Source organism: Lysinibacillus boronitolerans JCM 21713 = 10a = NBRC 103108 (genome assembly GCF_000772935.1).
GTDB lineage: Bacteria > Bacillota > Bacilli > Bacillales_A > Planococcaceae > Lysinibacillus > Lysinibacillus boronitolerans.
Genome location: NZ_JPVR01000071.1, coordinates 115,343 through 156,617 on the forward strand (window position 1 = coordinate 115,343; position 41,275 = coordinate 156,617).

37 protein-coding genes (1 of these 37 only partly in view) are annotated in these 41,275 nt (G+C 37.5%); 28 read left to right on the forward strand and 9 right to left on the reverse strand.

What is annotated here, in order from left to right; translation table 11 throughout:
• The 10 genes from carB to opp4C form a co-directional block, all read left to right on the forward strand.
• Positions 1-1,457, forward strand: partial view of a carbamoyl-phosphate synthase large subunit gene (gene carB / locus CD31_RS09545; RefSeq protein ID WP_036077156.1) — the end only. Its footprint begins 1,741 nt before the window's first position; the window shows 1,457 of its 3,198 coding nt (coding positions 1,742-3,198); its start codon lies off the left edge, out of view; its stop codon occupies positions 1,455-1,457.
• Position 1,458: 1 nt separating this feature from the next.
• Positions 1,459-2,232, forward strand: a complete 774-nt coding sequence (locus tag CD31_RS09550; protein ID WP_036077158.1) for a dihydroorotate dehydrogenase electron transfer subunit — start codon at positions 1,459-1,461, stop codon at positions 2,230-2,232.
• Positions 2,229-3,140 (forward strand): dihydroorotate dehydrogenase, encoded by a 912-nt coding sequence (locus CD31_RS09555; protein ID WP_016994261.1) that lies wholly within the window; start codon positions 2,229-2,231, stop codon positions 3,138-3,140. Before CD31_RS09550 ends, CD31_RS09555 begins: the two co-directional genes overlap by 4 nt.
• A complete protein-coding gene (pyrF, locus tag CD31_RS09560; RefSeq protein WP_036077160.1) occupies positions 3,140-3,844 on the forward strand; it encodes an orotidine-5'-phosphate decarboxylase in 705 nt (234 codons plus the stop codon). Before CD31_RS09555 ends, pyrF begins: the two co-directional genes overlap by 1 nt.
• Before the next feature lie 3 nt (positions 3,845-3,847).
• On the forward strand, positions 3,848-4,477 hold the full coding sequence (pyrE, locus tag CD31_RS09565; RefSeq protein WP_016994265.1) for an orotate phosphoribosyltransferase: 630 nt from the start codon (positions 3,848-3,850) through the stop codon (positions 4,475-4,477).
• A gap of 880 nt (positions 4,478-5,357) precedes the next feature.
• On the forward strand, positions 5,358-6,353 hold the full coding sequence (locus tag CD31_RS09570) for an ABC transporter ATP-binding protein (RefSeq protein WP_036077163.1): 996 nt from the start codon (positions 5,358-5,360) through the stop codon (positions 6,351-6,353).
• A gap of 4 nt (positions 6,354-6,357) precedes the next feature.
• Positions 6,358-7,347: an ABC transporter ATP-binding protein gene (locus CD31_RS09575; protein WP_016994267.1), complete on the forward strand. Its 990-nt coding sequence runs from the start codon at positions 6,358-6,360 to the stop codon at positions 7,345-7,347.
• Between the two features lie 53 nt (positions 7,348-7,400).
• Entirely contained in the window at positions 7,401-9,134 is a 1,734-nt protein-coding gene (gene opp4A / locus CD31_RS09580; RefSeq protein WP_036077165.1) for an oligopeptide ABC transporter substrate-binding protein, read from the forward strand.
• 82 nt (positions 9,135-9,216) lie between these two features.
• On the forward strand, positions 9,217-10,182 hold the full coding sequence (opp4B, locus tag CD31_RS09585; RefSeq protein ID WP_036077167.1) for an oligopeptide ABC transporter permease: 966 nt from the start codon (positions 9,217-9,219) through the stop codon (positions 10,180-10,182).
• A 12-nt stretch (positions 10,183-10,194) separates the two neighbouring features.
• A complete protein-coding gene (opp4C, locus tag CD31_RS09590; RefSeq protein WP_036077169.1) occupies positions 10,195-11,103 on the forward strand; it encodes an oligopeptide ABC transporter permease in 909 nt (302 codons plus the stop codon).
• Positions 11,104-11,625: 522 nt separating this feature from the next.
• Here the strand turns inward: opp4C and CD31_RS09595 are convergent.
• The 7 genes from CD31_RS09595 to CD31_RS09625 form a co-directional block, all read right to left on the reverse strand.
• A complete protein-coding gene (locus tag CD31_RS09595) occupies positions 11,626-12,552 on the reverse strand; it encodes an ABC transporter ATP-binding protein (RefSeq protein ID WP_016994275.1) in 927 nt (308 codons plus the stop codon).
• Complete coding sequence (locus CD31_RS09600; protein ID WP_036077171.1) at positions 12,545-13,600, reverse strand: ABC transporter ATP-binding protein; 1,056 nt, start codon at positions 13,598-13,600, stop codon at positions 12,545-12,547. Before CD31_RS09600 ends, CD31_RS09595 begins: the two co-directional genes overlap by 8 nt.
• Before the next feature lie 13 nt (positions 13,601-13,613).
• Complete coding sequence (locus CD31_RS09605; RefSeq protein ID WP_016994277.1) at positions 13,614-14,534, reverse strand: ABC transporter permease; 921 nt, start codon at positions 14,532-14,534, stop codon at positions 13,614-13,616.
• Positions 14,534-15,463, reverse strand: a complete 930-nt coding sequence (locus tag CD31_RS09610) for an ABC transporter permease (protein ID WP_016994279.1) — start codon at positions 15,461-15,463, stop codon at positions 14,534-14,536. Before CD31_RS09610 ends, CD31_RS09605 begins: the two co-directional genes overlap by 1 nt.
• A 139-nt stretch (positions 15,464-15,602) precedes the next feature.
• Entirely contained in the window at positions 15,603-17,267 is a 1,665-nt protein-coding gene (locus CD31_RS09615) for a peptide ABC transporter substrate-binding protein (RefSeq protein ID WP_016994281.1), read from the reverse strand.
• 908 nt (positions 17,268-18,175) lie between these two features.
• Positions 18,176-19,861, reverse strand: coding sequence for a methyl-accepting chemotaxis protein (locus CD31_RS09620; protein ID WP_016994284.1), 1,686 nt, complete (start codon positions 19,859-19,861; stop codon positions 18,176-18,178).
• A 253-nt stretch (positions 19,862-20,114) separates the two neighbouring features.
• Positions 20,115-21,812, reverse strand: coding sequence for an Rqc2 family fibronectin-binding protein (locus tag CD31_RS09625; RefSeq protein ID WP_036077173.1), 1,698 nt, complete (start codon positions 21,810-21,812; stop codon positions 20,115-20,117).
• A 260-nt stretch (positions 21,813-22,072) separates the two neighbouring features.
• On the opposite strand from CD31_RS09625, the gene CD31_RS09630 reads away from it, so the two are divergent.
• The 15 genes from CD31_RS09630 to spoVM all read left to right on the forward strand — a co-directional run bounded on the left by CD31_RS09630 (position 22,073) and on the right by spoVM (position 36,494).
• A complete protein-coding gene (locus tag CD31_RS09630; protein WP_016993580.1) occupies positions 22,073-22,948 on the forward strand; it encodes a YicC/YloC family endoribonuclease in 876 nt (291 codons plus the stop codon).
• A gap of 43 nt (positions 22,949-22,991) precedes the next feature.
• A complete protein-coding gene (gene gmk / locus CD31_RS09635; RefSeq protein WP_004227379.1) occupies positions 22,992-23,609 on the forward strand; it encodes a guanylate kinase in 618 nt (205 codons plus the stop codon).
• Positions 23,610-23,613: 4 nt separating this feature from the next.
• Positions 23,614-23,841 carry a DNA-directed RNA polymerase subunit omega gene (gene rpoZ / locus CD31_RS09640; protein WP_004227380.1) on the forward strand — a complete coding sequence of 76 codons (228 nt, stop codon included), beginning with the start codon at positions 23,614-23,616 and terminating at the stop codon, positions 23,839-23,841.
• 134 nt (positions 23,842-23,975) lie between these two features.
• Entirely contained in the window at positions 23,976-24,980 is a 1,005-nt protein-coding gene (gene coaBC, locus CD31_RS09645) for a bifunctional phosphopantothenoylcysteine decarboxylase/phosphopantothenate--cysteine ligase CoaBC (RefSeq protein ID WP_036077175.1), read from the forward strand.
• Positions 24,977-27,388: a primosomal protein N' gene (gene priA, locus CD31_RS09650; RefSeq protein ID WP_081977485.1), complete on the forward strand. Its 2,412-nt coding sequence runs from the start codon at positions 24,977-24,979 to the stop codon at positions 27,386-27,388. The genes coaBC and priA overlap by 4 nt, the downstream gene beginning before the upstream one ends.
• An 84-nt stretch (positions 27,389-27,472) precedes the next feature.
• On the forward strand, positions 27,473-27,967 hold the full coding sequence (gene def / locus CD31_RS09655; RefSeq protein WP_016993576.1) for a peptide deformylase: 495 nt from the start codon (positions 27,473-27,475) through the stop codon (positions 27,965-27,967).
• 1 nt (position 27,968) lies between these two features.
• Positions 27,969-28,910 (forward strand): methionyl-tRNA formyltransferase, encoded by a 942-nt coding sequence (gene fmt / locus CD31_RS09660; RefSeq protein WP_036077177.1) that lies wholly within the window; start codon positions 27,969-27,971, stop codon positions 28,908-28,910.
• Complete coding sequence (gene rsmB, locus CD31_RS09665; RefSeq protein ID WP_036077179.1) at positions 28,907-30,268, forward strand: 16S rRNA (cytosine(967)-C(5))-methyltransferase RsmB; 1,362 nt, start codon at positions 28,907-28,909, stop codon at positions 30,266-30,268. The genes fmt and rsmB overlap by 4 nt, the downstream gene beginning before the upstream one ends.
• The gene (gene rlmN / locus CD31_RS09670; RefSeq protein WP_016993573.1) at positions 30,268-31,410 is read left to right on the forward strand and encodes a dual-specificity RNA methyltransferase RlmN; all 1,143 of its coding nucleotides are present in this window, start codon (positions 30,268-30,270) and stop codon (positions 31,408-31,410) included. Before rsmB ends, rlmN begins: the two co-directional genes overlap by 1 nt.
• 6 nt (positions 31,411-31,416) lie before the next feature.
• Positions 31,417-32,166 (forward strand): Stp1/IreP family PP2C-type Ser/Thr phosphatase, encoded by a 750-nt coding sequence (locus CD31_RS09675; protein ID WP_036077180.1) that lies wholly within the window; start codon positions 31,417-31,419, stop codon positions 32,164-32,166.
• Positions 32,167-32,168: 2 nt separating this feature from the next.
• Positions 32,169-34,157 carry a Stk1 family PASTA domain-containing Ser/Thr kinase gene (pknB, locus tag CD31_RS09680; RefSeq protein ID WP_036077182.1) on the forward strand — a complete coding sequence of 663 codons (1,989 nt, stop codon included), beginning with the start codon at positions 32,169-32,171 and terminating at the stop codon, positions 34,155-34,157.
• Between the two features lie 11 nt (positions 34,158-34,168).
• Positions 34,169-35,053: a ribosome small subunit-dependent GTPase A gene (gene rsgA, locus CD31_RS09685; protein WP_016993571.1), complete on the forward strand. Its 885-nt coding sequence runs from the start codon at positions 34,169-34,171 to the stop codon at positions 35,051-35,053.
• A gap of 2 nt (positions 35,054-35,055) precedes the next feature.
• Positions 35,056-35,724: a ribulose-phosphate 3-epimerase gene (gene rpe, locus CD31_RS09690; RefSeq protein WP_026023442.1), complete on the forward strand. Its 669-nt coding sequence runs from the start codon at positions 35,056-35,058 to the stop codon at positions 35,722-35,724.
• Positions 35,721-36,374 carry a thiamine diphosphokinase gene (locus tag CD31_RS09695; RefSeq protein ID WP_016993569.1) on the forward strand — a complete coding sequence of 218 codons (654 nt, stop codon included), beginning with the start codon at positions 35,721-35,723 and terminating at the stop codon, positions 36,372-36,374. The genes rpe and CD31_RS09695 overlap by 4 nt, the downstream gene beginning before the upstream one ends.
• 18 nt (positions 36,375-36,392) lie before the next feature.
• Complete coding sequence (gene spoVM, locus CD31_RS23315) at positions 36,393-36,494, forward strand: stage V sporulation protein SpoVM (RefSeq protein WP_099805045.1); 102 nt, start codon at positions 36,393-36,395, stop codon at positions 36,492-36,494.
• A gap of 91 nt (positions 36,495-36,585) precedes the next feature.
• On the opposite strand, the gene rpmB is transcribed toward spoVM, so the two are convergent.
• Complete coding sequence (gene rpmB / locus CD31_RS09700) at positions 36,586-36,774, reverse strand: 50S ribosomal protein L28 (protein ID WP_004227417.1); 189 nt, start codon at positions 36,772-36,774, stop codon at positions 36,586-36,588.
• A 185-nt stretch (positions 36,775-36,959) separates the two neighbouring features.
• The gene (locus CD31_RS09705) at positions 36,960-37,703 is read right to left on the reverse strand and encodes an IclR family transcriptional regulator (RefSeq protein WP_016993568.1); all 744 of its coding nucleotides are present in this window, start codon (positions 37,701-37,703) and stop codon (positions 36,960-36,962) included.
• A 299-nt stretch (positions 37,704-38,002) separates the two neighbouring features.
• Between CD31_RS09705 and CD31_RS09710 the strand changes: the two genes are divergently transcribed.
• From CD31_RS09710 to CD31_RS09720, 3 genes are all read left to right on the forward strand, one after another.
• Entirely contained in the window at positions 38,003-38,875 is an 873-nt protein-coding gene (locus CD31_RS09710; protein ID WP_036077185.1) for a dimethylarginine dimethylaminohydrolase family protein, read from the forward strand.
• 14 nt (positions 38,876-38,889) lie between these two features.
• The gene (locus tag CD31_RS09715) at positions 38,890-39,651 is read left to right on the forward strand and encodes a dimethylarginine dimethylaminohydrolase family protein (RefSeq protein ID WP_081977486.1); all 762 of its coding nucleotides are present in this window, start codon (positions 38,890-38,892) and stop codon (positions 39,649-39,651) included.
• A gap of 110 nt (positions 39,652-39,761) precedes the next feature.
• Positions 39,762-41,189, forward strand: a complete 1,428-nt coding sequence (locus CD31_RS09720; protein WP_036077189.1) for an amino acid permease — start codon at positions 39,762-39,764, stop codon at positions 41,187-41,189.
• Positions 41,190-41,275 lie beyond the last annotated feature (86 nt).

The following is a 41,275-nucleotide window of genomic DNA, read 5'->3' on the forward strand; positions in this document are numbered from 1 at the left end:
TTCAAGAAGCGGGTTATGAAGCAATCATCATCAACTCAAATCCAGAAACGGTGTCAACAGACTTCTCAATTTCCGATAAGTTATACTTTGAACCATTAACAATTGAGGACGTTATGCATATTATCGACTTAGAACAACCAATTGGTGTTGTTGTTCAATTTGGTGGTCAAACGGCTATCAACCTTGCTGATAAATTAGCTGCTAATGGCGTGAAAATCCTAGGTACATCTCTTGAGGATATTGACCGTGCAGAAAACCGAGATAAATTTGAGCAGGCGCTACGTGAATTAGATATTCCACAACCTCAAGGAGAAACAGCGGTTTCTACAGAGGAAGCTCTTGCCATTGGTGAGCGTCTAGGCTTCCCAGTGCTTGTTCGCCCTTCATATGTACTTGGTGGACGTGCAATGGAAATTGTTTATAACCAAGAAGAATTACAGCACTATATGGAAAATGCGGTAGAGGCATCTCCAGATCATCCAGTTTTAGTAGACCGTTACTTAACAGGTCAGGAAATTGAAGTAGATGCTATCTGTGACGGTGAGAATGTGTTAATTCCAGGAATTATGGAGCATATCGAGCGTGCAGGAGTTCACTCTGGTGACTCAATCTCTGTTTACCCACCGCAAAAATTAACACAGGCACAAAAAGATACATTAGTTGACTATACAACTCGTCTTGCGAAGGGGCTAGGCATCATCGGCTTAATGAACATTCAATATGTTATTTCACAAAACGAAGTATTTGTCATCGAGGTGAACCCACGTTCATCACGTACAGTACCGTTCCTAAGTAAGATTACAAATATTCCAATGGCTAATATTGCAACAAAAGCAATCCTTGGCAAATCCATTGTAGAGCAAGGCTATCCAACAGGCTTAGCAGCGGAGCAAAAAGGCGTATTTGTAAAAGTACCAGTGTTCTCATTCGCTAAATTACGTCGTGTAGACATTACATTGGGACCTGAAATGAAATCTACTGGTGAAGTAATGGGGAAAGATGCAACATTAGAAAAAGCTCTTTATAAAGGCTTAGTTGCAGCAGGTATGGAAATACGAACAGAAGGTACAGTATTATTCACTGTGTCTGATAAAGATAAAGAAGAAGCGATTGCATTAGCAAAACGCTTCTCAACAGTAGGCTATCGCATTGTAGCAACTGAAGGTACAGCAAAAGCATTTGAAGCAGCAGGCGTACGAACTGATGTAGTAGGCAAGATTGGGGCGAAAGGACAAACATTGATTGACCTTATCCAAAATGGGGAAGCTCAGCTTGTTGTCAATACATTAACAAAAGGCAAGCAACCAGCTCGTGACGGCTTCCGAATTCGTCGTGAGTCTGTAGAAAATGGTGTTCCTTGTCTAACATCTTTAGATACAGCAGAAGCAATGGTACGTGTTATCGAATCTATGACATTTACAGCAGAACAAATGCCAAAAGCGGAGGTAGTACACTAATATGATACGTCAAGAGAAAATGACGGTCGTCTCTCAAAAGCAAATTGCGACAAACATTTTCGAACTGACACTTCATGGTGAACTGGTTCAGGAGATGACTCCTGGCCAGTTTGTCCATGTAAAGGTGTCGGATTCACTGGAGCCGCTTTTACGTCGACCAATTAGTATTGCAAATATTGATCAAGACAACAATGAATTTACGATGATTTATCGTGCCGAGGGGCGCGGTACGAAAGTGTTAGCGACGAATCGTGAGGGGCAACAAGTCGATGTACTTGGCCCAATAGGGAATGGCTTTCCAGTAGATGCAGTTCAGGAAGGAGACACGGCGCTATTAGTTGGTGGTGGTATTGGTGTACCTCCATTATATGAGCTAGCCAAGCAATTGAATGCTCGTGGTGTGAAAACAATCCATGTCCTAGGCTTCCAAACAGAGGATGTCTGCTTTTATGAGGATGAATTTAGTGCACTTGGTGAAACGCATTATGTTACGGTGGATGGCTCGAAAGGTACAAAAGGCTTTGTAACAACGGTTTTAGAGTCGCGTGCTCCTGAATTTGATGTTTTTTATTCCTGTGGCCCCTTACCAATGTTAAGAGCATTAGAAGGCTATTACCCTGAAAAAGAGGGCTATTTATCATTTGAAGAACGTATGGGCTGTGGGATTGGAGCTTGCTTTGCATGTGTATGCAAAACAACGGATCAAGTTGAAAAAGACTATGTTAAAGTTTGCTCTGATGGTCCAGTTTTCCCGAAAGGAACGGTGGCACTATGAGTCGTTTAGCAATTCAAATACCAGGCTTAGATTTAAAAAACCCTATTATGCCAGCCTCAGGTTGCTTTGGCTTTGGTCGTGAATATGCACAGCTTTATGATTTGTCTAATCTAGGCGCTATCATGATTAAGGCAACAACGGTCGAAACGCGTGCGGGTAACCCTACGCCTCGTGTTGCCGAAACAGCAGCAGGGATGTTAAATGCCATTGGTCTACAAAATCCAGGCATTGAAAAAGTGATGAATGAGGAATTAAAATTTTTAGAGGGTTTTGATGTGCCTATCATCGCCAATGTCGCTGGAACAGAGACAGCAGATTATGTAGAAGTAGCACGCCGTATTTCAACAGCACCAAATGTTAAAGCGCTGGAGCTGAATATTTCTTGCCCTAATGTGAAATGTGGTGGTATTCAATTTGGAACAGATCCTGCTACAGCCCGTGAGCTTGTAAAGGCAGTAAAGGCTGTGTCAGAAGTGCCAGTCTATGTGAAGCTATCACCAAACGTGACGAACATCGTTGATATTGCCCTAGCTGTTGAAGCAGGTGGAGCAGATGGTATTACGATGATTAATACATTGGTTGGTATGCGATTAGACGAGCGTACAGGTAAGCCAGTCATTGCTAATGGCACAGGTGGACTATCTGGTCCTGCTGTAAAACCTGTAGCAATACGAATGGTTTATGAGGTATACAAGGCCGTCAATATTCCGATAATTGGTATGGGCGGTGTAACAGAAGCGCAGGATGTCATTGATTTTATGTCTGCAGGTGCTTCAGCTGTAGCAGTAGGAACAGCTAACTTTGTTGACCATTTCGTTTGTCCGAACATTATTGAAGAATTACCAGCAAAGCTGGATGCATTAGGTGTAGAACATATAACAGAGATTATTGGAAGGAGCCATCGTTGATGAATACGAAACCTATACTAGCTCTAGATTTTCCAGGAGAAAAAGAAGTATTCGATTTTCTTAAAAAGTTCGATGAGCCTCTTTTCGTGAAAATTGGAATGGAATTATATATGCAAGAAGGACCTGATATCGTACGCAAAGTAAAGGATTTAGGTCATGATATTTTCCTTGATTTAAAATTACATGATATCCCAAATACAGTAGGCTCTGCGATGAAGGGTCTAGCAAAATTAGGGGTAGATTTAGTTAATGTCCATGCTGCAGGCGGACGTCCTATGATGGAAGCTGCTCTAGAAGGACTTGAAGCGGGAACGCCATTAGGCAAAGTACGTCCTGCACTAATAGCCGTTACTCAATTAACATCCACAACAGAAGAACAAATGCAAGCAGAGCAAAAAATTGCTCTTTCATTGCAAGAGTCTGTCCTACACTACGCAGGGCTCACAAAGGAAGCTGGCTTACAAGGTGTTGTTTGCTCTGTCCATGAGGCTAAGGCGATTGCTGAGGCGTGTGGAGATGAATTTCTACGTGTCACACCTGGAATTCGTTTAGCTGGCGGTGCTGCACACGATCAAAAACGTATAGCAACACCTGATGGGGCAAAGCGTGATGGTTCATCACTCATCGTTGTTGGCCGTGCTGTAACAGGTGCACAGGATCCAGTAGCAGCGTATAAAATCGTAAGTGAATTATGGGAGGCATAAATTATGACATTACAAAATGAAATTGCACACGCTATGTTAAAAGTTGGGGCTGTAGAATTAAATCCTACAGAGCTATTTACATGGGCATCTGGTATTAAATCACCTATATACTGTGATACACGTTTAACCATTTCCGATCCAGTTATTCGAAAACAATTAGCAAATGGTTTAGCCTCTGTCATCAAAGAGAACTTCGGTGCGACAGAAATTGTAGCAGGAACAGCTACAGCAGGTATCCCACATGCAGCATGGGTAAGTGATATTTTAGAATTACCAATGGTTTATGTACGCTCGAAAGCGAAGGAGCATGGTCGTGGCAATCAAATTGAAGGAAAATACGCAGCAGGACAAAAAGTAGTGGTTGTGGAGGATATCGTCTCTACAGGTGGCTCTTCCATTACAGCAGTAGAAGCATTGCGTGCAGCAGGCTGTGAGGTGCTTGGCGTTGTATGTGTTTACACATATAATCTTCCACGTGCTGAGCAAGCGTTTGATGAGGCTGGCATCCAATACGTATCGTTAACAAATTTTGATTATCTCATTGAAGCAGCAAATGAATCAGGGGCTATCAAAGAAGAAGATATCCCATTCTTAAAAGAGTGGCATGGAAAATTAAAAGCTGGAGAGCTATAATTAGAAATCTTGTAAAAGTAGTAGTAAAACATAGAGTTACTGGAATATAAAAGAGAGCAAATGCATAGAAACAACTATCGATATTTTTGTTGATAGTTGTTTTTTTGTGTTTTTCATCGTAGTCAAAGGAAAATAAACTTTATTAACTTTTAAGAGAAGTATGGTCTATAGATTAAAGATATTGTAAAAATAATTTATTTTTCTAATGTAATATAAAATACTTTATTTGTTTAGCACTTTAATAAATAAAATTATTCATTAATAATAATTAGGAAAATTTAGTATCATTCTATGAATTAAATAAACAATAAAAATCCTTTTATAATCATGTTTTCCAAATAAAAGTAAATTTTAACGTAGTATGAATAGGTCAATTGAGTAGGTTGTTATTATTTTAGTAAAATAAAAAAATGATACTTTAGGCAAATAAAGTTAAAAATGAACAAATGTTCAGTATGGCAAAACCTAAAGCATCTAATTTAAAATGGTATAGTTGTATGGATTATTTTGTATGTAATATTATGAGAATTGTAAAAATTCACTTGATTAAATGTATTATTTCCAGATAAAATAGCATTACGCCTAATTGTCAGAATATTATATACTGATCCAGTTACTATTACATTTGGAAAATAGGGTCAATTTTATGTAAGGAAGATGTTCTTTTTAAAATTTGATGTTTTTTTTAGCTAATATAATTTTGAAATAGGTTTAACACCTTATGATCTAATTTTTCGGAATATTGGATCTTATGAGGGAATCCAAAAGCTAATTTCTTTTTACATCTTTTACTTAAAGAATACATTTTAGACATATGTTTCTGTTGCTTACATAAAGGATGTAGTGATTTTTAGTAAAAAAATTAAAGGTGTGATATTAAATGAGCTTAATGTTAGAAGTGAAAAACCTTAAAACTGGTTTTGATATAGATGGGGAGATTTATCATGCTGTTGATGATGTTTCTTTTTCAGTCAAATCAGGTCAAATTATTGGGGTAGTTGGGGAATCTGGATGTGGAAAAAGTGTCATGTCCCTTTCAGTTATGCAGCTTCTTCCAAAAGGGATTGGTAAAATTACAGGCGGAGAAATTAAGTTTGAAGGCAAAAACATCGAAAATTATTCTAGCGATGACATGAATAAGATTAGAGGAAAAGATATCAGTATGATTTTCCAAGAACCCATGACATCATTAAATCCCGTTTTTACAATTGGTTCACAAATACAAGAGATTATCTTAAATCACTCTAAAATCTCAAAGGCAGAGGCTAAAAGTAAAGCAATAGACTTATTAAAACAAGTTGGCATACCGAGAGCGGATCAAATTGTTGATGAGTATCCACACCAATTATCTGGTGGTATGAGACAAAGGGTTATGATTGCCATTGCCATTGCATGTCAACCTAAACTATTAATTGCAGATGAACCTACTACGGCTCTTGATGTGACGGTACAAGCTCAAATCCTAGATCTATTAAAGACAATTCAAGCAAAGAATGATATGTCCATCGTGCTTATTACACATGATTTAGGTGTCGTAGCCGAAATGTGTGATGAAGTAATTATCATGTATGCAGGGAAAATTGTAGAAAGAACAAATGTAGATAATTTGTTCCACAACCCTCAGCATCCTTATACAAAGCTATTAATGGCTTCTATACCAAGAATCGATGAAGAAGTTGAAAAGTTAACAACCATTCAAGGGATTGTACCTTCGTTAAAAAATATGCCCCAAATAGGTTGCCGTTTTGTGGATAGATGTCCTTCGGCTATGCCTGACTGTAGCAAGGTTACGCCACAACTTTCCTTCATAGGCGAGGGACATGAGGTATCATGTTTACTTTACGAAAGTTGTGATACAAGAAAGGGTGTGAGCTGACAGTATGAATGAAACAATCGTAAAACAAGAAAAGAATAACTTATTAGAAATTATTGATTTGAAGACATATTACCCAATCAAAGGTGGCTTTTTAAGGCATACTGTCGGTCATGTGAAAGCAGTGGATAATATTTCTTTTACCATTAAAAATGGCGAGACATTAGGGCTAGTGGGAGAATCGGGTTGTGGAAAATCGACAACTGGACGCACAATTTTAAGATTATTAGACGCAACGGATGGAAAAATTATCTTTGATGGTAAAGATATTACAAACCTGAGAGGGAAATCTTTAAGGGATATACGAAAAGATATTCAGATGGTGTTCCAGGATCCATACGCCTCATTAAACCCGATGCAAATGGTAGGGAGCATTGTTGCAGAGCCAATTATGAATTTCAGTAATAAATCATTGAAATCATTAAAAGGCGAGGTAATGGAGCTATTAAGAAAAGTAGGCTTACCTGAAGATGCCTATTATAAATATGCTCATGAGTTCTCAGGTGGTCAGCGCCAGCGTATTGGTATTGCTCGGGCACTTGCACTTAGACCAAAGCTTATTATAGCAGATGAGCCTGTTTCAGCCTTAGATGTATCAGTACAATCACAAGTTCTTAATTTATTAAAAGAACTACAGGATGAGTTTGATCTAACATTCCTGTTTATTGCACATGATTTAAGTGTGGTCAAGCATATGAGCGATCGAATTGGCGTGATGTATCTAGGAAATATTGTAGAAATAGCTGATAAGGAACATATTTACGATGAGCCATTACATCCTTATACACAAGCGTTGATCTCTGCAATACCAGTGCCAGATCCGAGAAAGAAAAATAGTCGCATTGTTTTAGAGGGAGATATACCGAGTCCTGCTAATCCACCATCAGGCTGTCCATTCCATCCAAGATGTCCAAAGGCAATGGCAGAATGTTCATTATCTAAGCCAGCTTTAAAGGAGGTGAAGTCAGGGCATAGTGTTGCTTGTCATTTATATTAAAAACTAAAACGGAAAATAGTTATTGACAAAAATAAAATTACGGGGGGAAAAAAATGAAAAAATCAGCAATATGGTCATTTATGCTATTGCTAGTTATGGCATTATTTCTAGCTGCATGTAATAATGACGCATCAAAAACAGAGAAGGAAAATGAAAAGGATACAAGCGGGGATACAACGGCAACAACAGATAAACCTTCTACAGAGGGTGGAATCGTAACATTTGGTACAGATGTTGCACCTGAGGGCGTATATGATCCAGCTTATTCAGGTAGTATTGTAGATAGCTATATTCAAAATTTCACAACAGAAGGTATCTATGATGTAAATGATAACTTAGAATATGTTCCTAACTTAGCTTCTTGGGAAATTAGTGAAGATAAATTAACATATACATTTACATTCCAAAAGGGTGTAAAGTGGCATAATGGTGAAGAGTTAACAGTTGACGACTGGGTATTTGCATTAGAGACTCTAGCAGACCCTGATTATGCTGGACCTCGTTTTAATTATGCAGAAGGTATTAAAGGGGCAAAAGCTAAAAAAGAAGGCAAAGCTGATAAAATTGAAGGTATTGAAGTGGTAGATCCACATACAGTAAAAATTACTTTTGAACAAGTGAAAATTAATAATTTAGAACAACTTTGGCAGTATCCAATGCCGAAAAAACATTATGAAGGCATTGCGGTAAAAGATTTAGAGGAATCAAAACAGGTTCGTGAAAATCCTGTTGGCTTAGGGCCTTTTAAAGTGAAAAAGGTTGTAGATGGAGAATATTCTGAATTAGAGCGTTTTGATGATTACTGGAAGGGCAAACCACAGCTTGATGGTGTTATTGTAAAAGTAATCGACCCATCACTAGCAACTGGTGCATTCCAAAACGGAGAAATTGATATTATGGATATTAGACCACAATCCGTAAAAGAATTAGAAGCTTTAGGCAATGTACGTATTGAAGAAACTAATGGTGTGGGCTATTCATACATCGGACTTCGTTTTGGCCACCGTGATAAAGCGGCGTTAAAAAATGTGGCAGATTTTGATAAATTTAATGCAAAAGAATTACGTCAAGCATTATTATATGCAATTAACCGTCCAGCAATGATCGATGCTTTCTTAGAAGGAAAAGCAACAGTTGCCAATACTGTGATTCCAACTACTTTCTGGACTGCTGCACCAGAGTCAGAATTAAATCAATATGAATTCAACCCAGAAAAGGCAAAAGAGCTATTAGCAGCTGCTGGCTATGTTGATAAAGATGGTGATGGTTTTGTCGAAGATCCAAAGGGACAACCATTTAAAATTTCATTTGGACACTATGCAGGTTCAGCAGCATTTGAAGGACGTGCACAAGCAATTGTACAATCTTGGAATGATATTGGTGTAAAAACAGAATTAGCGACAGGTAGTTTAATTGAGTTTAACTTATATAATGATATGAAAGACAATGATGATGCAGCATTAGAAGCATTCTTTGGTGCTTGGAGTATGGGTTCTGATCCAGATCCATCAGGATTATGGGGCAATGATGCAGAGTGGAACTATGGTCGTTGGGTAGATCCGAAAAACCAAGAATTATTAGATAAAGGCTTAAGTGAAGAAGCATTTGACAAAGACAAACGTATGGCAACATATGTTGAATGGCAAAAATACTTCAACGAAGAATTACCTGCACTTCCTTTATGGGAAAACTTAGATTTATATGGTATAAATAATCGTTTACAAGGTGTTCATGTTAACGCTGTTGGCTTCCAAACGGATGTTTATAAATGGCATATTAAAGAATAAGCTTTTCTGTATTTTAATTCTTGCTAACTAAGTCCTTAAAAAGAGGACTTAGTTAGTAAATTTGTAGATAAGGAGACGTTACATGCTTCAATATACACTTCGACGATTACTTGGCATGATCCCATTGTTACTCCTTATTTCGTTGGTGGTATTCTTTTTAGCGAAAATGATGCCAGGAGATGCATTTGCTGGTGAAATTGATCCTTCTAATACGAATCCACAATACATCGAAGAAATGAGAGAAAAATTAGGTTATAACGATCCTATTATCCAGCAATATGGTAGATGGATTGTTAATTTTATGCAAGGGGATTTTGGTAAATCAACTGTTTATAAAAAACCAGCAGTAGAAATTATTGCGCAGCGTATACCTAATACCATATTTTTAGCTCTAACATCGTTAATTTTTACCTACATATTTGCATTTATTATGGGCATGTATGCTGGTAGAAAACCCTATACACTTGGGGACAATTTGATTGCAACGTATAATTATCTAGCTTTAGCCATTCCATCATTTGTTGCGGGAATTGTAGCTATTTACTTTTTCTCGTTCAAGTTAGGTTGGTTCCCATTTAACGGTTCTGTGGGCGTTGGGCTAGAGCCTGGAAATTTGGACTACTATATAAGTAGATTTCACCATGTTTTACTACCTGCGCTTATATTAGGATTAATGGGAACAGCATCCTATACACAATTTTTGCGAAATGACATTATTGAAAATAGTAGAAAAGATTTTGTAAGAACTGCAAGAGCAAAGGGAACAAAAGAATCGAAAATTTATAACAAACATATTTTACGAAATTCTATTATTCCTCTTATTACATTCCTTGGGTTTGATATTGCGACATTAATTAGTGGTGCGGTAATAACAGAAACAATCTTTACTTATCCTGGAATAGGTGCTCTCTTCCTTGAATCTGTTGGAAGAAGGGATTATGCAGTCATGATGTCGATCACAATGTTACTTTCGTTTTTAACACTTTTTGGGAATTTAGTAGCGGATTTATTATATGGTGTAGTAGATCCACGTATTAGATTGGATTAAGGAGGGGGAAATATGACATTGGTAACAGATCAAGAAGTTTTAACGCCAAAATCGCCAAAGAAAAGCCCCTCGCCATGGGTAATTGCGAGACGAAAGTTCTTTAAAAATAAACTAGCCTTGATTAGCCTTATATTTCTACTGTTCGTTATTATCTTATCGTTTTTAGCACCATATATTACAACGAAAGATATTGTTCGAGTTGATTTTACCCAAATAAGTAAACCACCATCTAGTGAAAACTGGTTAGGAACAGATACAAATGGTCGAGATGTGTTTACAAGAATGCTCTATGCTGGTCGATCGTCCTTAACAGTAGGATTAAGCTGTATGTTCTTTATTGTTTTAATTGGAACTACAGTCGGTGCCATTTCAGGGTACTTTGGCGGAAAAATAGATCAAATACTCATGAGATTTACAGATTTTATCTTAATGTTTCCATTTATGATTTTTGTCATTGTTTTAAATCAAATTCTAATTGGAAAAGTATCTGGTCTATGGACTTTGATTTTTGTTATCTCGCTGTTAATGTGGGGATCTGTTGCAAGGATTGTACGAAGTAGGGTGCTTGCTGAAAAGGAAAATGAGTATATATTAGCAGCTCAATCAATTGGCTGTAAATCATCAAAGATCATTATCAGGCATTTACTACCTAATGTTGCTTCGACGATTATTGTACAAGCAACGTTGCTGATGGCTGTAACAATCGTTGCTGAATCGGGTTTAAGCTTTTTAGGGTTGGGTGTACCAGCAGATACACCAAGTTGGGGAAATATGCTGTCCGAAGCTAGAAACTCAGAGGTATTAAAGGAGAAGCTTTGGATGTGGGTGCCTCCTGCGACAGCTATTACACTAGTAATTTTGTCCATTAATTTTATCGGAGAAGGATTAAAGGATGCATTAAATCCAAAATCTAGAAGGTAATCATAAAATGGATATCTAATATGTAACAAGAAAATAGGGCACCTTTAAATGTAAAAGTAATCACATTTAAAGGTGCCGAATTTTATAAAGGATAATCGTTTAATACATAGTAATATTGATTGTCATTACAAAATAGAGACTTGAAAAGAATGTTTTGAGAGCAACTATTATGGTCTAATCACACAAGGCTTTGGACTGTGGCATGGACCTGGATAGGCAGATGCTGTAGAAGAACCAACACTAATTAATAAGATTGTAAAACAACATGTAGCAAGAAGAAGTTTCATACTTTTTTTCATTGGAATACACTCCTTTATTTGTGTTAACTCAATCATAATATATTCCCTAAATTATTTAAACTAATTTTACAAAAATGGTATTTATTAACTATATTTGAAAGAGTGAGGGGAATTATAGTCGTAAGTTTAGTTAGGTTTACACTGATGGGGATATTGGGTAATAAAGAAGTAAATTAAAAAACTCCCATCACAGTAGTTATACTGTCGACAGGAGTTATAGGTTTTATCGATTAGCAACCCAAGTTTTTACTAGATCAGCAGTACCATAAACATAATGCTGGTCACCAACTTCATGGTAAGTTGCACTTTCGTCAACCTCTGTATGCTTGTACTGAATACGTTGACGGCGCTTCTCTGACATTGGATCAGGAAGTGGGATAGCTGATAGTAAAGATTTTGTATACGGATGAACAGGGTGATTGTAGATATCATCTGCCTTACCGATTTCCATGATTTTACCACGGTACATTACAGCAATACGGTCACTGATGTATTTTACCATAGATAAGTCATGGGCAATGAAAAGATAGGTTAAGCCACGTTCTTTTTGTAGTTGTTTTAGTAAGTTAACAACTTGGGCTTGAATGGATACGTCTAGCGCAGAGATTGGCTCATCGGCAATGATAAACTTAGGATCTAAGCTTAATGCACGGGCAATCCCAATACGTTGACGTTGACCACCTGAGAATTCGTGTGCGTAACGATTCGCGTGCTCTTTGTTTAAACCAACAGCTTCAAGTAACTCTTGGATTTTCGCACGACGTTCCTTTTTATCCTTGTATAGGCCATGAATATCAAAGGCTTCACCAATGATCTCCCCAGCTGTCATACGAGGGTTTAAAGAAGCATAAGGATCTTGGAAAATCATTTGCATTTGACGGTTAAATTTCTTTAACTCATTTTTCGATTTTTTTCCATGGACATTTTCACCATCGAAAACAATCTCACCGCCTGTAATATCATATAATCGAATGATTGAACGACCAGTTGTTGACTTACCACAACCTGATTCACCCACAAGACCAAGTGTTTCACCTTCGTAAACATCGAAGCTGATACCATCTACAGCTTTGATAGGATTACTTGGCGAACCAAAATGCTGCTTTAAATTTTTGATTTCAAGAATTTTTTTCGCACCAGTTTTAGTCATTTTCTTGTGCCTCCTTTGCTAAATACCCTTCAATACGTTTAGCAACCGCATCTGGAAGAGGAATCTTTGGTGCATCAGGATGCAACAACCAAGTCTTTGCAAAATGAGTTTCACTTACTTGGAACATTGGTGGCTCTTGTTCATAATCAATCGCCATAGCATACTCGTTACGAGCTGCAAATGCATCACCCTTAGGTGGATTCGTAAGATCCGGCGGTGAGCCTGGAATCGTACGTAATAGCTCATCAGTATCATTATCTAAATCAGGCATTGAACCAAGTAGACCCCATGTGTAAGGATGCTTTGGATTATAGAAAATATCATTTACAGTACCGTATTCTACGATTTGGCCAGCGTACATTACTGCTACACGGTCAGCGATATTCGCCACTACACCTAAATCGTGTGTAATGAAAATGATAGATGTTTTCGAGTTTTTCTGAATTTCTTTCATTAATTCTAAAATTTGCGCTTGAATTGTTACGTCTAGAGCTGTTGTTGGCTCATCGGCAATTAGTAGCTTAGGATCAGCTGCAAGGGCAATGGCAATAACAACACGTTGACGCATACCACCTGAAAACTCATGTGGGTATTGGTTGTAGCGTTTTTCAGGGAAGGGGATACCTACCTGTGTTAAAAGCTCAATCGCACGTTTTTTTGCTTCGTCTTTAGAAACTTTTTTGTGTTGCAAAATTACTTCAGTTATTTGACGTCCGACCTTCATCGTTGGATTCAAACTTGTCATTGGATCTTGGAAAATCATAGCAATTTCATTTCCGCGTACTTTAGACATTTCTTTATCAGTTAATGGAACTAAATCACGGCCATTGAATAAAATTTGTCCTGACTCATAAATACCAGGTGGCTGGGGAATTAGTTTCATTAGCGCATTACTCGTAACACTTTTACCAGAACCAGATTCACCTACTATAGCGAGTGTTTCACCCTCCTTTAAATCAAAGTTAACACCACGTACAGCACGGACAAGCCCTGCATAAGTTTTAAAATTAATTCTTAAATCTTTTACTTCTAGAATTTTTTTACTCATTTCGGCCACCTCCTTATTTACGTAGTTTTGGATCTAGAGCATCACGTAAGCCGTCACCAACTGCGTTAAACGCAAAGATTGTTAGTGAAATAAATACTGCTGGGAAAATCAAACGCCATGGAGCATTGGCAATGGCTTTATTTCCTTCAGAGGCCATTGTACCCCAAGAAGCTGTTGGAGCAGGAACCCCAAGACCTAGGTAACTTAGGAATGATTCAGTGAAAATAGCAGATGGAATTGTTAACGTCATCGTTACTAAAATTGCACCAAGAGCATTCGGAACTAAATGTTTAATGATTAAATGGCCTGTACTAGCACCTAATGTACGAGCAGCAAGAACATATTCTTGGTTTTTAATAGATAATACTTCCCCACGAACGATACGTGCCATGTTTATCCATCCAGTGATAGAAAGGGCAATAATCATTGGGATTAAACCAGGTTGCATAACAACTAATAGTACGATTACAACTAATAGATAAGGTACTGCTGTTAAAACGTCTGCAATACGCATCATGATGTTATCGACACGACCACCTGCTAAACCAGAAATACTTCCCCAAATAACACCGATAATTAAGTCAATAATCGCTGCAGCAATTCCGATAAATAGGGAAATACGAGCGCCTTCCCAAATACGAACGAAAATATCACGACCAAGATCATCCGTTCCAAACCAAAATTGAGCAGATGGTGGTGCATTGTAAACACCTAGCTGATCACTTGCTTTGTATTGAGAAAAAATTGGTACAAACGTAGCCATTAAAATAACAATGATTAAAATAATTATCCCAATGATGGCCATTTTGTTATGAGAGAAACGGAGAAATACTTCTTTCCAAAAGGAGACTGATTTATCAGCTAATTTTTCCGTTGCTTCATGATTTCCACCAACAATTTTAAACTTATCTTTTTCAATTTGTTGCTGTGTCATTATTTTTTCGCTCCTTTCAGTTTAATACGCGGATCAATCACACTATAAAGAATATCAACGATTAATACCGCAAATAAAAGGATGATAGAGTAGAACACTGTCGTACCCATAATGACTGTATAGTCACGGTTTGTAATACTTTGAACGAAGTGTTTACCAAGTCCAGGAATAGCGAAAATTTGCTCAACAATGAAACTACCTGTTACAACACCAGCTGTTAATGGACCAAGGTATGTTACGACTGGTAGAAGGGCATTTCGTAAAGTATGTCGGAATACGATCGTCCATTTTCCTATCCCTTTTGCACGAGCCATTTTTACATAGTCACTATTGTTTTGCTCAAGCATACTTGAACGTGTTAACTTTGCGATAAAGCCCATGTGTGAGAAAGCGATTGCAAAGGCAGGTAATATACTATAAACAAAGCCTTTCCATCCACTAATAGGGAACCAACCTAACTTATAGGCTAAGAAATACTGCATTAAACCAGCTAAGATAAATGAAGGTACTGATATAAATAGCACCGCAAAGGACGTTGCCAAATAATCCGGGAACTTATTATGATATAGCGCGGAAACTACGCCAATTAAAATACCCAATCCAACTGCAAGTAGCATAGCCTCAATCCCTAATGTTAAAGAAACAGGGAAACTTTCAGAAATCATATCATTTGTAGAACGCGCTTTATATTTCATTGACTCACCGAAATTGAAAGTGGCCGTATCGATTAAATAATCTTTATATTGTATATACCAAGGGTTATTTAATCCATACGTTTCGTTTAACTTCTCCTCGATTTGAGGTGGGAAATTACGTTCACTCGCGAAAGGACTACCAGGAGCGAGACGCATTAAGAAAAACGTAACCGTTACGATGACGAAAAGCGCGAGAAGTATATACATCAGCCTTTTCAAAATATATTTAATCACATAAAACTCCTCCTTCTATTTGTCAATTTTCAGACAAATAAATGCCTTCGTATTTTAAAAAGAGCTGACTCGCGCCGTAGTGGCTACGAGGCAGCTCTTGCTGTAGAGCTAAAAAAGCAAGATAAAATAATATAAATAATTATTTTTCTTCTACTACAACCTCTTTAAGTGGAATGTTACCAAGAACATCTGCATGCATGTTTTTCACGTTATCTTGTACTACAGAAAGGTTAGTGTAGTAGTAGATAGGTGCAACAGGTAAATCAGTCATGATAACTGACTCTGCTTGTTTTAAAAGCTCAAGACGTTTAGCAGGATCAGTTTCTAGGTTAGATTGATCTAATAACTTTTTATATTCTGGGTTTTCCCAACCAGTATCGTTGTTACCGTTTGCAGCAGTATCATAGATTTCTAAGAATGTATAAGCATCATTATAGTCACCAGTCCAGCCTAGACGTCCAGCTTGGTAGTCTAATTGATTAAGTTTCTCTAGGTAAACTTGCCATTCAGAGTTATCAAGACCTACCTTAATACCAAGGTTTTTCGTCCAGCCCTCTTGAATAAATTGAGCGATAGCAGCATGTGCTTCACTAGTATTGAATGAAATGTTTACAGTGATTTCAGATGGATCTTTAATACCAAGTTCTTTCATACCAGCTTCAAGTGCAGCTTTTGCACCTTCAATATCGTTATCTTTGAAGTAACCACGGTCTTCTTCAAAACCACTAACTGCGATTGGCACCATACCTAATGCAGGTTTTTGCTCACCTTTAGTAATATTGTCAATTAAACCTTGACGATCGATTGCTAGAGTTAACGCTTTACGAATGTTAGCGTTTCCAGTAAATTTATCTTTTGTATTTAGTTTATAGACATATACAGAAGCTTGGTCAGCAATATTTAATGAACCATCAGCTTTAAATCCTTCAATTGAATCAAGTGCAACAGATTGGTATGGAGCACCAAGATAGTCAATTTCGCCAGCTTTAAACATTGTAGCAGCAGTTGTTTCAGATTCAACCATACCGATATTAATTGTCTCTAAAGAAACTTTATCTGCATCCCAATATTCTGGGTTTTTCTTTAATACGATTGCGTCGTTGTGTCTCCATTCATTTAAAGTGAATGGTCCGTTTGTTACATAGTCATCACCAGCATCAGTGTACCACTCATCATTACCTTCAATTGCTTTTTGATTTAACGGAGCATATGTTTTGAATGCTGTTAATTCTAAGAAGTAAGGTGTTGGGTTTTCTAACGTTACGACTAATGTTTTGTCATCTTCTGCTTTAACACCTACGTCATCAGCAGAACCTTCACCGTTGTTATACGCTGCAGCACCTTTAATTGGGTAAAAAATAGAAGCATACTCTGAAAGATTATCTGGGTTTAGTGCCCATTTCCATGCATATTCAAAGTCCTTTGCCGTTACTGGATCTCCATTTGACCATTTATTATCACGGATTGTGAATGTGTAAGTTTTTTGGTCTTCGCTAATTGTCCAGTCAGAAGCAGCAGCAGCAACTGGTTTTGAATCTGCATCTAGCGTTGTTAAATTTTCAAATATGTTTGTAAGAATAGCACTAGAAGTTGTATCAGTTGCTAATCCTGGATGTAATGATGGTGGCTCAGAAGTTACTACTAAGTTTAGTTCACCACCTGATGAAGCAGTTTCAGATGAACCTGAATCTTTTCCATCGTCTTTTGATTTTTCAGACGAATCTCCGCCGAAGCCACATGCAGCAAGTACTAAAGAAAATACTGCAAGGACAGTTAGTAATAAAAACTTTTTGTTTTTATTCATGTGAATCCCCCTTATACAATTTTTAAGCCTTTTGTGAAGCTCCTATTTAATATACCAAAAAAATCATTGTGTACAAAATAAAAAAGATTCGAATTTATATAGTATTATCTGACATTTAGGAGAATAATAAATTTTTCCGATTTATCACACTAAAGAGGCAAAGTGTATAAATAATAAGAATTTGATATTTACTTATTCTGAATATCAAAAATAAAGTAAAAATAAAAAAATGATTTACTATACGGAAAATTCCTATTTTTTTGATAATATTATCGATATTTGAAAAATGAATCTAAAGTCATAGATGTAATACCTTGAGGAATTTGTATAGATTTGTAGAAAATCTATGTAAAACTCAGTGAATTAGTTTCTTTTACAGGTAATTTCTTGTAATTTATGATCGCGAAACATGAATATTTTTATCTATTAATGATATATAAGAAACTTGTTTTGTATTTTTCTAGGATTATCCATTTGTAGGGAAGAAAAAGAAAAAAATGAGCATTTGTATGAAAAAAGGTACCCATACTAAGAAAAAAATGGATTTAGTGAGAAGCTAGTTTACGAGATTAAGTTTTATTGAAATAATTTTTGACCTAGATGTGTATACATGCATATATGCAGCTAGGCACTGTTTTATTCATCAGTCAAAAAATAAACGGAATGCTTCGTTTTGTCCTGTATTCTTCCAAAGAGAACCGTTTTAATAATATTGTTTTTTTGAGGATGTCATTTGTCTTACTGAAGAGGATTGATAATGCAAATAATTACTAAAAATCTGTTTATTCATCAAATGAAACCGTTATCAATAGCTATTCAGAAGGAAATTCTTCCACGATTCAAATGTGTTACATGAAAAAATATAAAAAAACAGTGCATCCACATGTATAAAATGCACTGTTTTTTATTTAAAGTTTAAATTGATTGATTTGATTCTGTAAATCTAAGGACTTTTCGCTTAGATCTGCGGCAACTTGGTTTACTTGCTGTACTGTTATAGACTGTTCTCTTGTTGCTGAAGCTACAATTTTTGTATTATCCGCGCTAGTTGAAGCACCATGAGCAATTTCTGCAACGGAGGCTGCAACCTGTTCAGCGCTAGCTGAAATTTCTTCAGAGGTAGCTGATATATCCTCTATCTGATCTGTCATCGTATTAATTGCTTTCACAATACCTTCAAAGGCTTGTCCTGCATGTCCGATGATTTTGACGCCTTCTGTGACAGAATGAAGTCCATCAAAGACAGCTTTTTCTACATTATGTGTATCTTGTTGAATATCTAGCGTTAAGGCAACGATTTGGTTGGCTGATTGTTTGGATTCCTCGGCTAACTTACGAACTTCATCTGCTACAACCGCAAATCCTTTACCATGCTCTCCAGCTCTAGCCGCTTCAATTGCTGCATTGAGTGCCAATAAATTCGTTTGATCGGTAATGGCAGTAATAACAGCAGTGATCTGACTTATCTCATCCGATTGCTTACTCAATTTTTGAACAAGATTATTAATCATTTGTGTTGATTCATGGATGACATTCATTTGTTGCTGAGCTTCTTCTACAGTCTCATTTCCATTTGTCGCTAATTCAGAAGTTGTTATAGCATTCTGATGGAGTTGTTGAGTTGCTTCAGCTATTCGTTGAACACCTACAGCCGTTTCATCCATTGCGTGTGCGCTTTCGTTAGCTGCTACTGTAGCTGTCACTGCAGCATCAGCTGTTTCATTAATCCGTATTGTTATTTCATCAGCAGTGGCAGTAATTTCTTCAGTTGAGGCAGAAAGTTCCTCTACTGAAGCTGTTAAGTGCTCTGCATTGTCCTGTATATGCGTTAATAAACTTTTCAGATTTCCCTTCATGGCATTAAAAGCTACTGAAAGCTGACCAATTTCATCTTTTGATTGATGGGTAATATCTGGATGAATTAATTCACCATTAGCTACATGGTTTGCTGCCAGAACGATAAACTTTAAAGGGCGTGAGATTGTCCGTTGTATATAGAAAATAAGGAAAATACCTAGAGCGATACCAATGATGATTGCGATAATGGAAATAATTTGGGAATTAAATACAGCCTGTTTAGATTCTTTTGTCACAATATTTAGTTGTTCCTTTTGATAGCTTCCAATTTTATCGGATACCTCTTGTATACCTTTATTTGCTTGCTGTACTTCACCATTTACCTTTTGCAAAGCACCTTCTAGATTACCAGCTTCAAATAGAGCTATTGCTTCTGTTGCTGCCTTATTAAAAGTATCATTATAGGATTTTAATGTCTGTGCATATGTTTCCATTTCAGCTGAATTCGATTTTTCAATGATTTCTTCTACATGTGTGTCGAGCATACTTGCATATTTTGAGTAACTCTCTTTGTTAGCAGGTTTGTCTTCGATGATGATGGCACGAATGAAAAGACCTTGCATGGCCATTTCAAATTGAATATTATCTGCTAATTCTACAAGGGCAACATGTCCTTCTAATGCACTTTCAATCTTTTTTTCAATGTTAGAAAATAGCAGGAACATAATGAACAAGGAAATGATTAATGTGAGAATAATTGCAAAGAAACCAAAGCTTAATTTTTTACCTACAGACATATTGATACGCCCTTTCCTAAATGCTCTACAAAAATTTTTATACTTTAATTTAGCTTTTTAGAGTAGTAGAAGTCAATATTCGCTGAAGGAAACAGTGCAGATTATTCATATGTTTTTATAATGTTATTATAATAAGGAAGATTGTCTGTAATAATCAATCAAGATTAGGCTATTTTCATCGTTTTATAGTACGGATTACGTGTTCCTGTTATAAAAAAGAAGAAACCGATACAATTTGTATCGGTTTCTTCCTTTATGACTGTTTCTTTAACTGTAAAATGACTGCCTCATCAGGGTCAATATACAGTGTCTTTTGTTCAAAATAGATGACGAAACCTGGTTTGGCACCATTTGGTTTTTTGACCTGTCGTATTTCAGTATAATCTACTGGCACAGAAGAGGATTCTCGAGCCTTAGAAAAATAGGCGGCTAGTGTGGCAGCTTCTCGCAATGTCGTTTCATCTGGCTCACTTGAATGAATGACAACATGTGATCCAGGAATATCCTTTGTGTGTAACCAAATATCAGTCCGTTTTGCTAGTTTAAATGTTAGCATATCATTTTGTTTATTGTTTTTTCCAACAGAAATTGTTACTCCAGTTGAAGAAACATAGCGCTCAGGTTCAGGTTTTACTTGTTTTTTCTTTTTCTTTGCGTGACGTAGTTTTAGGTAACCTTGCTCTGCTAGCTCTTCACGAATTTCCTCAATATCTCCAGGAGAAGCTTGCTGAACTTGCTGTGCTAGCATTTCGAAGTAAGAAATTTCTTCAGTCGTTTTTTCTAGCTGCTCTTGAACCATAACCAATGCATTTTTTGCTTTTGTATATTTTGTATAATAGCTTTGGGCATTTTCAATCGGTGTTTTACGTTCACTTACTGGAATCGTTATTTCTTCGCCAGTTTCACTATAGTAATTTGTGACGGTAACTTCCTTGACTCCTTTTTCAAAGGCATAGATATTGGCCATTAATAGTTCACCATATAGTTGGAATTGATCGAGCTTAGAGGCACGTTCATAATCTTTTTTTAGCTTTTTGGTTTTTAAAGCTAGTTTGTCAATTTCATTTTGTAGCCAACGCTCTAAATCTCCAGCTTGCTGTTTCACACGATCTCGCTCCGCCCGTGCAAAGAATACACGATCAAGAAGCTCATGGACATTAGGATAATTTGTTATATCCCCATCATGCAAGTGCGTTAATTCGATAGGGGAGAAGTATGTTTTATGATTGAAGAGTACGTACATAGGCTTCATTCCACCGTTTGCAAAGGATGTCATAAAATCCTTGAAGCATGCCAGAGGATTTGGTGCTGTTGTCATACGATATATTAATTCTTCCGCGTGAAGAGGTGAAAAACCAGCTAATTGTTGCACGATCTCTTTAGAGGTTTTTGCTTCAGCGAAAAATGCTGTTAGCTCTTCATCTGTCACTGTTAAAGGATTCCATTTGTTTTGTGTGGGTGGCGCAATATATGGTTGACCTGGTAGCACAGTACGGAAGCTATTGACTGAAGGAGGCAAATGTTTTAGGCTGTCAATAATTTTACCCTGCTCTTGATCAATCAATAGTAGATTACTATGTCTACCCATAATTTCCGCATGTATTTCCCTTACGATAGGATCTCCAATTTCATTTTTACTTTCAATTTCTACTATTATAATGCGATCAAAATCACGCTGTTTTATAGAAGCAATAAAACCACCCTCTAAATGTTTACGCAAAAGCATGCAAAACATTGGGGGCTCTGCTGGATTTTCAATCGTGTGCTCAGTAAGGTGAACACGTGCATAAGAAGAGTGGATTGAAAACAGTAATTTATGATTCTTTCCGTTTGCACGCACATGTAAAATAACCTCTTGTGCATTAGGTTGATGTATTTTTGTAATCCGACCAGTGACCAGCTGTTGTAGGTCGGCAGTTATTGAATAAGTAAATAAGCCATCAAATGCCATATGAATTCCTCTTTCCAACGATATCAAGCATCTTGGTACTTTCGTATTTTTTCTTGTTGCATTTGCATTCACTCTTTTTTAGCTTCTGCTAATACACTTTCTGTATGTTTATCATAGCATTTTTTAGGTGAATATTAAAATATAGCTTCAATTGTGGTAGAATAAGCTTTTACTTTATCCAAATTTTTTTGGAGAGTCGTCATAATCGACAAAGCTTATGTTATAATAATCCCAGTATGCAAAGAAAGGTGTGACGAACCTTGGTGCGTAGTATGACTGGTTTTGGCAGAGGTGTCACAACAACTAGAGACTTTCAATTAACCGTGGAAATGCGCTCGGTCAACCATCGTTTTTTAGAAATTAACGCAAAATTTCCGAAAGAATGGCTTGAAGCAGAAATTTTTGCAAAGAAATTAATTTCTCAAGCTTTGTCACGCGGCAAAATTGATGTGATGGTATATGTGAAGGACTTAGAGAACGTAGAGCAATCTATTGAGATTAATTGGTCATTAATTGAAGCGTATCGTAAGGCAAAAGAGCAATTAGCAAGTAAAGTACCACTTGAAGAAAAATGGACGATGCAAGAGCTTTTATCGTTAGAGCAGGCACTTGTGCAGCAAAAGCCTCAGCTTACACCAGAGGATTTACTCAGCGCTGTTGAACAAGCAATTTCACAAGCGATTGAACAGCTCGTACAAATGCGTGAGCGTGAAGGGCAAGAATTGCAAGAGGTTGTTGTACAATATAAAGAACAGTTAATGGAGCAAGTCAATCAGATTCGTTTGTGTTCTTCTCTTGCTGTTGAAAAATATCGTACACGATTAATAGAGCGAATTACTGAAGTTGCAAATGGCACATTGCTAGAAGATCGTTTACTAGCGGAAGTAGCGATTTTTGCAGAACGAGTAGACATCTCCGAAGAATTAGACAGATTAGATAGTCACTTCAACCAACTGGAGGAAACATTACTTGAAACAATTTCAGTTGGACGTAAATTGGACTTTTTAATGCAGGAAATACATCGCGAGATTAATACAATTGGTTCAAAAAATCAATCTACAGAAGCAGCGGTTGCTGTTGTTCAGGCGAAAACAATTTTAGAAAAGATGCGTGAGCAAGTGCAAAATATCGAATAACTTGCACGTGTCTGTTATAAATTAAGGGAGATATAGAGAATAAATGATAAAAGAACGTGGATTATTAATTGTTCTGTCTGGCCCCTCTGGTGTAGGTAAAGGGACAGTGCGAAAAGAATTATTTTCTCAGCCGAATACGAATTATGAGTATTCCATCTCGATGACAACACGAAATCCTCGCGAAGGTGAAGTAGATGGTGTAGACTATTTTTTCAAGACACGTCATGAATTTGAAGTGTTAATTGAACAAGGTGGCTTATTAGAGCATGCTGAATTTGTCGGTAACTATTATGGAACACCATTAGCATATGTCAATGAAACACTAGATGCGGGTCGTGATGTATTTTTAGAAATCGAAGTGCAGGGTGCAGCACAAATTCGTAAAAAAGCACCAGATGCCTTATTTATTTTCTTAGCCCCTCCAAGTTTAACGGAATTAAAAGATCGTTTAGTTGGACGTGGGACAGAAACAGAGGATATCATTGCCAAACGAATCGCTACTGCAAGTGAAGAACTTGAAATGATGAGCTTGTATGATTATGTTGTGGAAAATGATGAAGTGACGAATGCCTGTGATCGTATAAATGCGATTATCAAAGCCGAGCATTGTCGCAGAGAACGTGTTGAAAAAAGATACTTGTCAATGTTGAGAGGAGAATAAAACAATGCTATACCCATCAGTAGACGCTTTAAAAAAAGAAATCGATTCAAAATATTCATTAGTGAGCCTTGCTTCTAAACGTGCTCGCCAAATGCAAGAAGAGCAAGACACGGAACGCTTGCACAAGTATGTTTCCCATAAATATGTAGGGAAAGCGCTTGAAGAAGTAGCGGCAGGTGTACTTACGAAAGTATCACAGGATGAGTCAACTGTGTATGAGGACGAAATCTAACATCATGTAAAGTGCTTTACTCTGTTTACATGCATGCTAGTCTAGTTAGCAGTAGATTTTGATTATACAGAATGCCGAAAGCTCCCAGGGAATCCTTCTTTGGGAGCTTATCATTTGAAAGGACGACACCTAGCATGAATAAAAATATTTTACTATGTGTTTCAGGCGGGATTGCCGTATATAAGGCTGTAGCACTCGTAAGCAAGCTCTCACAAGCAGGAGCTAATGTGAAAGTCATCATGACGGCCTCTGCTAGACGGTTTGTAAATCCATTAAGTTTTCAAGTGATGTCCAAAAATGATGTTTATTTTGACACATTTGATGAAAAAGACTCAAGTGTGATTGCTCATATAGACTTAGCAGACTGGGCTGATTTAATTTTAGTAGCGCCCGCTACGGCAAATATGATAGGCAAAATGGCCAATGGTATAGCAGATGATATGGTCACAACAACCCTGCTTGCTACAACAGCACCTGTATGGATTGCACCAGCTATGAATGTACACATGTACGACCATCCAGCGGTAAAACGTAATTTGGATAGGCTATCAGCTGATGGCTATAAATTTATTGAGCCTTCAGAGGGATTTTTAGCATGTGGCTATATTGGGAAGGGACGTCTAGAGGAGCCAGAAAAAATCACTGCACTTGTTCAAGATTTTTTTTCGGGAAAAACAAAACGGTTAACAGGAAAAACAGTCATAGTGACAGCAGGTGCTTTGCATGTACCGTTGGATGAGCAGCATGTAATTAGCACACAGGCGAATGGAGCCATAGGACAAGCTTTAGCACATGAAGCAAGAAAACTAGGCGCACATGTAATTCAAATAGAAAATAGTAATTTGTTTGATGTTATTCAGCAACTTGAAGCTTATAAAATTCAATATCCTGAGGCAATATTGATCCATGCAGCAAATGTACCGACTATGGAGGAAACACCGCTTATTTCGGTAGAAGGAATAAAAGCGATCACTTTTGGACAAAAAGTGCAAGGTACACCAATGCTTAACATACTTTCTGAGAGATGGATTGAATTTAGTGAAAAAGCGGAGCTTAACGGACAGTTTCTGGCTACCATTAACCCACAGTTTTTTGCTCAGACATTATGGTCTTATATTATAAAGGGTGAAGAGCAATGAGCTTTTTGATAGCAGAGGTCATTGTAGATGTCTCTACTTACCATGTAGACCGTCCATTTGACTATCGAGTACCTGGAGAATGGATGAATGTTATCGAATTAGGATGTCGTGTTAAAGTGCCATTTGGTCCAAGAAATGTCTTGGGTTTTGTCGTTGGATTAAAGGAAGAAACAGATGTCCCGTTGAATAAACTAAAGGCAATCACTCAAATTCTAGATATGGAGCCAGTCCTGACAGAAGAGATGCTACAAATGGCGAAGTGGTTGAAGAACGATACGATTTGCTATGAAATAGATGCCTTGCAAGTGATGTTACCATCTGCACTTCGAGCCAAGTATGAAAAAACGATTAAGTTACAACAAGGTCAACAATTGCCACTAGAGGCACAGGATATTTTCGGAAAGCGTCAACGAGCAAGTTTTAAAGAATTTGAGCGAGCTAGCTTACTACCCTTATTAAAGCAATTGGTTGCAGAAAACATTGTTACTATCGAAAATGTTGTGAAGCAGCAGGGGAATGTGAAAGAAATTCGAATGGTTCAAATAACAGCGGACCAACAACTTATTGAACGTGCTTCAGAGCAGTCATCCAGAGCAGTTAAACAACGGCTATTACTACAATGGATGTGCCAACACTTAGGAGAGGTTTTTTCTCCACACCAAATTTGTGACGAGGCAGGGGTCTCTATATCAGTATTAGAGGCAGTGATTGACAAAGGAGCTGCTCAATTTATTCAAGAGGAAGTCTTTCGTGATCCATTTACGAAGGAAGTTTCACGTACACAAGCCTTACAATTAACAGATGAGCAGCAGGTTGCGCTTCAAGCGATTACTACTGCTATGGACCAGCAAATAGCGCAAACCTTTTTATTACATGGTGTAACAGGAAGTGGCAAAACAGAGGTTTATTTGCAGGCCATTCAAAAGGTACTAGAAGAAGGAAAAGAAGCCATTATGCTCGTACCTGAAATCTCTTTAACTCCACAAATGACCGAACGATTCCGCAGTCGCTTTGGTGAGATGGTTGCTGTGATGCATAGTGGATTATCTGTAGGGGAGAAGTATGATGAATGGCGTAAAATCCAACAGGGTAAAGTGAAGGTCGTAGTTGGCGCTCGTTCAGCTATTTTTGCTCCCTTTACGAATATAGGGCTTATCATTTTGGATGAGGAACACGAATCAACTTATAAGCAAGAAGATTCACCGCGTTATCATGCAAGAGATGTAGCCATCTGGCGTAGTGAATATTATAAATGTCCTATTATTTTAGGAAGTGCGACACCAGCATTAGAGTCATTTGCAAGAGCTAAAAAGGGAGTGTATACGCTACTCTCATTAAAACACCGTGCTTTACATCAGGCTTTGCCGACTGTTTTTATTGCAGATATGCGTGAAGAGCTGAGACAAGGTAATCGTTCAATGTTTTCTCAAACACTTATTGAGGCAATCCGTGCAAGACTTGAGAAAAATGAGCAAATGGTGCTGTTTTTAAATCGTCGTGGCTATTCTTCGTTTGTACTCTGTCGAGATTGTGGTACAGTCGTTCAATGTCCAAATTGTGATATTTCCTTAACCTATCATCGAACAACTGAAAAATTGAAATGTCATTATTGTGGTTACGAGGAACATGTTCCTCAAATATGTCCGCAATGTCAAAGTGATCATATTCGTTATTTTGGTACTGGTACACAAAAGGTGGAAGAGGAACTGTATAAATTGTTTCCTGAGGCAAGAGTAATACGTATGGATGTAGATACTACGAAGCATAAAGGGGCCCATGAAGAAATATTGGAGACTTTTGGGGCAGGGCGAGCAGATATTTTGCTGGGTACTCAAATGATCGCAAAGGGCTTGGATTTTCCAAATATCACACTAGTCGGTGTACTTAGTGCCGATACATCCCTACATTTACCTGATTACCGCGCAGCAGAGCGGACCTTTCAGCTATTAACACAGGTAAGTGGCAGGGCTGGGAGACATGACAAGCCAGGGGAAGTCATCATTCAAACGTATACACCTGAGCATTACGCAATTGAATTAGCTAAAACTCAGGATTATGAGCCATTTTATGAACGAGAAATGTTTTTACGTCGCCGATCCAACTATCCACCTTATTATTTTGTAGCTCTTATTCAATTATCCCATGAAGATGTCATGACGGCTGCTGAATATGCTGGTCGAGTGGCTGATTGGTTACGAGGAAACTTATCGAATCAAGTAGCAATTATAGGACCAACAACTGCGAGTATTGCTCGTCTCCAAAATAGATATCGTTATCAATGTTTGATAAAATATAAAATTGAACCAAATCTAATTCCAGTGTTACAACGTCTACTTGCCATGTATAGAGCAGAGTGGGTTAAACAAGGAATATTAATGACCGTAGATTTAGATCCGTCTACTATATAGTTAGCGTGTAATAATAGCACGATTATTAATAAAAGTATCAAATAGCTAGTGAACTAGCTTTAAAGCAGAAATGAGGAAATCATAATGGCAATAAAAAAAGTAATTGAAAACCCTGCAAACGTACTATCAACACCGTGTGCTGAAGTGACAGAAATCAATGATGAAATTATTACATTACTTGATGATTTATATGACACAATGGTGGAATATGATGGCGTTGGAATTGCGGCACCACAAATAGACGTAGGGTTACGCGTAGCAATTGTTGAACTAGGTGAAGAACGTGATATTTTAGAAATGATTAATCCAACTGTCGTTGAAACGGACGGAGCAGAAGTAGATATTGAAGGATGCTTGAGCTTTCCAGGGTTATATGGAGAAGTGGAACGTCCTAGTTATGTCAAAATTGAAGCATGTGATCGTGAAGGACGTGTTTATGAATTAGAGGCGGGTGGCTTTGATGCTCGTGCGATCTTACATGAAATTGATCATTTAGATGGCGTGCTTTTCGATTCAAAAATCAAGCGTATTGTTACTGCAGAAGAGCTAGAAGAAATGTACGCAGAAGAGGAGGAATAAAATGACATCTATCATTTTTATGGGGACACCTGACTTCTCCGCACCTATTTTGCGTATGCTACATCATGAAGGATATGCTATTAAGGCAGTTGTAACACAACCAGATCGTCCAGTAGGGCGTAAGCGAGTACTAACACCGCCTCCTGTAAAGGCAACGGCATTGGAACTTGGCATACCGATTATTCAGCCCGAAAAATTGCGTGGCTCTGAGGAATTACAGCAAATTCTTGCTTTACAGCCCGATTTAGTAATAACTGCTGCGTTTGGTCAAATATTACCAAAAGAGCTATTGGATGCACCATCTCTTGGTTGTATTAATGTCCATGCCTCACTATTACCAAAATATCGTGGAGGTGCTCCAATTCACCAAGCCGTCATGGATGGTGAAAAAGAAACTGGGGTAACAATCATGTATATGGCAGAAAAGCTTGATGCGGGAGATATTATCTCTCAAAAAGCAATCCCTATTGAGGAAGATGATCATACTGGTGGCCTTTTTGATAAGCTAAGTAAGGTTGGGTGTGAATTACTTAAGGAAACACTTCCTTCTATTATAAATGGTACAAATAACCGTACAGTTCAAGATGAAGCACAAGTTACCTTTGCAAGTAATATTTCAAGGGAGCAGGAACGCATCGATTGGACAAACGATGCTGCTACTCTGTACAATCAAGTGCGCGGTCTTCATCCGTGGCCTGTTGCTTATACGACTTTTGAGGATGGGAATTTTAAAGTATGGTGGGCAACGATTGGCAAAAGTAAGCATGAGGCTAATCCAGGTACAGTGGTTGCCATTGACAAAGATCATTTTGAGGTAGCAGCTGGCAACGGAACAACTTTAGCATTATATGATGTGCAACCAGCTGGTAAAAAGCGCATGACCGCAGAGGAATATTTACGTGGGACAGGTTCTAAATTACAGATTGGGGACCAATTTAAATGAGTAAAAAAAGTGTAGTGATTTGGGATGGCAATGTACGAGATGCCGCATTGTCAATTCTATTAGCAGTTGATAAAAATCAGGCCTATAGCAACTTATTGCTAAATGAAACAATTAAACGACATAAAATTGAAGCAAAAGATCGTGCTTTATTGACTGAAATAACGTATGGAACTTTACAGCATAAAATGACACTTGATTATTACTTAGAGCCATTTATTCGCGGTTCAATTGATCATTGGGTTCGCTGGCTATTAAGAATCTCGTTGTATCAAATCCATTATTTAACACGTATTCCTCCACATGCTGCGGTAAATGAAGCAGTAGAAATTGCCAAGCGTCGAGGACATCGTGGAATCGCTTCTATGGTCAATGGTATATTAAGATCCGTGTTACGCAGTGGAGTCCCTTCAACAGATGACATAGCAGATCCAATTGAGCGTCTTTCTATAGAAACAAGTCATCCAGTGTGGTTAGTTCAACGATTTGTTGATAACTATGGTCTGGCAGTAGCGACTGAGATGTTACATGAAAATAATAGACCGCCTGTGCAGACTGTTCGTGTTAATAAAACAAAAGCAACCGTTGAACAGGCTATTGCCGAGTTAAATTCAGAGGGTTTAACTGCCAAGCAAAGCGATGTTATACCAGAGTGCTTACACATTACAAACGGCCAACCAGCTCGTACGAAAGCCTTTAAAGAAGGTATGATTACTATTCAGGATGAAAGTTCAATGATACCTGCTAATGTGCTAAATCCATCTCCAGGTATGCGTGTCTTGGATATGTGCGCGGCACCTGGTGGAAAAACAACGCATATAGCCGAAATAATGAAAAATGAAGGTTCCATTTTAGCAACAGACCTTCATCCACATAAATTAGATTTAATCGACCATAATACAGAGCGTCTAGGGCTTGATATTGTTGAAACAGCCCCGATTGATGGAAGGAAAGCGCCTGAATTTTTACAAGCAGCGTCTTTTGATGCTATCTTAGTGGATGCACCATGTAGTGGACTAGGGGTTATGCGACGTAAGCCAGATATTAAATATACAAAGCGTGAGGAAGATTTAGAAAGTCTTCAAAAAATCCAATTAGCTTTACTCGATGCAGCCACAAAAGTATTGAAAACTGATGGCAAGCTTGTATACAGTACGTGTACAGTAGACATACAAGAAAACGAAGGTACAGTGCAAGCCTTTTTAACAGCACATCCAGAAATGGAAGCTATACAACTAGAGTCTTTACCAACAAAATTAGCGGAAAAGCAAGCTAATGGCATGCTTCAAGTCTTTCCACAAGACTTTGGCAGTGACGGTTTCTTTGTCGCCGCCTTTCGTAAAAAAGGAGAATCCAACTAATGGTGGATCAAGAGAAATTTAATGAACGTATTAACGATTTAGTCGAAGAAGCAGAAGAAAAGCCCGTTCGACGTGTAAAAAAAGAAAAGCCAAATTTAAAAGAATCCATTTATTCTTTACAACCTCATCAATTAGAAGAATGGCTAAAGGAAAATGGTGAAAAGCCTTTCCGCGCTGCTCAAATTTTTGACTGGTTGTATAATAAACGTGTAAAGACATTTGAAGAAATGTCAAACCTTTCAAAGGGATTACGCGAAAAGCTAACAGCAAATTTTGCATTATCCACACTCTCAACCATTATTAAACAGGAATCTAAAGATGGTACCATTAAATTTTTATTTCAATTACAAGATGGGTATTCAATAGAAACGGTATTAATGCGCCATGAGTATGGAAATTCTGTTTGTGTAACAACACAAGTAGGCTGCCGAATTGGCTGTACGTTTTGCGCATCCACTCTAGGTGGTTTGAAGCGACATTTATTAGCAGGAGAAATCGTTGAGCAAGTTGTCAAAGTGCAGCAAACTTTAGATGAATTAGGTGAGCGAGTATCACATATTGTCATTATGGGTATTGGCGAACCTTTTGATAACTATGATGCAATGATGAACTTCTTAAAAGTGATCAACCATGAAAAAGGTTTAAATATCGGTGCACGTCATATTACAGTATCAACATCTGGTATTGTTCCGAAAATTTATCAATTTGCAGATGAACAATTACAAATTAACTTTGCTGTCTCTCTGCATGCGCCAAACCAGGAAGCACGTCAAAAGCTAATGCCAATTGCTCGTGCTTATAAATTAGAAGAATTAATGGAAGCTGTACGATACTATACTAAAAAAACAGGTCGACGAGTGAGTTTTGAGTATGGATTAATGTCTGGCGAAAATGATTCAGTAGAAATAGCAGAGGAGCTATCTGCATTAATTAAAGGAATTAAATGTCATGTCAACTTAATTCCTGTAAACTATGTACCAGAACGTGATTATGTTCGTACATCTCGTAGTCAAATTTTTGCTTTTGAAAAAACATTAAAGAAAAATGGTATTAACGTAACGATCCGCCGAGAGCAAGGTGCAGATATCGCTGCTGCGTGTGGTCAATTACGTGCACAAGAGAGATCTGAAGAAACGAGGTGACCAGTATTGGAATACACAGTCGAAAGTGATATTGGTTTAAAACGATCCATTAATGAGGACCGTGCTGCATTCTTTAAACGTCCAGATGGGCTTGCACTAGCACTTGTTGCGGATGGCATGGGTGGTCATAATGCTGGTGATGTAGCAAGTGATATGGCAATCCAACAGATGGAATCCTTTTTTTTACAGGCAGACACACATCATTTTGTATCCACAACATCAAAAAAAGAATGGTTATTACAAACAGTTCAACAATTGAATAAAACAATATATGACTATTCTTTATCACATGAAGACTGTAAAGGAATGGGCACGACATTTATTGCGGTGTTAATCGAAGAACAACATTGCTTCATTGCACATGTGGGGGACAGTCGTGTGTATTATTTCTTTGAAGATGGTGCACAACAAATAACAAGAGATCATTCATATGTGAACGTCTTGGTTGAAAATGGTGAGATAAGCGAAGAAGAGGCTTTGACACATCCAAAGAAAAATTTCATCTTAAAAGCGGTTGGGACAGAGGAAACAATCGAACCAGACTTTTATGAAGTAGATTTAGCATCAGAATCGTATTTACTCATTTGTTCAGATGGACTAAGCAATAAACTAACAGTTTATGAAATGGCATCGATAATTACGTATCCAGATTCTATTGAGGAGAAGGGACGTAAACTTGTGGAATTAGCAAATGCCAGCGGGGGAGAAGATAATATCTCCCTCGTGCTATTAACAAAAAAGGATGAGGAGGTGTAAGAATGCTTGTAGGTAAAAGAATTAGTGACCGTTATAAAATTATAGAACTCATTGGTGGCGGAGGTATGTCCAATGTTTATTTAGCACACGATATGATCTTAAATCGTGATGTAGCCATTAAAATATTACGCTATGATTTTTCCAATGAGGATGAATTACATCGACGTTTTCAACGTGAGGCACTGTCTGCTACAAGTCTTACACATCCGAATATTGTTAGTGTTTATGATGTAGGTGACGATGGGGATCTACATTATATTGTGATGGAATATGTTCAAGGAAAAACATTAAAGCAGTACATACAAGAATTTGCACCAATTTCTCCTGCTAGAAGTGTGCATATTATGAAGCAATTAACGTCTGCCATAGCTAATGCCCATGAAAACCATATTATCCACCGTGATATTAAACCGCAAAATATTTTAATGGATGCAGAAGGTAATGTGAAAATTACGGATTTCGGTATTGCCATGACGTTAAGTGCTACATCGTTTACTCAAACAAACTCTGTGCTTGGTACAGTGCATTATTTATCACCAGAGCAAGCGCGCGGCGGTACAGCTACAAACAAATCAGATATTTACGCACTCGGTATTGTGTTATATGAATTATTAACAGGTGAACTTCCATTTTCTGGTGAATCAGCTGTTTCAATTGCACTTAAGCATTTACAAGCCGAAACGCCTTCTGTCCGTGCTTTTGATGCAACGATTCCTCAAAGCTTGGAAAATGTAGTTTTAAAGGCTACTGCCAAAGATTCATCCCATCGTTATACTACAGTGGAAGAAATGTATGAGGATTTGGAAACCGTACTATCACCGTCTCGAATCAACGATCCCAAATTTGTCATCCCTGTGGATAATGATGTGACGAAGGCTATTCCCATCATTAAAGAGCAGATGCATAAAAAAGACGAAGATTTAACCAAAACAAGAGTTATTGAACCGATTATGGAAGCTAAAGCTCCTTCTCAACCACAGCCTAAAAAGCCTGTAGAAAAGCCAGTTCCCGTTAAGGCAAAGAAGAAAAATTGGCCAAAGTATGTTGCGGGACTATTTATTGCAGCGATTGTCATTTTCCTATTCTTTATTTTTGCAAAAGATTTATTTAGCCCGAAAAAAGTGGCTATACCAGATGTAGCAAATTTAACAATAGAGGAAGCGACAAAAAAATTAGAAGCAGATGGATTTGTTGTTGGTGAAGAGCATCAGGAGCGAAATCACGAGGAAATTGAAAAGGGGAAGGTTATTGAAACAGACCCTGCAAAAAATGCATTACGTGAAAAAGGCTCAGAGGTAGACTTAATCGTTAGTTTAGGTGTAGAGATGACGACTGTTGATAATTATGTAGGACAAAATTATAGTCAAGTTGAAGCTTTAATAAAAGGTAAATATAAGGATGTCATAAAAGAGGATGTTCCTTCTCGTGAACCAGAAGGAAGAATCATTGAGCAAAGCATACCGCCAAATTCTGAGGTAGTAGCGAAAGAAGAAACAATCACGTTTAAAGTTAGCCAAGGAGTTAGGATGGTAAGGGTTGAAAACGTTGTAAATTATACGAAAGCGGATATGGATGACTATGTGAAAAGAGTAGGTCTCAATTGGCGTATCTCTCGTGAAGAACATCATGAGACCATCCCAGCTGGCAGTGTAATTTCGCAATTGACAAAAGCGGGTACTATGGTAGAGGAAGGTTCTATGATATCTGTTGTCATAAGTAAAGGACCAGCGAAACAGCCTGATAAACTACGTATCATACCTGTAGTCATTGAGTATAAACCTACAGAAGAGGGAATAGCCCAAAACATTCGAGTTGAAATTCAAGATAAAAATCATACATTGTCTGAACCAGTGGAAGTATTTGAAATTTTAAGTGATACGCCATACAACATTCAGCTTACAATTGAAGATGGCAAAGATGCGAGTTATAGAATAATCCGTGACTCAGAAATAATTTTAGAAGGCAAAGTTAATTATAATGATGTCGATTAAGGAGGAATTGGATGGCGCAAGGCCAAATAAGAAAAGCATTAAGCGGTTATTATTATGTATTTGATGGACATCAACTGATTCAATGTCGAGGACGTGGGGTATTTCGTAACCGTGGCGAATCCCCACTTGTTGGCGATATTGTAGAGTATACAATGGAAACAGAAGGATCCGATGGGACTATACAAAAGATTTTAGAGCGTCAAAATGAATTGGTACGTCCGCCAATTGCTAATATTGATCAAGGTATTTTGGTATTTTCCGTAAAGGAGCCAAATTTCAATACCATTTTACTGGATCGTTTTTTAGTTGTGTTAGAATCCTTCCATGTACATCCTATTATTTGTTTAACAAAAATGGATCTGCTAGAAAAAGATGAACGTGAGGAATTACAAAATTATATAGCAGATTATGAAAGCATGGGCTATACAGTTTTGCAAACATATAAAGATGAAGAAGAATTAGTTGAACGATTACGTCCTATTTTAAAGGGAAAAACCACTGTTTTAGCTGGCCAATCGGGTGTTGGGAAGTCAACTTTGCTTAATACACTAATTCCAGAGTTGAACTTAAAAACGGGTATTATCTCCCAAAGTTTAGGACGGGGTAAACATACCACTCGTCATGTTGAACTGATAGAAGTCTGTGATGGTTTATTGGCAGATACACCTGGATTTAGTTCCTTTGATTTTGACGAAATTGAGAAAGAAGAATTAGGTGTATGTTTTCCTGAAATGGCTAGAGTGGCGGATGATTGTAAATTCAGAGGTTGCTTACACTTGAAAGAGCCTAAATGTGCAGTAAAGGCAGCAGTCGAATCAGGAGAAATTCGAGACTACCGCTACAAGCATTATGAACAATTTATGCAAGAAATTATGGATCGAAAGCCGAGGTATTAATGATGATACAAATAGCACCATCAATATTAGCAGCGAATTTTGCAAAGTTAGGTGAAGAAGTAAAGGAAGTAGAGCAAGCAGGTGCACAACTTATTCATATTGATGTAATGGATGGTCACTTTGTACCGAATATCTCATTTGGTTCCATTGTATTGGACGCAATCCGTCCTTTAACAAAGTTACCATTAGATGTGCATTTAATGATCGAAAATCCAGATCAGTATATTGAACAGTTCGCAAAAGCTGGAGCAGATTATATTACGGTACATGTAGAAGCATGCCGTCATTTGCATCGCACAATTCAATTAATCCGTTCCTTTGGTGTAAAAGCTGGTGTCGTATTAAATCCACATACACCGATAGAATCAATTCAACACATTTTAGAAGATATTGATATGGTATTATTAATGACTGTTAATCCTGGATTCGGTGGACAAAAGTTTATCCATTCTGTTGTACCTAAAATTGAAGCATTATCAACAATGATTAAGGAGCGAGGCTTAGATATTGCCATTGAAATTGATGGTGGTATTACTGCTGAAACAATTGTGCCATGTGCACAGGCTGGAGCGACAATTTTTGTAGCTGGGTCAGCCATCTATAGTAAAGAAGATCGAACAGCTGCTCTTCAAGAGATTTTACTTGCTGGCGAGGCAGCGATTAAAGGATGACGACAGTCGTTGTTTGTGCAGGTGGTCCAAAAAATGAGCTTTGTTCATTTTCATCGTTTCAGCAGCAACAGGATGTTGTGTTTATCGGGGCAGATCGTGGCGCATTATATTTAATTGAGCAGGGAATTACTCCCCATGCCATTGTTGGTGATTTTGATTCTTTAACAGATGAAGAATATCGACAGGTGATGGCACAAACCAATGATCAACAACGTTTTCAAGAAGAGAAAAATGAAACAGACACGGATTTAGCTTTGCTTAAAGCCTATACGTTTGCACCAAAAGAAATTGTTTTGACAGGTGTGACGGGTGGGCGTTTAGATCATTATGAGGCAGCTGTTCGTTCTATTTATCGGTTACAAAAAGAGCATCCTCAAATTGAACTTAAGATAATCAATCATACTAATATGTTGCAATTTTTACTGCCAGGCACACATACAATTTATGCAGATAATCGATACCGATACTTGTCTTTTTTTGCTCACGAGGAGCCTATTCAAGGTGTAACATTACGACAAGTAAAATATGAAACAACGAATGAGGAAATTTCTTTAGGAACATCTCGATTTACAAGTAATGAAATAATAGGAACTTCAGGGTCTATATCTTTCTCGCAAGGCATATGTTTAATGATAAGAAGCATAGATTAGCGTAAGGGGGAGAGAGTCCTGAAAGTATATACGTTCCAATTGCCGAAATTCGTGAGTAGTATCACGCGTACGTGTATTAACCTATTTAAGAAAGATAAGAAAGTAAAAAAATCCGACTAATGTTAGTCGGATTTTTTACTTTCTTATAGAATACTAATCAAGAAAAAAATCGATTGCGCTCAATGCGAAATCGATTTTTTAGAAGCAGCGATTAAACGCGCTCGATTTTACCTGATTTTAATGCACGAGCAGAAACCCATACACGTTTTGGTTTACCGTCAACTAAGATACGAACTTTTTGAAGGTTAGCACCCCAAGTACGTTTGTTAGCGTTCATAGCGTGGGAACGGTTGTTACCAGTACGAGCTTTACGTCCAGTGATTACACATTGTTTTGGCATGTTGTATTCCCTCCTTACTGTTGATGCTGAAAGATTATTATTTCAGTTCGGTATTTCACATACCATAATAATTTAACATACGATGGCGTTCAGTGCAACAGTTTTCACATAACCTTTCAAGAAAAAAACCTTTACAGACATAAAACGTTTATGAAAAGTAGAGAAGTTATTGGGGAATAGTTCTCCTATCCTTTTCCTCGATAACCAAGTTTCAGCGATACACGTCTACCAGTATCAACTAATCGCTCAATTAATGTATTAATATGATCTTGAGAGACATTAAAGTTTACAAAACCAATACTGACTGCTCCTATCACTTCACCAAAACCATCTAAAACAGAGACGGCAATGGAGGAAGTACCTGCAGTTCGTTCTCCGTGACTTATTGCATAGCCTTGTTGTCGAATTTGGTGAAGCTGTTCCTCTAATTCGGCCATTTCATCTTTAGTTACTAGTTGCTCTAGTATTTCTTTTGATTGTATCGCTGACATTGAGGCAAGTATGGCTTTATTGGCCGCACCAATATGCATAGGTATGCGAATCCCTAGCTGATCATAAATACGAATCGGATTTGCTGCACTGTCTATCCGTTCTATAATAATCGTATCTAATCCAGCTGGTTTACTTAAATAGACGCTTTCTTCAACCTCTCTGGCTAATCGTTCTAACTCAGGTCTAATTTTGCTAATATAATCCATCGTATCATACACCTGTAAGCCAAGTTCCATCCATATGGTTCCAAGCCGATAATGTTTAGTCTGCTCATCTTGCTCAATCATCCCTTGTTTAATCATGGCTTTTAAAATTCTATGTAAAGTACTTAGCGGTAAATCGCATTTTGTAGAAAGCTCTGAAATGGACAAGCTACTGTCGTTTGCATCGGCAGCTAAAACCTTGGCAATGGTCATTGCCCGCTCTAATAATTGCATTTGTCCCACCTCCCTTCATCCTATTTTATTTTTAATCTCCATTTACGTCTAGTTCCAATATTCCTGAACGAATCTGTCGCCTAAACAAAGACTGTATTTTAATTCAAGAAAGCTTCAAAGGGATTCTTTTAATGAATGCGAATACAGCTCTTTTTCCAAGAGTGAATGCAATTTAGATTAAAAGAAAAATAAAAGTTTTCTAAATATATTGACAGTATAGCATAAAACGAATATATTCTTCATATAAACTTTCCTCTTAACGGAAACGTTTTCCACTACACGGAAATGAGGTGAAAGGAATGCATTATTGTTCATCAATGTATGCACCTTTGAAACACGTTATTGTAAAAGATCCAAAAGATGCTTTTCGAAGCCAAACACATCTTAGTGAGGAATGGAAAACATTTAACTACTTATCAGAGCCTAATTATGAAGAAGCTCTAAGCGAATACGCTGAATTTATTGGGATTCTTGAAAAGTATGTTGAAACCATTGATTATCTGCCAATAGCAGAAGAAGTAGGATTAGATTCTCTCTACGCACATGATCCAGTTAAATTCACACCAAATGGTGCCATTATACTGAAATCGGGCAAAAAATTAAGACAGCCAGAAGCAGGAGTATACAAGGATTTTTTACAGCAAAAGGGTATTCCCGTAATCGGTGAACTAACAGGTGAGGCAGTTTCGGACGGTGGAGATATTGTTTGGCTAGATGATCGAACGCTCGTTGTGGGCAGAGGTTATCGAACAAATGATGAAGCCATTCGTCAGTTAAAGGATATGACAGCCGATTTGGTAGATGAATTTATAGTTGTACAGCTACCACATGATCTTGGTGAAGCTGAGTGTTTACATTTAATGTCTTTCATAAGTATGGTAGACCAAGATTTAGCTGTTGTGCATTCGCGCTTAATGCCAGTATTTTTCAGACAACTGCTAATTGAGCGTGGCATCCAGCTAGTAGAGGTACCAAAAAATGAATACGATTCGTTAGGTTGTAATGTGTTAGCGCTTGCACCAAGGGTCTGTGTAATTCCTCAAGGCAACAAAGAAACAAAGCAACAGCTACTTGATGCTGGAGCAACTGTGTATGAATATAAAGGCGATGAAATTACTGTTAAAGGAACAGGTGGGCCTACGTGCCTAACTTGCCCAGTAGTAAGAGGATAAAGGAGAAGATGAATATGTTTAAAAATGTTATTGTTAAAAATCCAGGAAATAGTTTTGTAAACGGTTTAACGACTAGTGATTTAGGAAAGCCCATTTTAGAAAAATTATTTGAACAACATGAACACTATGTAGAGGCTTTAAAAAAATGTGGTGTTGAAGTAACACAATTACCAGCAAATGAAGCATTTCCAGATTCAACATTTGTAGAGGATACAGCTGTATTAACGGCTGAATTTGCTATTATATCGAATCCTGGAGCAGCGGCTCGTAACCGCGAAATTGAAGAAATCGAACCAGCTGTAAAACAATTCTATGAAAAAATTTACTATATTAAAGGTTCTGGAACACTTGATGGTGGAGATGTATTACAAGCAGAGAAAAAGTTTTACGTAGGAATCTCAGATCGCACAAATGAAGAAGGCGCTCAGCAATTTAAAGAGATTGTTGAACAAGAAGGTTATGAAGCAACTATTATCCCATTAAAAGAGTTCTTCCATTTAAAAACTGGAATTGCCTATGTTGGGAACAATCGTATGGTGCTAGCTGGTGAATTTGTCGATCATCCTGCATTTGAATCTTACGAAAAAATCGTGATTCCTAAAGAGGATGAATATTCAGCTAACTGTATTCAAGTAAATGATTATATTATTATTCCAGCTGGCTATCCAGAAACAAATCGTAAATTACTAGACCTGGGCTATCAAACTATTGAACTTGATATGTCTGAATTTAGAAAACACGACGGTGGTTTAAGCTGTTTATCATTACGTTTTTAAGTAAATCTAACTATACCCAATCAATTTAAAAGAGAAAATTGATTGGGTACTTTCATTCTTAAAATATCAGAATATTTAATATTTTTACATTATATGGGAAGTAGGGATGGATGTTGAATAAAGGGGATCAGCTTGACAATAATCAATTAAAACGTTCGATGAAAAGTCGTCACTTATTAATGCTTTCACTTGGGGGTGTTATTGGAACAGGCTTATTTTTAAATGTAGGGTATACCATTAATCAGGCAGGACCCGGAGGTGCACTGATTGGTTACTTGTTTGGTGGCTTAATTTTGTTTATGGTCATGAACTGTCTTGGAGAATTGGCTGTTTACATGCCTGTTACAGGCTCTTTCCAAACATATGCAACACGTTTCATTAGTCCTTCTGCTGGTTTTTCATTAGGTTGGATGTATTTTGTCGGGTCTGCTGCCACAGCAGGCGTTGAATTTACGGCAGCAGGTATTTTAATGCAGCATTGGTTTCCAAGTGTTCCAATTTGGATATGGTGTGCTGTGTTTATGGTTCTTTTATTTGTCTTAAATGCTTTAACAACGAAGGGCTTTGCTGAAGCAGAGTTCTGGTTTGCTAGTATAAAAGTTGTTGCAGTAATTGCATTTATTATTATTGGTGGAGCGGCAATCTTTGGTTTCATTCCATTAGCAGATCGTCCTACTCCACATCTCACAAATTTAGCACCTTCTGGTTTATTCCCAGCAGGTATTACGATTATTTTTGTCACAATGATGAATGTAATTTTTTCTTATCAGGGATCAGAGCTGGTGGGTATTGCAGCAGGGGAGACCGAGAACCCTGAAAAAAATATTCCAAGAGCGATTCGTACAATTCTATTCAGAATCATCGTTTTCTATATTGCTTCCATTATTGTATTATCAGCAATATTCCCAGCATCAGAGCTTGGGCTTATGGAAAGTCCATTTGTCACGTTAATGAATTTAGCTGGTGTACCATATGCCGCTAGTATCATGAACTTTGTTATTTTGACAGCTATTTTATCAGTCGGTAATTCATGTTTATATGCATCAACACGTTTATTATTTTCCATGTCACAAGAGGGGATGGCGCCCAAGTTATTTGGTCGATTAACGAAAAATAAAGTACCTTTAAATGCGCTTATTTTTACGATGGTATTCTCACTCTTATCTTTATTAACTAGTGTAATGGAAGCCGATGCTGTATTTGTATTACTAATGTCGGTAGCTGGTATATCTGTCACAATTTCATGGATGGGGATTTGTGCTTCTCAGTTAATGTTCCGTTATCGCTATGTGAAGTCAGGAGGAAATGTGGCTGATCTAAAATTTAAAACACCACTATTCCCGTTGATTCCAGTATTTTGTATAATCTTTTGTGTTTTAATTCTAGTATTTTTAGCGTTTGATCCAACGCAAAGGATTGGTTTACTATACGGGATTGGCTTCTTTATTGCCTGTATGATCTTTTATCAATTGAAATTAAAAAAAGCGGCGACTGCTGCTACAGATAGCAAAAATGAAGAAACACTAGAAGTTCGTTAATCGTACCACTAACGAATGGGAGTTAAAGGAGAATTTTATGAATGCTTTTATGTGGGATACACCTGAAAAACTACGTGCCCTATTAT

Bases quoted from the DNA above. Each gene is read 5' to 3' on its own strand.
- rlmN (WP_016993573.1), top strand. From the start codon at position 30,268: ATGGTGGATCAAGAGAAATTTAATGAACGTATTAACGATTTAGTCGAA.
- opp4C (WP_036077169.1), top strand. From the start codon at position 10,195: ATGACATTGGTAACAGATCAAGAAGTTTTAACGCCAAAATCGCCAAAG.
- fmt (WP_036077177.1), top strand. From the start codon at position 27,969: ATGACATCTATCATTTTTATGGGGACACCTGACTTCTCCGCACCTATT.
- CD31_RS09715 (WP_081977486.1), top strand. From the start codon at position 38,890: ATGTTTAAAAATGTTATTGTTAAAAATCCAGGAAATAGTTTTGTAAAC.
- CD31_RS09615 (WP_016994281.1), bottom strand. From the start codon at position 17,267: ATGAATAAAAACAAAAAGTTTTTATTACTAACTGTCCTTGCAGTATTT.
- CD31_RS09570 (WP_036077163.1), top strand. From the start codon at position 5,358: ATGAGCTTAATGTTAGAAGTGAAAAACCTTAAAACTGGTTTTGATATA.
- CD31_RS09695 (WP_016993569.1), top strand. From the start codon at position 35,721: ATGACGACAGTCGTTGTTTGTGCAGGTGGTCCAAAAAATGAGCTTTGT.
- CD31_RS09620 (WP_016994284.1), bottom strand. From the start codon at position 19,861: ATGTCTGTAGGTAAAAAATTAAGCTTTGGTTTCTTTGCAATTATTCTC.
- def (WP_016993576.1), top strand. From the start codon at position 27,473: ATGGCAATAAAAAAAGTAATTGAAAACCCTGCAAACGTACTATCAACA.
- coaBC (WP_036077175.1), top strand. From the start codon at position 23,976: ATGAATAAAAATATTTTACTATGTGTTTCAGGCGGGATTGCCGTATAT.
- CD31_RS09595 (WP_016994275.1), bottom strand. From the start codon at position 12,552: ATGACTAAAACTGGTGCGAAAAAAATTCTTGAAATCAAAAATTTAAAG.
- rsgA (WP_016993571.1), top strand. From the start codon at position 34,169: ATGGCGCAAGGCCAAATAAGAAAAGCATTAAGCGGTTATTATTATGTA.
- pyrE (WP_016994265.1), top strand. From the start codon at position 3,848: ATGACATTACAAAATGAAATTGCACACGCTATGTTAAAAGTTGGGGCT.
- rpe (WP_026023442.1), top strand. From the start codon at position 35,056: ATGATACAAATAGCACCATCAATATTAGCAGCGAATTTTGCAAAGTTA.
- priA (WP_081977485.1), top strand. From the start codon at position 24,977: ATGAGCTTTTTGATAGCAGAGGTCATTGTAGATGTCTCTACTTACCAT.
- CD31_RS09710 (WP_036077185.1), top strand. From the start codon at position 38,003: ATGCATTATTGTTCATCAATGTATGCACCTTTGAAACACGTTATTGTA.
- CD31_RS09625 (WP_036077173.1), bottom strand. From the start codon at position 21,812: ATGGCATTTGATGGCTTATTTACTTATTCAATAACTGCCGACCTACAA.
- CD31_RS09705 (WP_016993568.1), bottom strand. From the start codon at position 37,703: ATGCAATTATTAGAGCGGGCAATGACCATTGCCAAGGTTTTAGCTGCC.
- pknB (WP_036077182.1), top strand. From the start codon at position 32,169: ATGCTTGTAGGTAAAAGAATTAGTGACCGTTATAAAATTATAGAACTC.
- rpmB (WP_004227417.1), bottom strand. From the start codon at position 36,774: ATGCCAAAACAATGTGTAATCACTGGACGTAAAGCTCGTACTGGTAAC.
- pyrF (WP_036077160.1), top strand. From the start codon at position 3,140: ATGAATACGAAACCTATACTAGCTCTAGATTTTCCAGGAGAAAAAGAA.
- opp4A (WP_036077165.1), top strand. From the start codon at position 7,401: ATGAAAAAATCAGCAATATGGTCATTTATGCTATTGCTAGTTATGGCA.
- opp4B (WP_036077167.1), top strand. From the start codon at position 9,217: ATGCTTCAATATACACTTCGACGATTACTTGGCATGATCCCATTGTTA.
- CD31_RS09720 (WP_036077189.1), top strand. From the start codon at position 39,762: ATGTTGAATAAAGGGGATCAGCTTGACAATAATCAATTAAAACGTTCG.
- CD31_RS09600 (WP_036077171.1), bottom strand. From the start codon at position 13,600: ATGAGTAAAAAAATTCTAGAAGTAAAAGATTTAAGAATTAATTTTAAA.
- gmk (WP_004227379.1), top strand. From the start codon at position 22,992: ATGATAAAAGAACGTGGATTATTAATTGTTCTGTCTGGCCCCTCTGGT.
- CD31_RS09605 (WP_016994277.1), bottom strand. From the start codon at position 14,534: ATGACACAGCAACAAATTGAAAAAGATAAGTTTAAAATTGTTGGTGGA.
- CD31_RS09575 (WP_016994267.1), top strand. From the start codon at position 6,358: ATGAATGAAACAATCGTAAAACAAGAAAAGAATAACTTATTAGAAATT.
- rsmB (WP_036077179.1), top strand. From the start codon at position 28,907: ATGAGTAAAAAAAGTGTAGTGATTTGGGATGGCAATGTACGAGATGCC.
- rpoZ (WP_004227380.1), top strand. From the start codon at position 23,614: ATGCTATACCCATCAGTAGACGCTTTAAAAAAAGAAATCGATTCAAAA.
- CD31_RS09555 (WP_016994261.1), top strand. From the start codon at position 2,229: ATGAGTCGTTTAGCAATTCAAATACCAGGCTTAGATTTAAAAAACCCT.
- CD31_RS09550 (WP_036077158.1), top strand. From the start codon at position 1,459: ATGATACGTCAAGAGAAAATGACGGTCGTCTCTCAAAAGCAAATTGCG.